Below are 54,897 nucleotides of genomic sequence, written 5' to 3'. Positions count from 1 at the left end.
TCACGACCAGCGGGTTCACTTCCACGATCGCGCAATCCAGGTCGACGAAGGCCTTGTAGAAGGCGGCGACGAACTTGCTGAAAGCGCCGACCTGCTTGCCCTTCAGGCCAAGCCCGAAGGCCAGCTTGCGGGCGTTGAAGTCGGAAAACCCGGCCGCCGGGTCGATGGCGGTGCGCAGGATCTTCTCCGGCTGGTGCTCGGCGACCTCCTCGATCTCCATCCCGCCTTCGGTCGAGGCCATGATGGTGATGCGCGAGGTCTCGCGGTCGATCAGCAGCGAGATGTAGAGTTCACGGGCGATGTCGCAGCCGGCTTCGATATACAGCCGGTTGACCTGCTTGCCCTCGGGGCCGGTCTGCTTGGTGACCAGGACATTCCCGATCATCGCGGTGGCGGCTTCCTTGACGGCCTCGACCGACTTCACGACGCGGACGCCGCCCTTGCCGTTGGGGTCATTGGAGAAACGCCCGGCACCGCGGCCGCCGGCGTGGATCTGGCTTTTGACCACGTAGACGGGGCCGGGAAGCTTCTGGGCGGCGGCTTCCGCTTCCTCTGGGGTGAAGGCGACGTAGCCGTCCAACACCGTCACGCCGTAGCGCTTCAGGAGTTCCTTGCCCTGGTATTCATGGATGTTCATCGGCAGAAGTCCCCAGATATGAGAAGGGGCGGCCGAAGCCGCCCCAGTGGCTCAGCCGACCAGCTTGCGGCTGGCTTCGAGCAATTCGCGGACGGCGTCGCAGGACTTGTCGAAGGCGGCCTTTTCCTCGGCGTTCAATTCGATCTCGACGATCCGCTCTACGCCATTCGCGCCGATCACCACCGGCACGCCGACATACAGCCCGTCGATGCCGTACTGGCCGGTCAGCCAGGCGGCGCAAGGCAGGACGCGCTTCTTGTCCTTGAGGTAGCTTTCCGCCATCGCGATGGCCGAGGCGGCCGGGGCGTAGAAGGCGCTGCCGCGTTCCAGCAGCTTCACGATCTCACCACCGCCATTGGCGGTGCGGGCGCAGATCGCGTCGATCTTTTCCTGCGTGGACCAGCCCATCTTGACCAGGTCGGGCACCGGGATGCCGGCAACGGTCGAATACCGGGTCAGCGGCACCATCGTGTCGCCATGGCCGCCGAGCACGAAGGCGGTCACGTCTTCGACCGACACATCGAACTCATGCGCCAGGAACAGGCGGAAGCGGCTGCTGTCCAGCACGCCGGCCATGCCGACGACCTTTTCAGGGGGCAGGCCCGACTTCTGCTGGAACACCCAGACCATGGCGTCGAGCGGGTTGGTGATGACGATGACGAAGGCATCGGGGGCGTAGGTCTTCACGCCCTCGGCCACCGTGGCGATCACGCCGGCATTCTTGGCGACCAGGTCGTCGCGGCTCATGCCCGGCATGCGGGGGAAGCCGGCGGTGATGATCACCACATCGGCGCCGGCGATCGCGGAATAGTCCGAACCCCCGACCATGGCGCTGTCGAAGCCATCGACCGGGCCCGACTGCATGATGTCGAGCGCCTTGCCGGCGGCGACGCCACCGAAAACGTCGAACAGGGTGACATCACCCAGTTCCTTCAGCCCGATCAAATGGGCGAGCGTGCCGCCGATGTTGCCGGCGCCGATCAGCGCGATCTTGTTGCGAGCCATTGGGGGGGATCTTTCGCGATGCGTCAAAAGCGGGGCTGTCCTAGCGCGGGGTTCCACCACGGGCAAGGCGGCCCGCGGCATTCCCTTGCGGCAAAACGCCCGCCATGCGCCGCGCGGATCGCTGACCGGCGCGCGCGGCGGTTCAGATCGGCATGCAGCGCGTCACGTCGGAGTGCCCGCGCGCCAGGGTCGCCATCGTGCCGCTCGGGCAATCGGACTGGGTGTTGGACGCGGCGGGCAGCCCGCCCTGCCAGCCGGCGGCGCCCTGCAGGGACGCGGTGCGCGGCCCGACGCAGCGCCCACGGCTGTCGCGGCGCTGGCAGGAGGCCGCGGCACCGTTCCGCCCGCTGGTGCGGGCGGCCGCGGTGCGGTTGCGCCCCTGGGTCGTGGCCTGTGTCCGGCCGGTCGTCGCCCGGGTGCTGGCCGTCTGGCGCCGGGGCGTCTGGCGGGTGGCCGACCGGGGCGGGGTCGCCCGCGTGGCCGACCGCGCCTGGCTGTTCGGGGCCGTCGCGGCCGGGCGGCTGCCGGCCTGTTGCTGGCGGGTGGTCGTGGCATCGGCGGAGCGCAACGGCGCCAGGGCAAGCAAGGACAGGGTAAGCAGGGTCAAGAGGCGCATGACGAATCCTTTTGGATCGGTGTTCATGTGAGATGCGGCAGGGCCAGCCAGTCCTGGCTCTGCATTTCCATCAGGCGCGAGGCGGTTCGTTCGAACATCGCCGCGTTGTCGCCTGATTCATACAATTGGTCGGGCATCGCCGCGGCGCTGCCGACCAGCTTGCAACGGTGTTCGTACAGCGCGTCGATCAGCGTGATGAACCGCCGCGCCATGTCGAAATTCTCCGGCCCCAGGCGCGGCACGTCATCCAGCACCAGGGTGTGGATGTGGGTGGCCAGCGCCAGGTAGTCGGCCGGCCCGAGCGGTCGCCCGCACAGGTCGGTGAAGGACGCCCGTGCCACCCCGCGCGCGGCGGCCGGCAATTCCACCCGGCGGCCCAGGACCTCCAGCACCAGCGGCGGGGCATGGTCCTGGCCGGTCAGTTCCAGGAAGGCCGCATCCAGCGCCCGTTCGGCCCGGCCGTTCGCGGGCACATGCCAGGTCGGCATGCCGCGAATCCGGTCGCGCCGGAAGTCGCGGGCCGATTGCAGGTGCAGCACCGCGACCCGCTGCTTGATCAGGGCGATGAAGGGCAGGAAGGCATCCCGCCCGGGCTTGCCGCGAAACAGGTCGTCCGGGGCGGTGTTCGACGTCGCGACGACGACGCAGCCGCGCTGGAACAGCGCCTCGAACAGCCGGCCCAGGATCATCGCGTCCACGATGTCATGGACCTGGAACTCGTCGAAGCACAGCAGGGCCGCATCGGCGATGATCGCGTCGGCCAGGGGCGGGATCGGGTCGGAATCGCCCGGATTGGCCGTTTTCCAGGCGTGGATGCGCTTGTGCGCGTCCTGCATGAACTGGTGGAAGTGGATGCGCTGCTTGCGCGGCACCTCGGCCGTCAGGAAGAACAGGTCCATCAGCATGGATTTGCCGCGCCCGACCTCACCGACCAGGTACAGCCCCTGGGGCGCGCCGTTCGGCGCTTCGTCCACGGGCTTGCGGCGGAAGACGCGGGCCAGCCAGCCGGTGGCCTCGGGCGCGCCGGGCTGGGGATCGTAGCCGCGCAGCCGGCGCCAAAGGTCCTGCAGGGTTTCGGCGGCGAAGGCCTGGGCGGGGTCGGCGCTCAGGTCGCCGGACGCGACCAATGCGCGGTATCGCGGCAAAGGTCCCCCAGCGCCTCCCGCCTGGGGGGCGGGCGCTTGCTGGAACGGTGTCGCGGGGGACGCCGTCGCGGCAGTGGCGGCGCGGGGTTGCAAGGCCCCGGCGCCCGGCAGGGGGCCATCCATATCACGAACCGGTTACCCTGCTGACCGCCCCACCGCAACCCATCGTAACCGGGCGTGAGGCCGGGCCGCCTGGATCGGGGCGGTTTGGCTGCGATTCGGCCCGCCCGGGGCAGGGGGTGTCGGTTGCGCGCGAATCGGCGCTGCCGCCCCAGCCTTGATTCGGGATCAGCCTGGGCGGGGCAGGGCTGCGCCGATTCGGCGGTGCGACGTCCGGCAGCGTCTGGCATGCGTCATGCAGGAATTCGGTGATGGCCGCGGTCGTGGTGGTGCTTTCGCAGCAGCCTCGGCATGGTTGGACTGGCGCGCTTGGACTGGCACGGGGGGCGGGATGCGAGGTGTCGGGGAAAGCAGGGGCGCCAGGCCCGATGTGCCAGGCCCGGGGCGCGCGGGGTGACGGCATCACTGCGCGGGGTGGCCCTGCAACTCGCCGCCTTGGCGCTGTTCGTGGCCATGGACACGGCCATCAAGCTGCTGACCACGGTCCTGCCGGTGCCGCAGATCATGTTCGGGCGCTTCCTGTTTCATGTCATCGTCGTGGCGCTGGCGATCCGGATCGCCACGGGGGGGCTGCCCTGGCGGTCCAAGGCACCCGTGCTGCAGACGTTGCGAAGCGCCTGCCTGTTCGGCGCGAATTTCCTGTTTTCCAGTGCCTTGGCCCATATCCCCTTGGCGGATGCGACGGCGGTCTCCTTCGTCGCGCCTGCGCTGACCGTGGCCCTGGCGGCCCTGGTGCTGCACGAAAAGGTGGGACCGCTGCGCTGGGCCGGGGTGGCGCTGGGCTTCGTGGGGGTGCTGGTTGCCCTGCGCCCGCCCTTCCTGACCGGTGAGGCCGCGCCGCATTGGGCGACCCTGCTGCCACTGGGGTCGGCGGCTATTTTCGCGGCCTACCAGATCCTGACGCGGCGGCTGGCCACCGTGGATGACACCCGGACCACGGTCCTGCACACATCATTTGCCGCGCTCTGCATGACCACCGTCTGGCAGCCCTTCATCTGGACGCCGGCGCCGGGCTGGGTCTGGGGGGCTTTTCTGCTGCTGGGCCTGTTGGGCGGGGCCGGGCACTACCTTCTGGTGCTTGCCTATATGCGTGCGCCGGCCAGCCTGCTGGGGCCGCTGCACTACACCCAATTGGTCTGGGCGACCGTCGCTGGGGCGTTGGTTTTCGCCGAATGGCCGGATGGATGGACCCTGGCCGGGGCCGTCATCATCGCCGCTGGCGGGGTGCTGGTAGCCATTCCCCGACGGCGGGGCTGAAGCCCGAAAGCGTATCCGGGCTTGCTTTGACCGGTCGCATGCTGTTCATCGCATCATCAACCAAGGTCACGGCATGTCGATCACTACGCCGCAAGGCCCCATTACTCCTGCCCATCCGCGCGCAGCACTCGACGCCGACTCGGTGCGAGACGCCTATCGGCGCTGGGCCGGGGTCTACGATACCGTGTTTGGGGGTGTTTCCGCATTCGGCCGGCGTCGTGCCGTGGCCGCGGTCAACCGCCTGCCGGGGACGGCGGTGCTGGAGGTCGGGGTCGGCACCGGCCTGGCCCTGCCGCGCTACGACCGGACCAAGCGGGTGACCGGCATCGACCTGTCGCGGGAGATGTTGGAAAAAGCCCGCGAACGCACCGCGGCGGAACATCTGACCCATGTCGATGCGCTGCTGGAGATGGACGCCGAGGCGATGGATTTCGCCGATGCATCCTTTGATATCGCGGTCGCCATGTTCACCGCCAGCGTGGTGCCGGACGCCAAGCGCTTGTTCGCCGAAATGCGGCGCGTGGTGCGGCCCGGCGGGCGGCTGCTGTTCGTGAACCATTTCGCCGCCGAGAACGGGCCGCGGTGGTGGATCGAACGGGCCATGGCGCCCTTGTCGCGCACGCTTGGCTGGCATCCGGATTTCGCGCTGCACGACCTGCTGGACCCGAAGTCGCCGTCGGTCGAAACGATCCAGTCGGTGCCGCCGGCGGGCCTGTTCACCCTGGTGCAGGTGCTGAACGATGGCCTGGACGCCTCCGCCCCCGCCCTGGCTGCCTGACATAGGTTCGGGGCCGGCGTCTTGCGGCCTGGCCGGTCGAGGTCATGTGTCCGGGCGGCTTGTGCGGTGCGGCAGGCCAAGCCTATAGGTCCCGTGGCGGTCACGGCCTTTTGGCGGGGGCTTTGGCCGGCTGGACACGGTGTGTGGCCAGTCGTTTTTATCCAGCGCGCGACGCCCCTGGCGCTGCGGTGCGAAGGCAGGATCGGCGGATGCGGTTTTCAGGCATGAAGCGCGGGCTCACTGGCCTCACGGCCGTTCTTTTCCTGGCGGCACTCCCGTTGTTCCTGAGCGTAGGCGCGCTCGCGGCGGAAGGGGGCCCGATGCTGGGCGCCCCGCATGCCTGGGGGATGGGCCTGCAGCAGGCCGGTGGCGTGCTGAAGGAAGTCATCCACGATTTCAACCAGATGGTCTTCTGGATCATTGTCGTGATCACGATCTTTGTCGCGGCCCTGCTGGGTTGGTGCATGTGGCGCTACCGCGCCGCGGTGAACCCGGTGCCGTCGCAGACCAGCCACAACACGATCCTGGAAGTGGCCTGGACGGTCGTGCCGGTGCTGATCCTGATCGTGATCGCCATCCCGTCCTTCCGCCTGATCTATTTCGCGGACCAGCCGCGTGAGGCCGACCTGACGATCAACGTGCAGGGACGGCAGTGGTACTGGCACTACCAGTATCCGGACAACGGCAACTTCAGCTTCGATTCCTATCCGATCGCGGATTCCGACCTGCAGCCGGGCCAGTTGCGCAATCTGGCGGTGGACAACCCCCTGGTGGTGCCCGTCGGCGCGGCCGTGCGGGTGATCACCACCGGGCATGACGTGATCCATTCCTTCTTCGTGCCGTCGCTGGGTGTCCAAAAATACACGATCCCCGGCCGCGCGCTGGAGACCTGGTTCCAGGCCGATCGCGAAGGCACCTTCTACGGCCAGTGCAACCAGATTTGCGGCACCAACCACTGGTTCATGCCGATCGCCGTGCGGGCCGTGCCGCGGGCGGAATACGATGCCTGGGTGGCGCAGGCGCGCACGCGCTTCGCACAAGGCCAGGGGCCGGGCTGGCCCGCGGGTGACCTGCCGCAGGCGGTCGCCTCGGTCGCCGCCCCCGCCCCCCAGAACTGATCAAATAAGGACGGATGGACATGGCTGACGCCGCCCACGCTCCCCACGACCACGACGCGCACCACGATCACGCGCCCGGCTTCGTGTCCCGTTGGTTCTTCTCGACCAACCACAAGGACATCGGCACGCTCTACATCATCTTCTCTCTGGTCGCGGCGATCGTGGGCATCGGCCTGTCGCTGCTGATGCGGATCGAGTTGATGTCGCCTGGCTTGCAGATCTTCTCCAGCGGGCAGATGTGGAACGCCTATGTCTCGGCTCACGGGCTGATCATGGTGTTCTTCGTGATCATGCCGGCGCTGATCGGTGGCTTCGGCAACTGGTTCGTGCCGATCATGATCGGCGCGCCGGACATGGCCTTCCCGCGCCTGAACAATATTTCGTTCTGGCTGCTGGTCCCGGCCTTCATGCTGCTGGGCGGTTCGCTGTTCGTCGGCGGTGGCGCCGGTGCTGGCTGGACGATCTATCCGCCGCTGTCGGACGACACCTACCAATCCGGCCCCGCCATGGACATGGCGCTGTTCGCGCTGCACCTGGCCGGCGCTTCGTCGATCCTGGGTGCCGCCAACTTCATCACGACCATCTTCAACATGCGCGCGCCGGGGATGACCCTGCACAAGATGCCGCTGTTCGTCTGGTCGATGCTGGTCACCGCCTTCCTGCTGCTGCTGGCCGTGCCGGTGCTGGGTGGCGCGATCACCATGCTGATCACCGACCGCAATTTTGGGACCGCCTTCTTCGACCCGGCGGGTGGCGGCGATCCGGTGCTGTTCCAGCATCTGTTCTGGTTCTTCGGGCACCCTGAAGTCTACATCATGATCCTGCCGGGCTTCGGCATCGTCAGCCACGTGATCTCGACCTTCTGCAAGAAGCCGGTGTTCGGTTATCTCGGCATGGCCTACGCCATGGTGGCGATCGGCGTGGTCGGCTTCGTGGTCTGGGCGCACCACATGTTCACCTCCGGCATCAGCGTCGACACGCGCGCCTACTTCATGGCGGCGACGATGGTCATCGCCGTGCCGACGGGCATCAAGATTTTCTCCTGGATCGCCACCATGTGGGGTGGTTCGATGGAGCTGAAGACGCCGATGCTCTTCGCCATCGGCTTCGTCTTCCTGTTCACCGTGGGTGGCGTTACCGGCGTGGTGCTGGCCAATGCCGGCATCGATACCGTGCTGCACAACACCTATTACGTGGTGGCGCACTTCCACTACGTGCTCAGCCTGGGCGCGGTCTTCACGATCTACTGCGGGTTCTACTACTGGATCGGCAAGATGAGCGGCCGGCAGTACCCGGAGTTCTGGGGCAAGCTGCACTTCTGGCTGACCTTCGTCGGCGTGAACCTGACCTTCTTCCCGATGCACTTCCTGGGTAACCAGGGCATGCCGCGCCGCTACCCGGATTATCCGGATGCCTTGTCGGGCTGGAACATGGTCGTGTCGCTCGGGTCCTATATCTCGGTCGCGTCCTTCGTGATGTTCTTCTATGTGATCTACCTGACGTTCCGTAAGGGTGAGGTCGCGGTGGCCAACCCCTGGGGCACCGGCGCGACCACGCTGGAATGGCAGGTCGCCAGCCCGCCGCCCTTCCACACCTTTGAAGAACTGCCCCGTATTCGGTGAGCTGCCCATTGGGGGAGAGACCATGAGTGACATGAGTTACGACGCGGGGGGGGCTTCGGCCCCCCTTGATCTTTCGGCCTCCGTCGACCTGTCCGAGGTGCGGGACTGGTTCGCGCTGCTGAAGCCGCGCGTCATGTTGCTGGTGGTGTTCACCGGGGTCGTCGGCATGGCGCTGGCGCCGGGCGACCTGCACCCGGTCCTCGCCGCGGTCGCCATCCTGTGCATCGCCGTCGCGGCGGGGGCCGCCGGTGCGATCAACATGTGGTACGATCGCGATATAGACGCGCTGATGCGCCGCACCGTGCGCCGGCCGATCCCGGGCGGGCGGATCGCGCCGCGGGCCGCGCTGTCCTTCGGCATCTTCCTGTCCATCGCCTCGGTCGCGCTGATGGGGCTTGCCACCAACTTGGTGGCGGCGGGCATGCTGGCCGCGTCGATCGGGTTCTACGTGTTTGTCTATACGATGTGGCTGAAGCGCCGGACGCCGCAGAACATCGTCATCGGCGGCGCCGCCGGCGCCTTTCCGCCGATCATCGGCTGGGCCGCGGTCACCGGCGGCATCGCCCTGCCGCCGCTGGTGATGTTCCTGATCGTCTTCCTCTGGACCCCGCCGCATTTCTGGGCGCTGAGCCTTTGGGCCCATGGCGATTATGCGCGCGCCGGCGTGCCGATGTTGCCCGTGGTGGCGGGGCCGCGTGAAACCCGCCGGCAGATCCTGATCTATGCCACCGTGCTGGTGCCGGTCGGCATGGCGCCCTGGTTCCTGGGCTTCGCCAGCGTCTGGTATGGCGTGGCCTCGGCGGCCATCGGCTTGTGGTTCCTGCACGCCTGCTGGCGCGTCTTCACCGATGCGCAGGATGAGGCCGGCCGCAGCCTGACCAATGACGCCCCGGCGCGCTGGGCCTTTCGCGTGTCCCTGATGCATCTCGCGGGACTTTTCGCCTGCCTCGCGGTCGACCACTGGATTTTCGGCTGATGGCCTACGAGATCGTTCCCATGACGCCCGAGGAAAAGGCCGCCTTCATCCGCCGTCGCCGGGCGCGCAATTTTGCGTTGTTCGGCGCGCTGATGGCACTGGTGGTGATCTTCTTCTTCGTCGCGATCGCCCGCATGTCCCAGCACTGAGCACGGGTAGTGAGCACAGGCCGATGACCCCCGAAGACCTCAAGCGCCGCAATCGCCGGACCGGCATCGCCGCCTTCGGCTTCGTCGCCTTCATGGTCGGCGTGTCCTTCGCCGCCGTGCCGCTCTACGACCTGTTCTGCCGTATGACCGGCTACAACGGCACCCCGATGATCTATTCGGAGGCCGCGCCGGGCGGGCGCGACGGCACCGCCATGACGGTGCGCTTCAACGCCACTGTGCATCCCGGCCTGCCGTGGGATTTTGCTCCGGAGCAGGCCCAGGTGGTCTTGCGCCTGGGCGAGGAAGGCATGGGCTTCTACTCGGCCCGCAACCTGTCCGATGGCCCGGTCGAGGGCGTCAGCACGTATAACGTGACGCCCGAGGTGGTCGGCCGCTATTTCCACAAGGTCGCCTGTTTCTGCTTCGAGGCGCAGACCCTGGCCGCCGGCCAGGAAGCGCAGATGCCCCTGGCCTTCTGGATCGACCCGAAGATCGCCGAGGACCCGAATACCCGCGGGATTCGCACCATCACCGTCTCCTATACCTTCTACCGCAGCCTGGCCGATGCCGAGCGGGCCGGGGCGCTGGCCAATGCCGGGGCCCATGTCGGTCGTGGAAACAGCGTAACCCGGTAGATTGCTGCGCCGCGAAGGCTTGATCCGCGGCGCCGTTTCGGGGATTGATGCCCCCGGAAGACGGCGCCCCTGTTCGCGCCGCCACGCGCGCAAGGCATATTCCATGGCCAGCACACCGATGATGGTGGCGACGGGGGACGAGGCACCCCCGCCGCACAAGCACCCCTACCATCTTGTCGATCCCTCGCCCTGGCCTTTGCTCGCGGCCTTCGCCGCGGCGACCATGCTGTTCGGCATCATCATGTGGGCGCATTACTCGATCCACTGGATTTTCTTCACCGGGCTGCTGGGCGTGCTCGCCTGCATGTTCGTCTGGTGGCGCGACGTGGTGCGCGAAAGCCGTACGCCCGGGCTGCACACGCCGATCGTCCGCATCGGGCTGCGCTACGGCATGTCGCTGTTCATCGCGTCGGAAGTGATGTTCTTCGTGGCCTTCTTCTGGGCCTATTTCCACTTCGCGCTGTTCCCGGAACACGTGTCGGGTGCGACCGAATACATCTGGCCGCCGAAGGGCGTGCTGACCTTCGACCCGTTCAGCCTGCCGTTCCTGAACACCATGATCCTGCTGCTGTCGGGCGTGACAGTGACCTGGGCGCACCAGGCGCTGCTCGACAACAACCGCAAGGACCTGTTGCAGGCGCTTGGCATCACCGTGTTGCTCGGCCTCTCCTTCAGCTTCTTCCAGGCCTATGAGTATGCCGAGGCGCCCTTCGCGTTCCATGGCGGCGGCATCTATCCCTCGACCTTCTTCTTGGCGACTGGCTTCCACGGGTTCCATGTGATCGTCGGCACCATCTTCCTGGCGGTCTGTTGGTTCCGCGCCAGGGCGAACCACTTCACCCCGCAGCGCCACTTCGGCTTCGAAGCCGCCGCCTGGTACTGGCACTTCGTGGACGTGGTCTGGTTGTTCCTGTTCATCTGCATCTACTGGTGGGGCGTGGGCGAAATCGCCCACCACTGATGCCTGCCTCGCCAGAACGGCCAGATGCGGCCCCGTCCCCAGTCGGGGGCGGGGCCGCCTTGTTTCCGGTGGCCCTGCTGGGCCGCTGCCCGCGTTGCGGCCAGGGCAGGTTGTTCCAGGGCCTGCTGGACCTGCGCCCGGCCTGCGCCGCCTGCGGGCTGGACCTGCGCGCCCATGACGCGGGCGATGGCCCGGCCGTGGCCGCGATCTTCGTGATCGGCGCGGCTGCGATGCTGGGGGCCTTCCTCGTCGAGTTCCGGCTGCAACCGCCGCTGTGGGTCCATGCGGTCTTATGGCCGGTGCTGATGCTGCCGGCCGCCGTCGTGACCATGCGCATCGCCAAGGCGCTGCTGGTGGCGCTGCATTACCGCCACCGGTCGGCATGACGCGCCGTCGCGGCCCGGCCTGGCTGGTCGCCGTGGTGGCGCTGCCGGTGCTGGTGGCGCTGCTGGGCCTGGGCTGGTGGCAGTTGCAGCGGATGCACTGGAAGAACGGCCTGGTCGCCGCGATCGCCGCGTCCGAACAGGCGCCGCCGGTCCCGCTGGACGACCCGCCGCGCCCCTATGTGAAGGTGATCGTCGAGGGCCGCTTCCGCCATGACCTGGAATCCTTCCTGAAACTGGAGGTCCGCGGCCCTGTGCTGGGCGCCCAACTGGTCGTGCCGCTGGAGCGGGAGGGCGCGCCCCCCATCCTGGTCGATCGTGGCTGGGTGCCGCTCGATCGCCGCGACAGCCCGATCTTCCATCCCCCGGGCGTGGTCAGCGTCACCGGCTGGGTGCACCCTGGCGAGCGCCCGGGGATGTTTGCCGCCGAGGATGATCCGGTCGGGCGCCGCTTCTACACCTTCGACCCGCCGGCGATCGGGGCGGCACTGGGCCTGCCTTCGGTCGCGCCCTATGCCATCGTCGCCCTGGGCGGCGCCGCGCCGATGCTGCCTGATCCCGCCCGCAGCTTGCCGCGCCCATCGAACAACCACCTGGGCTATGTCATCACATGGTGGGGCCTGGCGGGCGCCTTGCTGGGGGTGCTCGGCGTGCTTGCCTGGCGCCGACGCCGCACCGCCCCAAAGGAGTAGAGCCATGCCATCGGCCGCCTACAACCGCCTGAAGGCGTGTTTTGCCCGCATCGCCACCCTGGGCGAATGCCAGGCGATGCTGGGCTGGGACGCCAGTGCGATGATGCCGCCGGGCGGGGCCGCGGCGCGGGCCGACCAGATGGCGATGCTGTCGGGGATGGCGCATGACATGCTGATCGCCCCCGCGGTCGCCGAGGACTTGTTGCTGGCCGATGCCGAGGGCGAGTGGGACAGCGCCAACTTGGCCCTGATGCAGCGCGCCCATGCCCGCGCCACCGCCCTGCCGACCCGCCTGGTCGAAGCCACCAGCCGCGCCAATAGCGCGTGTGAAAAAATCTGGCGCGAGGCCCGCCGCCTGTCCGACTTCCCCATGGTCCGCCCGGCGCTGACCGAGGTCGTGCGCCTGCAACGAGAGGTCGCCCAGGCGCTGTCGGCGGCAACCGGGCTCGACCCCTATGACGCGCTGATGGATGGCTACCAGCGCGGCGTGACGGCCGCGGACGTGGAGCCGATCTTTGCCGATTACGAGGCCTTCCTGGCCGAGGCCCTGCCGCGGGCCGAGGCCTTGCAGGCCAGCCGCCCGGCGCCGTTGGAGCAGCCCGGACCCTTCCCGATCGCCGCCCAGCGCGCCTTGTGCCGGGCGATGTCGGCCCGCATCGGGCTGGACTACGACCACGCGCGGCTGGACGAAAGCGCGCATCCCTTCAGCGGCGGCACGCCGACCGATGTGCGCATCACCACGCGCTACAACGAGGATGGCTATGCCCAGGCGCTGCTGGGCGTGCTGCATGAAACCGGCCATGCGCTGTATGAGCGCGGCCTGCCGGAGGCCTGGGCGCGGCAGCCGGTAGGCGAATCCGCCGGCATGGCGGCGCATGAATCCCAGTCGCTGATCGTCGAGATGCAGGCCGCCCGCACCGATGCCTTTTTGGGCTACCTCGGCCCCGTGCTGCAATCGTCCTTCGGCGGGCCGGCCGCGGCCTATGCCCCGGACAACCTGGCCCGGTCCTTCCGCCGGGTGCAGCGCGGCTTCATCCGGGTTGATGCGGATGAGATGACCTACCCCGCGCATGTCATCCTGCGGTTCCGGCTGGAACGCGCGCTGATCGCCGGCAGCCTGGCCGTCGCTGATCTGCCGGAGGCGTGGAATGCCGGGTTCCAGGCGCTGATGGGCATGAATCCGCCGGATGATGCGCGCGGTTGTTTGCAGGACATCCACTGGCACGACGGGGCGTTTGGCTACTTCCCCTCCTATACCCTGGGTGCCATGGCCGCGGCGCAGTTGATGGCGGCGGCCCGGCGCGATGTTCCGGGGCTGGAGGCCGCCCTGGCCCTGGGCGACATGGCGCCGCTACTGGGCTGGCTGCGGACCCATGTGCATGGCCAGGGGGCGCGGTTGGGGTTCCAGGACTTGTTGCTGGCGGCGACGGGCAAGCCGCTCGACCCCAAGGATTTCGAGGCGCATCTGCACAGCCGCTACCTAGTTTAGGCCGGCTTCCTTACGGCGCGCAGCACGGGCACCAGCCCGCGATGCACAATGGGCACCAGCGCGGCACCAACCACAAGCCCGACGATGGCAGCGCCCAAGGCCGTGACGAACCATTCCACCGCCCCGCCGATCGCCGGCAGCGCGTCCCGCGCGACCACCGCAGCCCCGTGGATCGCATGGGCGGGGCCGCCCAGGCCGAATTCCTCCAGCCCATGCAGGATGATCCCGCCGCCGACCCAGGCCATGGCGGCCGTGCCGATGATGCTGAGCAGTTTGAGGAAGGGAGGCATGGCCAGCACCAGGCCGCGTCCGATGGGCCGCGCCGCGCCACCAAACGGACCGCCGTTGCGCGCCAGCATGACCCCCACATCATCCGCCTTCACGATCAGCGCGACGGCGCCATAGACGATCACGGTGATGCCGATGCCGACCACGGCCAGGATCGCCGCCTGGGTGATGAAGGAGGAGGTCGGGATCGTCGCCAGGGCGATGGCCATGATCTCGGCTGACAGGATGAAATCCGTGCTGATCGCGCTGCGGATCTTTGCATCCTCCAGCGCCTGGGGGGTGGTCGCCACGGCGGCGATGGGGGTGGCTTCGGCTTCGTGCGGCCAGATGGCCTCGATGATCTTCTCGGCGCCCTCGTAGCAGAGGTAGGCGCCGCCCAGCATCAGCAGCGGGGTGATCGCCCAGGGGGCGAAGAAACTCAGCGCCAGCGCGGCGGGCAGCAGGAACAGCAGCTTGTTGCGCAGCGACCCGATGGCGATGCGGCGCACGATGGGCAATTCGCGGTCGGCGGCAAAGCCGACCACATAGCGGGGCGTGACGGCGGCATCGTCGATGACCACACCCGCCGCCTTGGCGCCGGCTTTTGTCGCCTGGGCGGCCACGTCGTCCAGCGACGCGGCGGCGACCTTGGCCAGGCCCACGATGTCGTCCAGCAGTGCGATCAGGCCAGTGCTCAAGGGCTTTTTCCCATCGAATGTGACGGTAAGGTTGATAACACGTAACCCGGACTATGGCCCTGGCACAGTTGTGTAGAGGCGCCGCAGTTTTTCCCGGAACGCCGGCCCGTTCTTGGCCAGCGTGCCGGCCACAGGGTCAACGCCGGGGATAAGCGTGTCGGACGCTTCCTCGGAAAACGCCCGGACGAAGGCGACCCGTTCATCCCGCGCCGCCCCCACATCCCCGCCCCGCGCCAGGACTGCCCCGGCGATGACCCCATCCTCCACCGCCTGCGTCGCCCCCTGGCCCAGCGTCGGCACCATCGCCTGCGCCGCATCCCCAAGCAGCAGCGCGCGCCCGCCGGCCGCGTTCCGCAGCATCGGGATGGTCGCGGATCGCGCCCAGTGGATGTCGTCGAACAGGCGGTCGATCGCGGCCAGCATCCAGGCGACGGCCGGGCAGGGGGCGGCCGAGGGCGGGGTGAAAAGGGCGGCCTGGTAGGCGCGGGTGCGGGCGTCCTGTTCCGTCAGCGGATAGGTCCCGGCGACATAGACGGCGCCTCCGGGCACCCGGAACGCCAGCAGCCTGGCATTGCCCTGGAACCACTGCCCATAGTCATTGAAGGGGCAATCGGCCGCATCATTCACCAGCAACCGCCAGACGCCGACGCCGAGCAGACTTCCCTCGGGCTCACCGGACGTGAGCGCCCGCAGCCGCGAATACCGCCCGTCGCCGCCAACCAGCAGGTCGTAGCCGCCATGGCGGACCAGCGCCCCACCAGCGCGGAATACCGGGACAAGCCGCCCGGCGGCGTCTTCCTCGATCGCCTCCAGCGCGTGCCCATGTCGCGTGCAACCGGCCACCGGTTCGCGCAGCAGGCGATAGAGTTCCGCCCAGCGGATGCGGATGCCGGGTTCCTCGGCGACCTCCAGCATGTCCAGGTCCAGCAACCGGGTGCCGTCGGTCAAATCCACCTGCCAGCGGCGCCATGCCAGGCTGGCGGCGCGCAGGGCCGCGTGGCGGGCCGGCAGATGCAGCCGCAACGCCTTGGCCGCATTCGGACCCAGGTTCAGCCCGGTGCCGGATTCGGCCTGTTCGCCCAGGGCGCTCCGCTCGAACGCATCGACGCGAAAGCCGGGGAGGGGGAGGAGGCTCTCCGCGAGCAGGCTGCCCGCGACGCCGGTACCGATGATGCCAATACGCATGGGATGGAGTGAGCAAGCCCCGGGCCGCTTTGCAACCCGGGCGGCCACCGCCTAGGAATGGCCCCCATGCGATACATCTCCACCCGCGGCCAGGCCGCGCCACGCGGTTTCGAGGGCGTTCTGCTCGCCGGCCTGGCCGAAGACGGCGGCCTGTTTGTCCCCGAAACCTGGCCGACCCTGTCCCCCGCCGAATGGCGCGCCCTGCGCGGCCTGCCCTATGCCGAACTGGCTGCCCGCATCCTGACGCCCTTCGTCGGCGATGCGGTGGCCGAGGCCGATCTGCGGCGCATGTGCGACGAGGCCTACGGCAGTTTCGCCCACCCGGCGACCACGCCGCTGGTGCAGATCGCGCCGAATACCTTTGCGCTGGAGCTGTTCCATGGCCCGACCCTGGCGTTCAAGGACGTGGCGCTGCAACTGCTCGGGCGCCTGTTCGACCATGTGCTGGCCAAGCGCGGCGAACGCATCACCATCGTCGGCGCCACATCCGGCGACACCGGCTCGGCCGCCATCGAGGCCTGCCGCGACCGCGCTGCCATCGACATCACCATCCTGCATCCACGCGGCCGCACCAGCGACGTGCAGCGCCGCCAGATGACCACGGTGTTGTCGCCCAACGTCCGCAACATCGCGGTCGAGGGCGATTTCGACACCTGCCAGGACCTGGTGAAGGCGATGTTCGCCGATACCCCCTTCCGCACCGACATGCGGCTGGCGGCGGTGAATTCGATCAACTGGGCGCGGATCGCGGCGCAAATTCCCTACTACGCCTATGCCGCGCTGAATCTGGGCGCGCCGGACCGGGCGGTGGCGCTGGCCGTGCCGACCGGCAATTTCGGCAATGTGCTGGCGGCCTGGGCGGTGCGGCGGATGGGGCTGCCGGTGGAGCGGCTGATCGTCGCCTCCAACCGCAACGACATTTTGACGCGCTTCTTCGCCGGCAACGACATGTCGATGCGCGCCGTCGAGCCTTCGCTGTCGCCAAGCATGGACATCGCTGTCAGCAGCAATTTTGAACGGGTCTTGCACGATGCCCTCGGCCGCGACGGTGCGGCGACCGACCAGGCCATGCAGCGCTTCCGCGCCACCGGGCACATGCCGGTGCCGGATGCCGCCTGGGCCGAGATGAAGAACCTGTTCCACGGGTTTTCGCTGGATGACGCCGGCACCGTTGCCGAAATCAACCGCTTGTGGCGGGACGCCGGCTACCTGGCCGACCCCCACACCGCCTGCGGCACGGCTGCCGCCGCGGCCCTGGCGCCCTCCGGCATCCCGGTCATCGTCGCCGCCACGGCCCATCCGGCAAAATTCCCCGATGCGGTGGAACGCGCGACCGGCATCCGCCCCCCGCTGCCAAGGCACCTTGCCGACCTATATGAAAGGCCGGAACGCTTCGACGTCCTGCCCGCTGACCTTGCCACCATCGAAGCCGCCGTGCGGAGCCATGCGCTCCGCAACGCGGCCTGAAGGATCTTTCCCACATGTCCGACGCCGTCCGCGTCACCACGCTGCCCAATGGGCTGACCATCGTCTCCGAGCACATGCCGCGGGTCGAAACCGTGTCCATCGGCGCCTATGTCGCCGCCGGTACGCGGAATGAGGATGCGTCGGAGAACGGCGTTTCCCACTTCCTGGAACACATGGCCTTCAAGGGCACCGCCAAGCGCGACGCCGCCGCCATTGCGCGCGACATGGAAGACGTGGGCGGCCATCTGAACGCCTATACCGCCCGCGAAAACACCGCCTATTACGCCAAGGTGTTGAAGGAGGACCTGCCCCTCGCGGCCGATATCCTCGGCGACATCCTGACGCATTCGACCTTCGAGCCGGAGGAGGTGGAGCGTGAGCGCGGCGTGATCCTGCAGGAGATCGGCCAGGCGAACGACACGCCGGACGACATCGTGTTCGACCACTTCCAGTCCACCGCCTATCCCGACCAGCCGATGGGCCGCCCGACCTTGGGCACGGACACGCTGATCAAGGCGATGACCCGCGACACGCTGACCGGCTACATGCGCACGCATTACGGCGCCAAGCGTATGGTCGTGGCGGCCGCCGGCGCGCTGGACCACGACCGCCTGGTCGAACTCGTCGCCAAGCATTTTGCCGACCTGCCCGAAGCCGCCCCCCCGCCGGCCGCCCCCGGCGCCTATCTGGGCGGCGAGTTCCGCGAGGCGCGGGACCTGGACCAGGTGCATATCGTGCTGGGCTTCCCAGGTGCTGCCGTCGCATCGCCCGGGCATTACCCGTCGATGCTGCTGTCCACGATCCTGGGCGGCGGCATGTCGTCGCGGCTGTTCCAGGAAATCCGGGAAAAGCGCGGGCTGGTCTACGCCATCTCCTGCTTCGCCCAGCCGTTCCGCGATTCCGGAATGCTGGCGGTCTACGCCGGCACGGGTGAGGAAGAGGCCAAGGAACTGATGCCCGTGGCCCTGCACGAGTTGCGCCGCGTGCAGCACGACGTGACCGAAGCGGAACTGAACCGCGCCAAGGCCCAGTTGCGCGCCAGCGTGATGATGAGCCTGGAATCCACCGGCAGCCGCTGCGAACAACTGGCCCGCCAGTTGCAGGTCCATGGCCGCGTGATCCCCGCCGAGGAGACCAAGCAGAAGATCGCGGCCGTGACCCTCGCGCAGATCGCCGAGGCCGCGGCCTTCGCCTTCCGTGGCCCGCCGACCCTGGCGGTGCTCGGCCCGGCCGCGAATGTGCCGGGCGTCGCCGAAATCGCGGCGCAGTTGGCGGCATGAGTAACCACCTCGACACGCTCGACCACCTGCTGCGCGCCGCGCGCGCGGCGGGGGCAGATGCCGCCGACGCGCTGTTCGTCAACGGCGCATCGCTGTCGGTGCAGCGGCGCCTGGGCCAGATGGAGCAGGTCGAGCGCGCCGAGGGGCAGGATATAGGCCTGCGCGTGTTTGTCGGTCGCCGCAGTGCGATCGTGTCCACGACCGACCCGACGCCCACCGGCTTTGCCGAGCTGGCCGAACGCGCCGTCGCCATGGCGCGCGTCGTGCCGGAGGATCCCTTCGGTGGGTTGCCGGACCGCGCGGCGGGCACGATCCCGGTGCTGGACCTCTGCGACAATGAGGAACCCGAGGTCGCGGCCCTGCTCGCCCGCTGTGCCGCCGCCGAGGATGCGGCGCTGGCGGTCAAGGGCGTGACCAATACCGAGGGCGCCGACGCCAGTTGGTCCCGCACCCACATCGCCCTGGCCGCCACCAACGGCTTTGCCGGCGAATACATGCGCGCATCGCATTCCATCTCGGTCACCGCCCTGGCGGGGTCGGGCACCGGGATGGAGCGGGACTACGACTATGCCTCGGCGACGCATCTGGCCGATCTGGAGGATGCGGCGGGGCTTGGGCGTCTGGCCGCTGAACAGGCGGTGGCACGGTTGAACCCGGGGCGGCCGGACACGGCGACCTTGCCGATCGTCTATTCGCCGCGTGTCGCAAGCAGCCTGCTGGGGCATCTGACATCGGCGATCAACGGCGCATCGGTGGCGCGCGGGACGTCCTTCCTGCGCGACCGGATGGGCGAACGGGTGCTGGCGGCGGGGCTGGTCGTGCGCGACGACGCGACACGGCCGCGCGGCTTGCGATCCCGTCCCTTCGATGGTGAGGGCGTTCCGGCCAGCGCCCGCGCGCTGGTCGAAGATGGCGTGCTGAAAACCTGGGTGCTGGACACGCGCAGCGCGCGGCAACTGGGCCTTGCCACCACCGGCCATGCGGCGCGCGGCGTGTCCTCGCCGCCGTCGCCCAGCACGACAAACCTGTGGCTTGAGCCTGGCATCCTGTCGCCGGAATCGCTGATGTCCGACATCACTTTGGGCATCTACGTCACCGAGTTGATCGGCATGGGCGTGAATGGCGTGACCGGCGACTACAGCCGCGGCGCCGCGGGCTTCATGATCCGCAATGGGGTGCTGGCCGAAGCGGTCAGCGGCTTCACCATCGCCGGCAATCTGACCGACATCTTTGCCCGTATGGTGCCGGCCAACGACCTGCGCTTCCGGCGCGGGACCGACAGCCCGACGGTGCGGGTGGATGGAATGACGGTCGCGGGCGGATGAAGCAGCGGCGCGTCACAGCGGGGGTGCTGGACGTCGGCTATCTTGAGGCGGGCGACCCCGACGGGCCGCCGGTCATCCTGCTGCACGGCTTTCCCTACGACGTGCATGCCTTCACCGATGTCGCGGGTTTGCTGCCGGGGCATCGGGTCCTGATGCCCTGGCTGCGCGGCTATGGCCCGACATGCTTCCTGTCCGACGCCACGCCCAGGTCCGGTCAGCAAGCGGTGCTGGCGCAGGATCTGGTCGATTTCATGGACGCGCTGGCGATCCCACGTGCGGTGCTCGGCGGCTACGACTGGGGTGGGCGTGCGGCCTGCATCGTCGCGGCCCTGTGGCCGGAGCGGGTTGTGGGGCTGGTGACCGGCGGCGGGTACAACATCCAGGACATCGCCGCCGCGGCGCGGCCGGCGCCGCCGGAAAATGAGTATCGCCACTGGTACCAATACTACCTGCATGGCGAACGCGGCCGCGCCGGGCTGACGCAGAACCGCGATGCCTTCTGCCGTTTGCTGTGGCGCCTATGGTCGCCGGAATGGGCGTTCGGCGACGCGACCTATGCCGAGACTGCGGCGTCATTCGCGAATCCGGATTTTGTCGCGGTCGTCGTGCATTCCTATCGCCATCGCTACGGCCTGGTGCCCGGCGATCCGGCGGTTGAGGCGATCGAGGCACGGCTCGCCCGCCGCCCCGTCATCGGCGTGCCCACCATCTCGCTGGAAGGCGGCGCCGATGGGGTTTCCGCGCCGGGGGGGACGGCCGCCGGCGATCCGCGGTTTGGCGACCTGCGCGCCTGCCATGTGCTGCCCGGCATTGGCCACAACCTGCCGCAGGAAGCCCCGGCCGCCTTCGCCGCGGCCATCAGGGCGCTTGGCTAAGCACCTCCGCCGTGTGTTCGCCCAGGCGCGGTGCCGGTCCCAAACTGGCCGGAAGCCCCGGCAGGACCGGAAACGGCACCGCGCCAAGTGCCCCCTGCAGGCTGGCGGGCGCCGCACCCACCGCCACCACATGCGGATCGGCCAGCCAATCATTGGGCGAATTCACCGGGCAGGACATGAGGCGCGCCGCCTGGAGCGCCGCCAGCCATTCATCGCGGCCACGCGTGGCGAAGGCCGCGCGGACCAGCGGCACCAGCACCGCCGCCTGTTCGGATCGCTTGGCAAACGTGTCGAAGCGGGGCTGCATCGCCAGGCCCAGCACCTCGCATAGGGTCACGAACTCCGGGTCGCGCACGAGGGTCACCATCAGCCAGTGCCCGTCGCTGCCCTGGTAGCAGCCGGCCGGCACGTTCGGCACGCCGGGCGGGTGCCCCAGCAGCGCGCTTTCCCCGATCTGCGACGCCAGCAGCATCGCCGTCCCACCGAGCAATGACAGGTCCAGCACCCGCCGGCGTGGCGGCCGCCCCGCCGCGCGGTCCTGCAACCGCGCGGCCAGCGCGGCCTGCACCGCCGAAAACGCCGCGACGCCCGTGAAGACGTCGGTCACGAAAGGCCCGGTCTTGTGCGGAATGCCATCCGCCCCGGTATTCAACGCCGCCAGCCCGCCAAAGGCCTGGGCGACGGAATCGGTGCAGGGGCGTTCGGCATAGGGTCCGGTCTGCCCAAAGCCCGAGATCGACAGGCAGACCGCATCGGGACCGGTATCCTCCGGCCCCAGCCCCAGGCGGGCCGCGACGCCGGGGCGGAAACTCTCGATCAGCACATCGGCCCGCGCCGCCAGGGCTTTGGCCGCCGCACGGCCGGCGGGGTCTTTCAGGTCCAGCACGATGCCGCGCTTGCCGCGGTTCCAGGTGGCGTGCAGGACGCTCTCGCTGCCCTGGCGCACGGACAGGCCGCGCGACCAATCGCCCTCCGGCGGTTCCAGTTTCACGACATCCGCCCCAGTGGCGGCCAGCATCATGCCGCAGCAGGGGCCGGCGACGCCCTGGCCGGCGTCGAGGACGAAAAGCCCGGCATAGGGGCGGTCGGGTTCGGTCATCTACGTTGCCTCATGTTTTGCCGGCATCGTGACCGCCCGCGCGCCTTTGGGAAGCCCCGCGCGCTGGTTCCCGGCACGGCGGATGCTAGGTTGATGGTCCAGCCGCCTGGGAACAGCCTCATGTCCGTCCCCTCGATCCCCCCGCCCAAGCCGCAACTGCCCCCGAACTGGCAGGCCCAGCAGGCCAATGCCCCCGCCGGTTCGCTGCCCGGCAATCCAGGGCTGGTGCTTGGCATCCTGTCCATTGTCTGTGGCTTGATGGGCTTCGTGCCCTTGATCGGCATCGTGACCTGCGTGCTGGGCGTGGTGGCGGGGATCATGGGCCTCAATCGCGCGCGCGGGGCGGCGAGCCAGGCGGGCACGATCACGTCGGTGATCGGCTTGGTGCTATCGGCCTTCACGGTTTTGATGTGGATCATCGGGATGCTGTTCCTGGGGGGCTTCCTGGCGATCCTGGGCAGCGTCGTCGGTGGTGCCGCGATGATGAAGTAAGGCAACCCGGGGCGGGGCTGCGGCGTTTGGCCCGTATCGCAACCCCTGGGAGAGTCTTCCGATGAAATCCATTGCCCTCTGGTTCCTCGGCGTCCCCGTCGTGGTCATCATCATCCTGAACCTGACCGGCATTCTTTGAGGCGTTTCGCCCAGCCGGCGCCCCTGCTATCCCCCCGATCATCAGAATGACGCGCGAATCGGGTTTTTGGCCGACGCGCCATGTCGGGGGGCGCCCATGGCCGGGCATTCGCAGTTCAAGAACATCATGCACCGCAAGGGCGCGCAGGACGCACGGCGTGCGCGCGCCTTTGCCAAGCTGATCCGGGAAATCACGGTCTCCGCCCGGACGGGCCTGCCGGACCCCGCGGCCAACCCGCGCCTGCGCGCGGCGGTGCAGGCCGCGCGCGTCGCCAACATGACGCGCGACACGGTGGACCGCGCCATCAAGCGCGCCGCCGCCCCCGGTCCCGGTGAGGATTATGTGGAGGTCCGCTACGAGGGCTACGGCCCCTATGGCGTCGCCATTATCATCGAAACCCTGACCGACAACCGCAATCGCTCCGCCGCGGACCTGCGGTCGATGCTGAGCAAGGCGGGCGGCGCGATGGGCGAGACAAATAGTGTCGCCTTCCAGTTCGAACATCTGGGTGTGGTCCGCTATCCCGCCGGCGCCGCCACGCCCGATGCCATGCTGGACGCGGCGATCGACGCCGGGGCCGCCGATGTCGAAAGCACCGAGGACGGGCACGAAATCCGCACGGCGATGGAAGACCTCTTTGCCGTTCGCGACGCGCTGGAAACCCATTTCGGCCCGGCCGAAAGCGCCAAGCTGGAATGGCGCCCCAATGCGACCATCGAGTTGGACGAGGATCGCGCCCGCGACATCCTGAAACTGATCGACGCGCTGGACGAACATGATGACGTGCAGACGGTCTACGCGAATTTCGACGTGCCGGAGGCCGTGATGCAGCGGCTATCCGCCTGAACGCCGCGCCCCCGCGCCGGTCTGTCCTGGTCCTGGGCCTCGACCCCGGGCTGCGCCATACCGGCTGGGGGCTGATCGAGAGCGACGGCAGCCGGCTGCGCCATCTTGGCGATGGCGTCGTGTCCACGATCGACACGGATGAGATGGCGACCCGCCTGCGCACCCTGCACGACGGGCTGGCGAAACTGCTGGCCGAATTGCGGCCGGATGAGGCGGCGGTCGAACACACCTACATGAACAAGAACCCGCAATCGGCCATCAAGCTCGGCATGGCGCGCGGCGTGGTGCTGCTGGCGCCGGCGCTGACCGGCATCCCGGTCGCCGAATACCAGGCGATGGAGGTCAAGCGTTCGGTCGTCGGGCATGGCCACGCCGATAAGATCCAAGTGCAGGACATGGTCCGGCGCCTGCTGCCGGGGGCGGTGCTGAAGCGCGCGGATGCGGCGGATGCGCTGGCCGTGGCGATCTGCCACGCGCATCACCGGTCCAGCCGGGTGGCGCTGGCGCGGGGCTATGTGCCGGCATGATCGCGATGCTGACCGGCCGTGTCGCCAGCACCGACGACACCGCGGCGGTAATCGACGTGGGCGGCGTGGGCTATTTGGTGTCGTGCTCCGCCCGGACGCTCGATGTTTGCCGCTCGGCGAGTGGCATCCTGACCTTGCTGGTGGAAACCCAGGTGCGGCAGGACGCGATCGTGCTGCACGGGTTTTCAGATGCGGCCGAACGCGAGGCCTTTCGCGCGCTGATCGAGGTGAAGACCGTCGGCCCGCAGAAGGCGCTGGTCGTGCTGTCCGGCCTGTCGGCGCCGGATCTGGCCCGCGCCATTGCCTTCAAGGACCGCAAGCGGCTGTCCGCCATTAAGGGCCTGGGGGCCGCCACGGCCAATCGCATCGTCGATGAGCCGGCGATGCAGAAATGGGCCGTGGGCCGCGCGACGCCGGAGGCCGATGGCCCGCCCCTGCCGCCCGCCGCCCTGCCCGGCGAACCGCAGGGGGTGCAGGCCGAGGCCGTCTCCGCCCTGGTCAACCTGGGATTCCGGCGGCCCGAGGCGATGGTCGCGGTGGGCAATGCCGCGCGCCGCATGGATGACGACCCGGCCCTGGGCGCGCTGATCACCGACGCCCTCAAGACCCTGGCCCCGCGATGAGCGAGCGTGTCATCAGCGCCGCCCGTGCCGAGGAGGATGCCGCCGAGGGCGCGCTGCGCCCGCAGACCCTGGCCGATTTCACCGGCCAGAAAGCCGCGCGGGAAAACCTGGCAGTCTTCATCCAGGCCGCAAAAACCCGCAACGAGGCGCTGGACCACGTCCTGCTCCATGGCCCGCCCGGCCTCGGCAAAACCACGCTGGCGCAGATCGTGGCGCGGGAGATGGGCGTGGGGTTCCGGGCCACCTCTGGCCCCGTGCTGCAACGGGCGGGCGACCTGGCCGCGATCCTGACCAATCTCCAGCCGCGCGACGTGTTGTTCGTGGATGAGATCCATCGCCTGCAGCCGGCGATCGAGGAAACCCTCTATCCCGCGATGGAGGATTTCCAGCTCGACCTGATCATCGGGGAAGGGCCTGCGGCGCGCACCGTGCGGATCGACCTGCCGCCCTTTACCCTGGTGGGCGCCACCACCCGCGCTGGGCTGTTGGCCACGCCCTTGCGCGACAGGTTCGGCATTCCTCTGCGCTTGCAGTTCTACACGCCGGAAGAATTGTTTCGGATCGTGCGGCGCGGCGCCGAAAAACTGCTGTTCGACCTGTCGGAAGACGGCGCGACCGAAATCGCCAAGCGCGCCCGCGGCACCCCGCGCATCGCCGGCCGCCTGCTGCGGCGGGTGCGCGATTTCGCCCTGGTCGAGGAGAAAGCCGCGAGCCGCGCCATGGTCGATGACGCGCTGACACGGCTTGAGGTGGATCGCCTGGGCTTGGACGCCATGGACCGGCGCTACCTGCGCCGGATGGCCGAACACCATGGCGGCGGCCCGGTCGGGGTCGAAACCCTGGCTGCGGCCCTGGCCGAAGGCCGCGATACGATCGAGGAGGTGATCGAGCCCTACCTCATGCAGGAAGGGCTGATCCTGCGCACCCCGCGCGGCCGGATGTTGGGGGAGCCCGGGTGGCGGCACCTCGGCATGACCCCGCCGGCGGGGTTCGCGATCCAGCCCTTGTTGTTGGACGGTTTGGAATGAGCGGGGTCCATCGCTTCCCGCTGCGGGTCTATTTCGAGGACACCGACGCCGGCGGAATCGCATACCACGCCCGCTATTTGCACTGGGCCGAGCGGGCGCGGACCGAATCCTTGCGGGACATAGGCTTGCCGCACAGCCTTCTTATCGAACGTCACAATTCGTTCCTCGTGGTGCGGCGCGTCAATGTGCTTTATGAGCGGCCGGCCCGGCTTGATCAGGCGCTGGTCGTGGAAACGAGTGTCCGCAAGCTGGGCGGCGTTTCCATCGACCTGGTGCAGGACGTGCTGGACCAGGAGAGCGGGGCGCGGCTTGCGCGCCTCGACGTCGGGCTTGTCTGCGTCCGGGCGGACGGGCTGCGACCAACACCCATCCCGGAACCCTGGCGGTCGGCGCTGCGCGCCGGCGTTTCGCCAGGCGCATTGGTTTAGGAGAAGCGGCCTATGGGCGGCGTGAGCGCGACGGCATTGGCACCCATGGCGACGGATATGTCGCTCTGGTCCCTGTTCCTTCAGGCCGATTGGGTCGTGAAGTCGGTCATGGTGATGCTTCTGCTCGCCAGCGTCTGGGTATGGGCGGTGGTCTTCGAGAAGACCGTGACCATGCGCAAACTGAGCAAATCGGCCAATGACTTCGAGGATCGCTTCTGGTCCGGCGGCAGCCTGGACGAGTTGTACGACCGCGAGGGCGAGCGCCCGAGCAACCCGATCGCCGCCGTCTTCGGCGCGGCCATGCGCGAATGGCGCCGTGGTGCCGAACGCGCGGTCGGCGCCGATATCGCCCTGACCGGCGTCCAGCAGCGCGCCGAACGGGCCATGGTCGTGACCATTGGGCGGGAAATGGAGCGTCTGGAACGCTGGATGGTGTTCCTGGCGACCGTCGGCTCGGCCGCCCCCTTCGTCGGGCTCTTCGGCACGGTCTGGGGCATCATGAATTCCTTCAGCGCCATCGCCAGCATGCAGAACACCAACCTGGCCGTGGTCGCCCCGGGCATCGCCGAGGCGCTGTTCGCCACCGCCATCGGCCTGGTCGCCGCCATCCCCGCGACCATCGCCTACAACAAGATTTCCACCGATCTGGCGCGCTACGCCGCCCGGCTGGAGGCTTTCGCGTCGGAATTTGGCGCGATCCTGAGCCGCCAGGCCGAAGAGCGGGGCTGAGGCCATGGCGATGGGTCCCATCGGCGGCCGCAGTGGCCGCGGCCGCTACCGCCCGATGTCGGAGATCAACGTCACGCCGATGGTGGACGTGATGCTGGTCTTGCTGATCATCTTCATGGTCGCCGCGCCCCTGATGACGGTCGGCGTGCCGGTCGATCTGCCAAAGACCCAGGCCGGCCAGTTGAACCAGGAACAGGAGCCGCTGACCCTGTCGGTGGACCGCGAGGGCCGCGTCTTCCTGCAGGATACGGAAGTGCCGATGGAGGCGCTGGTGACGCAGCTTCGCACCATCCTGTCGCAGCAGCAGCCGGGCGCCCCCGAACGCCGCGTCTTCATCCGCGGTGACCGCGCCAACCAATATGGCCGGGTGCTTGAGGTCATGGGCGCCGTGTCGGGCGCCGGCTTCACCCGTATCGCGCTGTTGAGCGAGGCCGCCCCGCCGGTCCCGGCCGCCGCCGGCACCGCGCCGCCGCGCCCGGCCGCCCCGCCCGCGCCGCGCCCCGCCACCCCGGGCGGGCGCTGAAGGCGCGGCCGTGTCGCAGGCGGAAAAATGGCCCCTGCCAAGCCCGGCGCCTCGCCGGGCCGTGGCGGCCGTTCGGCCGCGGCGGCCCAACCCCGGCCCGATGCGGGCCGAACGCGGGCCCGTGCCAGCCATTGGCCCCGACCGGCTGAAGGTCTGGGGTGGCGCGTCGCTGGCGCTGCACCTGCTGTTCTTCCTGGCCCTGCTGCTTGACCTGCCGAGCCGTCGCTTCGAGGAACCGCCCGAGCAGACGATCACGGTCGAATTGCTGCCGGCGGATAATCCTTCGGTCGCGAACGCGCCGACGATGTCGGATGCGCCGACTCCGCCCGCGCCGATGCCGACCCCCGCCGCGCCGACGCCGACGCCGCCCGCGCCCGATGCCCCGCGTGAGGCTGTGCTGGCCCCACCGCCGCCGCCGCCCCCGCCGCCCCCCGCACCGGCCGCGAGCCCCGCCCCGCCGCAACCGGCACAGGCTTCCGCCGCCGCGCCGCCGCCGCCAGCCCCGCCCACGCCGCAGCCGCCGCGCCCGGTGCCGACGCCCGATGCGGCGGCGCCGCCGGTGCGCACCCCGCCGCCGCCGCCAGCACCGCCGGCCCCGGCCCCCCCGTCGTCGTCGCCGCAGGTCGCGGCCGCGGCACCGACGCCGCGCCCCAATCCGATCCCCTTGCCGCCCCCGCCGGCCCCGCCGCCGCCCGTGCCCGCGCCGACCGCCGGCACCGGCCAGACGCCGCCGGTCGCCCGGCCGCAGGAACGCAGCACCAGCGTGCTGAACACGCTGGAAGCCCTGCGCCAGCAGCAGCAGCGTGAGGCCCCGCGCGCCCGCCCCAACGCCCCCGCCGCCCCGGCCGCCAGCGCCGCCGGCAGCCCGACCGGGACCGCGCAACTGACGCAGGGTGATGTGCGCGGGTTGCAAGACCAGCTCAGCGAATGCTGGTCGGTCGATGGCGGCATGCTGAATGTCGGGCAGATGCGCGTGTCGATGCGGTTGGACATCGACCCGCAGGGCATTGTTCGCAACGTCCGCCCGGCCGATGGCGCCTATACCGAGCCACGCCAGCGCGCGTTGTATGAATCCGCCCGTCGTGCGGTATTGGACCCGCGTTGTGCCAACCTTGCGACGCTTCGACTCTCGCCGGACAAGATCCAGCGCCTGCGAGAGATTCCCTTCAATTTCTCACCGCAGGGATTCGTGCGATGAACCCGCTTCCTTTCGGTCGGCGCGCGGCCTTGCTTGGGCTGGCCGCGGGCGCGACCGCGCCTGCTTCGGTCCCCGTTTCGGCTTGGGCCCAGGCCTCGATCGACATCACCCGTGCGCGCACCGACCCCATTCCGATCGCGGTGCCTGACCTGGCCGGCGCCTCGGCCGAGGGCCAGCGTTTCGGCCGCGACATCGCGCGCGTGATCCAGAACAACCTGCGGTCCTCCGGCCTGTTCCGGCCTGTCGAACGCCCGGGCTTCACCCAGACGCCCGAAACCTCGGCCGCGGCGCCGCGCTTCCAGGATTGGCGGGTGACCGGCAGCCAGGCGCTGGTGACCGGCCGGGCAGAGCCGCAGGGCGGCAACCTGCGCGTCGAGTTCCGGCTGTGGGACGTGCTGCCGGAACAGCAGATCCAGGGCACCGCCTTCACCGCGCCTGCGGCCAATTGGCGGCGCATCGCGCATCTGATCTCGGACGTCATCTACGAGCGGCTGCTGGGTGAAAAAGGCTATTTCGACACCCGCATCGCCTATATCGCGGAAACCGGCCCGCGCGACCGGCGGACCCGACGGCTGGCGATCATGGATCAGGATAGCGAGAACAACCGCTTCCTGACCGATGGCAGCTTCCAGGCGCTGACGCCGCGCTGGCACCCGAATGCGCAGCAGATCGCGTTCATGTCCTACAACAACAACCAGCCGCGCGTGTTCCTGTTCAACCTAGAAACCGGGCGTCAGGAAGCCCTGGGCACCTTCGGCGGCATGACCCTGTCGCCCCGGTTTTCGCCGGATGGGCGCAGCGTGATCCTCTCGGCGGCGCGCGGCGGGGATGCGAACATCTATGTCGTGGACCTGGGGTCGCGGCGGGAAAGGCAATTGACCTCGGGCGGTGGGCTGGATGTGTCGCCCTGCTATTCGCCAGATGGCACGCAGATCGTGTTCAATTCCGACCGGGGCGGCGACCAGCAACTCTATGTGATGGACAGCGGCGGTGGCGGCATCCGGCGCATTTCCTTCGGCCGTGGCCGGTATGCGACCCCCGTCTGGTCGCCGCGCGGCGACCTGATCGCCTTTACCCGCATCGCCGGCGGCCAATTCGCGATCGGCGTGATGCGCCCAGATGGCGGCGGCGAACGCATCCTGTCCGAGGGCTGGCAGATGGAGGCCCCGACCTTCGCGCCCAACGGGCGGGTGCTGATGTTCTACAATGAGACCCGGTCGCGCGACGCCCGGGGCGGCGGCTACTCCGCGCGGCTGAAGATGATCGACATCGCCGGCTTCAACGAACGCCAGGTGATGACCCCGACCGATGCAACCGATCCGGCCTGGAGCCCTTTGCTGTCCTGATCGGCCACATTCGCGCCCCAAAAGCCCAGCAGATGGGTATCCTTGTCTTGACCCGTGTTCCCTCGGGCGGATAGGCGATCCCGCAGTTCGACAGGAGATCAAGATGACCACCAAATACCTGGGCGCCTTCGCCGCCCTCGCGTTGCTCGCCGCATGCTCTTCCAACGACAGCAGCACGGCGGCCACCGGCACGGGGGTCGGCACCAGCACCATCCGCCCCGGCAGCCAGGAAGACCTGGTCGCCAATGTCGGTGACCGCATCCTGTTCGACACGGATCGCAGCAACGTCCGCGCCGACCAGCGCACGATCCTGGAGCGCCAGGCGAACTGGATGACGCAGTATCCCCAGGTGCAGGTCACCGTCGAAGGTCATGCCGACGAACGCGGCACGCGCGAATACAACCTGGCGCTCGGCCAGCGCCGCGCCAATGCGGCGCGCGACACGCTGGTGGCGCTTGGCGTGGCCGGCGCGCGCGTTGGCACCATCTCCTACGGCAAGGATCGTCCGGCGGCGCTCGGTTCGACCGAGGAAGCCTGGGCGCAGAACCGTCGCGCCGTGACCGTGGTGCGATAAGGCTTCGCTTGCACTGAATGAAGGTGATGGCGGCCACCGGCCGCCATCCAGCCGCAAACCGGCCATGTGGTCGCCGGTGACGCGAGGGGGATTTGGTCGATGATCCGTGCCCGTTATGCCCTCACGTTTCTGCTGATCCTCGGCGCGGCCCTGCCCGCCGCGGCGCAGATCGAAAGCCGTGAGGGGATCGCGCTGCAGAACCAGCTTCTGCAACTGCGGCAGGAAATCGAAATGCTGCGCCGTGGCGGCGTCGGTGGTGGTGGCGGCAGTGTCGCCCCCGTGCCGATCCCCGCGCCGCGTTCAAGCGGCGGTGCCGGTTCGCCCGAGATCCTGGCGGGCCTGCTGGATCGTGTGACGACCATGGAAGAAGAGGTCCGCCGTCTGCGCGGCCGTGCCGACGAGGGCGATTTCCGCGATCGCACCCTGGCCGAGCAGATGACGAAATTGCAGGGCGACATGGACTTCCGGCTGCAGGCGCTGGAGGGCGGCAACCGCCCGGCCGCGCCGCCGTCTGCCACGCCGGGCGCGCCCCCGGCCGCGGCCCCGGGCGCCCCGACGCCGCCACGCCCATCCGCGCCGCCACCCCCGGCCGCCGTCCCCAGCCGTCCGCCGGAGCGTGCCCTACAGGAAGGCCAGGCAGCCCTGGGCCGGCGCGACTTCACGGCCGCCGAGACGGCTGCGCGGGAAGTGCTCGCCAACCGTCCGGGCGCCCGTGCGCAGGATGCCGGCATCCTTCTGGGCGATGCCCTGGTCGGCAAGCGCGAGTTCCAGAGCGCGGCCCTCGCCTTCGACGAGGCCTATCGCCGCAACACCCAGTCCGGCCGTGCGCCGGAAGCCCTGCTGGGCCTGGCCACCTCCTTTGTCGGCTTCAATGCGCGGCGGGAAGCCTGTGCGACCCTGGACCAGCTCCGCAGCGAATTCCCCCGGTTGACGGGGGCGCAGACGGAGCGGTCGCAGTCGCTGCGCACCAGGGCCCAGTGCCGCTGAGTTAGCCTGCCAGCGAGGGCAGTGCGGACGCGTATTCGGCGACAATCGCCTCGCCAAAGGCATCCGGCACGACGGCCGGCTGCCGCTGGTGCGTGACGGCGATGCCGGCGCGGCGGGCGAAGAGGGCCTTGCCGTACCAGCAGTAATGCTCCGACGCGCCGGGCATCATCATGAAGTTGTACAGCGGCAGGATCGTGCGGTGCAGCGCTTCGGCCTCCGCCTGCTTGCCCTGTTCCAGCAGGTTCCAAACCTTGACGTGCACATCGAAGGCGTCGGGTGACGGCACCATGCCGACGCAGCCGGCACGCAGGGTGTTCGGCAGTTCCAGCCCGGCCTTGCCGTTAAAGATGTCGTAGGCGCCGCCGGTTTCGTCGACCAGGCGCTTCACATACAGGATGTGCCCTTCGCCCTTCATCAGGCAGCAGTTGGGGTGGTTCCGGTTCAGCGCGATCAGCGCGTTGGTCGATAGCGCGATATCCATGCTGCCCGGGTTGTTCTGCACCCCGACCGGCAGGTTCGTCCCGGCGGCGACGGCGCCGAGGAAGCGGACATGGGCAGCCTCGGTCAGCCCCTTGATCTGGGCCGGTTGCAGGATGAGCCAGGCGGCGCCGGCGGCTTCGCTGGCGCGGGCGATCTCGATCTGCCCGGCGACGGATTGCTCGTTGACGGTGACGGCGACGGGCACGCGCCCGGCGACATCCTCGCAGACCCATTCGATGATGGTGCGGCGTTCCGACAGGGTGAGTTTGTAGTACTCGCCGACGAAGCCGAGGATCGCGATGCCATGCGCGCCGCCGCGGATGCAGGCTTCGACCTGCTTGCGCATCGCGTCGCGGTCCAACCGCTCCTGGTCGTCAAAGTAGGTGTACAGGATCGGGTAGATCCCGCGGAACTTGCCTCGCATGGGTGTTTCCTTGTTATTCGGAGGGGGTTATTCGGCGCGGGCGCCGGATGCGCGTGCGATTGCCGTCCATCGTGTGGTCTGGTCGGTGAGGAAGGCCGCCCAATCGGCGCGGCTCATGGCCCGGGCCTCGACGCCGACGCGGCGCATCGCCTCGATCGCGCCGGGTTCGGCCAGCACGGCGTTCACCGCCCGGTGCAGGATATCGAGGCTGGCTTCCGGCGTGCCGCGCGTGGCGAGCAGCCCGAACCAACTATCGGCCTGGAAATCGCGGAAACCGAGTTCGACGAAACTCGGCACCTGCGGCAGCAGGGGCGCGCGCGTGGCACTGGTGGCGCCCAGGGCGCGCAGGCGGCCATCACGCACCTGCTCGGACACCTCGACCACATTGGCGAACATCATCTGCGTGCGCCCGGCCATCACGTCGAGTGCTGCCTGCGCGCCGGAGCGATAGGGCACGCGTTCGAAGACCATGCCCGTCTCGATGCGCAGCATTTCGGTCGCGGCCTGGAAGCCGCCCAATCCGGCGGACCCCAACAGCAGCGGCGGCCCGCCGGCACGCGACAGCGTCAGCAATCCCGGCAGGTCGGTGACGGCCAGGGTGGGCGTCACGACCAGGATATTCGCGCTGTCGCCGACGAAGGCGACCGGGGCGAAATCCTGGACCGAATCGAAGGGCAGCCGCGCGAAGAGCCCCGGTACGACGGAATGGGCGGATGGCACGAAGGCCAGCATGTGCCCATCCGGTGGAGCCTTGGCGACGCGATCGGCGCCGAGGGTGCCGCCGGCGCCGGGCACGTTCTGCACGACCACAGGCTGGCCGAGGCGTGGTGCGAGGCGTTCGGCCAGCACGCGGGCCACGGTGTCGGTGGCACCGCCTGGCGCGAAGCCGACGACGATGGTCACCGGCCGGTCGGGAAACGCCTGGGCAGGCGTCGCCAGTGCCAGCAGCACGCAAAAAATCCAGCGCATGGGGCTTCCTCCAGCCTCTTTGCGCAGAGGCTAGACCCGTGTTGGCTGGTTCGGAAAGGTCAGGCCACGTCGTTCAGATGGCAGGCGCTGCGATGATTCGGCGCGATCTGGCGCAACACCGGGCGTTCAACGCGGCAGATATCCATCGCGTGCGGGCAGCGCGGGTGGAAATGGCAGCCGGGCGGTGGGTCGAGCGGTGAGGGGATTTCGCCCTTCACCACGTTGAACACTTTCTTCCGCGCCTCGATCCGCGGCACCGCGGCCAGCAGCGACTGCGTATAGGGGTGGTTGGCGCGGGCAAAAACTTCCTCGGACGGTGCTTCTTCCACCACCCGGCCGAGATACATGATCACCACGCGGTCGGAGAGGTGTTCGACCACGCCCAAATCGTGGCTGATGAAGAGGTAGGTAAGGTCCAACTCCGCCCGCAGCCGCATGAACAGGTTCAGCACCTGCGCCTGGATCGACACGTCCAGCGCCGCGACGGCTTCGTCGCAAACCAGGAAGTCGGGCTGCACGGCCAGCGCGCGGGCAATGCCGATGCGCTGGCGCTGGCCGCCCGAAAACTGGTGCGGGTAGCGGCGCTTGAAGGCGGGATCGAGACCCGCGCGACGCATCTGGTCATCGACGTAGTCGGATTGGCCGTTGCGATCGGTCAGCCCGTGGAACAGCGGCGCCTCGCCCACGATGTCCTGCACGCGCAAGCGCGGGTTCAGGCTGGCGTAGGGATCCTGGAAAATCATCTGGGTGCGGAGTTTCGCGTGGCGTGCCGCGGCGCCGCTGAGCGTGTTCACCTCCACGCCTTCGCGGAACACTTGGCCGCCCGAGGCTGGCATGATGCCCGCGACCATGCGGCCGAGCGTCGACTTGCCGCAGCCGGACTCACCGACGAGGCCGACGACCTCGCCCTTCATCACTGACAGGTCCACGCCGTCCACGGCATGGACCACTTCCTCACGCACAGGCACGCCGATTTTCTTGGCGAGCTTGCCGGCGAAATCGAGTTTCTTCTCGAAGCGGCGCGAGACGTTGCGCAGTTCGATCATCGGGACGGCGGTCATGCCACCGTCTCCAGCAACGGCCGCACGCAACGGGCGAAGCGACCCGGCAGGACCTCCGGGAACGGGGGATCGACCAGGCAATCCTCACCCGCCTGCGGGCAGCGGGCACGGAAGGCACAGCCGACGGGCAGCGAGAGCAAGGAGGGCGTCATGCCGGGGATCTGCCGCAGTGGTTCGCCGCGCTTGTTGCGGCTGGGGACGGAGCCGAGCAGGCCGGAGGTATAGGGATGCAGCGGCGCGTCCAGCACTTCGCCCACATCGCCCTGTTCGACGATGCGGCCCGCGTACATCACGACGATATCGTCGGCGAGACCGGCGACCACCGACAGGTCATGCGTGATCCAGAGCAGGCTGGTGCCGGTATTGGCCGCGAGTTTCTGGACCTCGGCCAGGATCTGTCCCTGGATCGTCACGTCCAGCGCCGTGGTCGGTTCGTCGGCGATGATCAGGTCCGGCCGGTGCAGCAGCGCGATGGCAATGGCGACGCGCTGGCGCATGCCGCCGGAAAACTGGTGCGGATAGGATTGCAGCCGTTCATCGGGCGACGGGATGCCGACCATGCCGAGCGCGTCGCGCGCCATCTGGCGGGCGGTTTCGCGGCTGGCGTTGGAATGGGCCTGCACCGTCTCGATCATCTGCGTGTCGATGCGCAGGACCGGGTTCAGGGTCATCATCGGGTCCTGGAAGATCATCGCGATGCGGTTGCCGCGCAGCTTTCGCATTTCGCCTTCCGGCAGCCCGACCAATTCGCGCCCCTGGAACTTGATCGACCCCGCGACGATGCGGCCCGGCGGGTCGACAAGGCCGATCAGGGAGAAGCCGGTGACGGTCTTGCCCGACCCGCTTTCGCCGACCAGCCCCAAAACCTTGCCGCGGGCGACGGAGAAGGACACGTCGTTCACCGCCTTGACCACGCCGGCGCGGGTGAAGAATTCGGTGCGAAGCCCGGTGACGTCGAGAGTATTCACTTCTGCAGCCTCGGGTTCAGCACGTCGCGCAGATGGTCGCCGACCAGGTTGATCGACACGATGGTCACCAACAGGGCGATGCCCGGATAGAAGGAAATCCAGTATTTGCCGGACAGCATGTATTCGTAGCCATTGGCGATCAGCAGCCCGAGCGAGGGTTCGGTGATCGGCACGCCGAGGCCGAGGAAGGACAGCGTCGCCTCCAGCGCGATCGCCCGCGCCACCTGGATGGTGCCGATGACGATCAGCGGCGGCAGGCAATTTGGTAGCAGATGCACGAAGACGATGCGGCGTGTCGGCAGTGCCAGGCACTGTGCCGCTTCGATGTATTCGCGCCGGCGTTCCACCAGTGCCGATCCGCGAACGGTGCGCGCGTAATAGGCCCATTCCACAAAAACCAGCGCGATCACCACGTTGGTGATGCCCTTGCCGAGGAAGGCCAGGATCATCAGCGCCGCCAGGATCGCCGGAAAGGACAGTTGGAGGTCGACCAGCCGCATGATCAGCGTATCGGTCTTGCCTCCGACATAGGCCGCCAGCATGCCGAGCGAGGCGCCGATGACGCCCGCCAGGAACGCGGAACCCGCGCCGACCACGAGCGAGATACGCAGCCCGTACAGAATGCCCGACAGCATGTCGCGCCCCTGATCGTCGGTGCCGAGCCAGAAGGTGAAGCCATCGCCACCCACCGTCCCGGGCTCCATCCGCCCATCCATGATGTCGAGTTGGGCGAGGTCGTAGGGATTCTGCGGTGCGATCCAGGGCGCGAAGATGGCCAGCAGCACGATCGTCACGAAGACGATCAGCGCGCCGACCGCGACGCGGCTTTCCAGGAATTGCGCGACGAAACGCTGTAGCGGCGTTTCGACGCGGGGCAGGGACGTGGCGGCGCTCATGTGGTCTTGCTTTCCAGCCGCACGCGGGGGTCGAGCATCGAGTAGGTCAGGTCCACCACCAGGTTGATGATGATGAACATGAACACGATGATCATGAGGTAGGCGACGATCACCGGGCGATCGAGCACGTTGATGCTGTCGATGATCAGCTTGCCCATCCCGGGCCAGGCAAAGATACTTTCGGTGACGACGGAGAAGGCGATGGTGCTGCCGAACTCCAACCCGGTCACCGTGACCACCGGGATCAGGATGTTCTTGAACACATGCACGAAGGTCACGCGCGAGGGCGACAGCCCCTTGGCGCGGGCGAACTTCACGTAGTCCATCAGCATCGCCTCACGCACGCCGGCGCGGGTCAGGCGGATGACCAGGCTGATCTTGAACAGGGCAAGGTTCAGCGCGGGCATCACCAGATGCGCCCGCCCATCCGCGGTCAGGAACGACCATCTTATGCCCAGCAGTTCCAGCGTATCGCCGCGCCCGGTCGATGGCAGCCAGCCAAGTTGCACCGCAAAGACCATGATCAGCATCAGCCCGACCCAGAAGGTCGGCAGCGAGAAGCCGAGGATGGAGGTCGCCATGATGGTCTTGGCGCCGACACTGTCCGGCCGCAGCCCGGCGTAAAGCCCGAGCGGCAGCCCGACCAGGATCGCCAGCACCGTCGCCGACACCGCCAGTTCCAAGGTCGCGGGCATGCGCTGCAGGATCAGCTTCAGCGCCGGCTCATTGTAGACGAAGGACCGCCCCAGATCGCCCTGCAGCGCGCGGCGGAGGAAGACGAGATACTGTTCCCACAGCGGCAGATCGAGGCCGAGGGCCGCGACGGCGCGCGCGCGCTCCGCCTGGTCGGCGTCGGGCGAGATCAGGATCTCGACCGGGTCGCCGATGGCATAGACGCCGACAAACACGATCACCGACATCGCCAGCATGACCAGGAGCGCCTGGAACAGCCGGCGGATAAGATAGAGGGTCACGTGCTTACTGGGCCGCCGGCCGCACGTCCTGCGCGCGGGTCAGTTCATCGGTACGCGGCGTGACGTCGTAGCCGCGCCGCATCGCCCAGATATTGGTCTGGATGTGCAGCGGGATGACGGCGACATCCTCGGCCGCCATGGTCTGGGCGCGGATCATGATCTGTTCGCGCTGCGCTTCGTTCAACTCCACCAGCGCCTGGTTCAGCAGGCCGTCCACCTCGGGGTTGGAGTAGTGTCCCCGGTTCGACGAACCGCGCCCCAGCTCGCGGCTGACCGTCGCCAGGATGTTCCGCAGCGGGTGCGACGCATCCGGGTTGGACCCCCAGCCGATCAGGTGGGTGGAGTATTCGGCGCGCGCCGCACGGCCGACGAAGGTCGCCCAGGTCTGCGCATCGACCGAGGTCCGGACGCCCACCCGCGTCCACATCTGCGCGACGGCCTGGGCGATGCGGCTGTCGTTGATGTAGCGGTCGTTCGGGCTGTTCAACTGCATGCGGAAGCCGTTGGGGTAGCCGGCCTCGGCCAGCAGGCGGCGGGCGCCATCGGGGTCGAAGGCGGTCGCCGTCAGGTTGGGCGCATGGCTATAGGTGCCGGGCGGCAGGAACTGGCCCGCCGGGGTGGCGGCGCCCTCCATCACGCGCTCCACGATCGCCTGGCGGTCGATCGCCATCGACAGCGCCCGGCGCACACGCACGTCCTTCAACGGGTTCCGCCCCAGCGGACGGCCGTCGTTGTCGGTGACGAAGGGCGAATTCTCCGACGCCCCGCGCAGGTGATCCAGCCCGAGGAAGACCAGCCGCAGCCCGACGGTTTCCGCCAGCGCGACCCGGTTGTCGGCGCGCAGCCGGGCGAGATCGGAGGTCGGGACCTGGTCGATCACATCCACGTCGCCCGCCAGCAGGGATGCCAGCCGCGCCGGGTCATTGGTGATCATCCGGTAGGTCACCCGCCCAAAGGCGGGGCGCCCGTCGAAATAGGTCTCGTTCGCCGCCAGTTCCAGCCGGTCGCCGTTGCGATAGCCGGTGACGCGATAGGGGCCGGTGCCGATGGCGGCGCGCAGCCCGTTGAAATCCTCGGTCGTCGCGTTCTGGTGCGTCTCGCGGTCCAGGATACGGACATTCGTCATGTCCAGCGGCAGCAGCGGATAGGGTTCGCGCGTGTGGAAGCGGATGGTCAGCGGATCGACCACCTCCATCCGCGCGATCGGCCGTGCGTAGGCGGCGAAGGAGGAGGGGCTGTTCGGCACATTCGGCAGCCGCTCGATCGTGAAGACCACGTCATCGGCGGTGAAGGGGTTGCCGTTGTGGAAGGTCACGTTCGGCCGCAGCTTGAATTCCCAGATGGTCGGCGCGACGGCGGTCCAGGACAGCGCCAGGCCGGGGATGTTGCGGGCCTGGGCGTCGGTATTGACCAGCTTGTCGAAGATCATGTCGGCGACGGCGTTGTTCGGCGACAGTTGATGGAAATGCGGGTCGAGGCTGGTGACCGGTGCGCCCACCGCCATGATCAATGTATCCGCGGGGCGCTGCGCCGAGGCGCCGGCCGTTACCGATATCACCGATACGGCGGCCAATGCCGCGACCCGGATTTTGGACATGAAGGCTCCACCCCTGCGCTGATCAGCAATGCTAGCAGCGCGCGTCGCGGGTCGCTAGGCTGCCTCCTTTCGCCCTTCGGGCCCTCACATCAAAGGTTGCACGCAGATGCTCCAACGTCGCCACGCCTTGCTCGCCCCTTTGGCAGCGCTGCCGCTCATCGGGCGGGATGGCCAGGCCCAAACGGCGGCCGGGCCGACGCTTAACATCGGTGTCGGCGGTTCGGTCACCAGCCTGGACCCGCATTTCTACAACGCCAGCCCGAATATCTCCGTGTCGATGCACCTGTTCGACCGGCTGGTCGAACGCGATGCCACCGCCAAGCTGTTGCCCGGCCTCGCGCTGTCCTGGACGCCCGTCGCGCCGACGATCTGGGAGTTCAAGCTGCGGCCGAATGTGACCTGGCATGACGGGCAGCCCTTCACCTCGGCCGATGTCGCCTTCACCGTCGCCCGCGCGCCCAATGTGCCGAACAGCCCGGGCGGCTTCGGCGGCTTCGTGCGGGCCATCACCAGGACCGAGGTCGTCGATCCGATGACCATCCGCTTCCACACGGCGCAACCGCATCCGCTGCTGCCGACCGAACTCGCCTCGATCGCCATCGTGAGCAAGCATGTGGGTGAGGGTGCGACGACGGATGACTACAACAGCGGCCGCGCGGCCATCGGCACCGGCCCCTACAAGCTGATCGCCTACCGGTCCGGCGACCGGACCGAAATGGCACGCAACGATGCCTATTGGGGTGAGCGTGAGCCCTGGGCCCGGGTGAACTACCGCTTCATCGGGTCCGATCCGGCGCGCACCGCGGCCTTGCTGGCGGGGGATGTCGACCTGATCGACCAGGTCGCGACCTCCGACCTGCCGCGTCTGCGGCGCGAGGCACGGGTGACGGTGGCGGAGGTCCAGGGCCTGCGTGTCATCTACCTGTTCCCGGATTACTCCCGCACCGGATCGGTCCCCTTCGTCACCGACAATGACGGGCGGCCGCTGGAGAAGAACCCGTTCCTGGACCTGCGCGTGCGCCAGGCGTTGAGCGTGGCGATCAACCGCGTGGCGCTTTGCGAACAGGTGATGGAGGGCACCGCCGCACCGAACGGGCAATGGCTGCCGCCGGGCGTGTTTTCGTACAACCCGGCCGTGCCGGTGCCGGAGTTCTCGCCCGACCGCGCCCGCGCGCTGCTGGCCGAGGCAGGCTTCCCGCAGGGCTTCCGCCTGACCCTGCATACCCCCAACGACCGTTACCCGAATGATGCGCGCACGGCCCAGGCGGTCGCGCAGATGTGGACCCGTGCCGGCGTGCGCACGCAGGTCGAGGCGCTGCCCTGGGCGTCCTTCTCCGGCCGCAACGCGCGGCAGGAATTCGCCATCCGCCTGCTAGGCTGGGGCAGCGTGACCGGTGAGGCCTCCTACACGCTGGTCAATGTCCTCGGCACCTACGACCAGGCGGCGCGGACCGGGGCCAGCAACAACGGCCGCTACAGCAACCCGGCACTGGATGCGATGACCGCGCGCGCGGTCGCCGAACTGGATGATGCGGGGCGCGAGCGGTTGCTGCAGGACGCGGTGAAGGTGGCGATGGACGACCAGGCCATCCTGCCGCTGTTCCAGCTGGTGAACCTCTGGGGCGTCCGGCGCGGGCTGCGCTACGATGCGCGGATGGATGAGCGGACGACGGCGATGGGCGCACGGCCGGTGACGTCTTAGGGCTTAGTCTTCCTCATCCGCCGCCGCCACCGGCAGGATGGCGGTTTCCTTGGCCGAGGCGATCGCGATGATCGTCTCGGTCCGCTCCACGCCGGAGGCGGCGCGAATCTCCTCGGCGACAAAGCTCTCCAGGGCCGCGAGGTCGGGCAGGCGCAGTTTCAGCAGATAGGTCCAGGCCCCGCTGACCGCGTGGCATTCCAGCACCGGGTCCAGCCGTCGCATGGCGCGGCGAAAGGCCACATCCTCCTTGCCCGCACGCAGGGCGACGAAGACGAAGGCCAGCAGCGCGCAGCCCGCGGCGACCGGGTCCAGGTCGGCGCGCCAGCCGCGGATCGTGCCGCGTTCCTCCAGCCGTTTCACGCGCTCGGCCGTGGCCGATACCGACAGCCCCGCGACCTTGGCGAGTTCAGCGAGGCCCGCGGCCCCGTTTTCCTGCAAGGCGATCAGGATGTTGCGGTCGATTTCGTCCATGTCGGCATCCTAGACATGGAAACGCCGCGAAGGGGAGGCGTTCGCCTCCCCCGATTAGACCATTTTCCGTTCGCAAGGGCTCACGTAAAACGGTCTAATCTGTTGTTTTGTCGCATTTTCCGAGCCGTCAGGTGAGTCCACCTGACTTGAAAATGCTCTAGACGTAGTGCTCCGCCAGCGGCGCGAAACCGTTGAAGCGCTGGCTGGCATAGGTCGTGACATAGGCGCCGGTCGAGAGGATCTCGACCCGGTCGCCTTCGTCCAGCGCCAGCGGCAGGCGGTAGTTGGAGGTCTCGTAGAGCGTGTCCGTGCTGTCGCAGGTCGGGCCGGCGATGGTGACCGGGCCTTCCGCCAAGCCGTCATGCGGGGTGCGGAACGCGTATTTGATCGCCTCGCCCTCCGTCTCCGCCAACCCGCCGAAACGGCCGATGTCCAGGTAGACCCAGCGCACCGGATCGTCCTGCGACTTGCGCGACACCAGCACCACCTCGGCCGAGACCACGCCGGCGTCGCCGACCAGGAAGCGGCCGGGTTCGATCACCATCTCCGGCATGGCATTGCCGAAGTGTTCGGCCATGGCACCCATGATCGCATCGCCGATGGCGTCGATCTCGGGCACTTCGGCGCGGTAGCGCACCGGGTAGCCGCCGCCGAGGTTGACCATGCGGACGTTCACGCCGGCCTGGGTCAGGTCGGTGAACAGCATCGCCGCGCGGGCGATGGCGGCGCGATAGGCGTCGGTATTGGTCTGCTGGCTGCCGACGTGGAAGGACAGGCCATAGGGATCGAGGCCCAGGCCCTCGGCCAGCAGCATCAGGCGGCGGGCTTCGCCGACCTCGCAGCCGAATTTCTTCGACAGCGGCCATTCGGCGCCGAGGTTGCCGACCAGGATGCGGCAATAGACGCGGGCGCCGGGGGCGGCGCGGGACAGCTTGCGCAGCTCCGCCTCGCTGTCGAAGGCGAACATCCGCACGCCGGCCGCGAAGGCGGCGCGAATCGCCGATTCCTTCTTGATCGTGTTGCCATAGGAGATGCGCGCCGGATCGGCGCCGGCATCCAGGCACATCGACACTTCCTCGAACGACGCGGCGTCGAAGGAGGAGCCGAGCGCCACCAGGCGGTCGAGCACCGGGGCGGCCGGATTGGCCTTCACGGCGTAATAGATGCGCGCGGCCGGCAGGGCTGCATGCAGCCGGCCGTAGTTTTCCGCCACGCGATCCACGTCGAGCACCAGGCACGGCGTCGCGGGGGCGACGTCGCGCAGGAAGCGGCTGACCTTGGGGGTCATCGCAACATCCTTCCAAATTGTATGGACCGGCCCGTATCAGGCGGCGGCCCCAAGTTAACGAAACGGTCGAACGAACCAGCGACCAAGAGTGACCCCACCGCCTTGCAGCGATGGGGGGTGCCAGAACGCTTGACGTCGTTGCGTAAACCTTTGGCCGACCGAAAAATGTCGGTTCGGAGCGGCCTGGGGCCAGAGGCACGTGCGTACTGCGTCTAAGCGGGCTGATAGGCCCCCCCCCGACGCGCCGCAAGCGGCAATTTCGATTTGGCCCGAGATTTTTCGCGGCACCGCCATGTCTTGCCGGAATGGAACCCGTGACCTGTAACTTCATTGCGGCGAATCGCCTGCCGGATCGCGGGTCGGCCGGGAGAAATCCGGCCGCAGCATTGGTATCTTCCCCGGACCGGCGCCCAGGTCCATAGCGACGCCATGGAAGCCATCCCGCCGCCCGTCCTGTTTTTCGCCCTTGGTGCCTTCGCCGCGGCCGTGCGATCCGACCTCGCCCTGCCGGATGCACTGGCCAAGGCGCTGTCGCTGTACCTGATGGTGGCGATCGGGCTGAAGGGTGGTTTTGCGCTCGCGGCGCCCGGGGCCTCGGTCGGCTTGCTGCCGGCGCTGGCGCTGGGCGTGTCGCTGTCCTTCCTGTTGCCGGTCCCGGCGTTCGCGGCGTTGCGGGCGGCGACGGGGCTGGATCGCGCGACCGCCGCCGCCGTGGCGGGGCATTACGGGTCGGTCAGCGTCGTCACCTTCGCCGCCGCGACCCAGGCGGTGAACGCGGCCGGCATGCAGCCCGAAGCCTTCATGCCCGCCGTCCTGGCCGCGATGGAAGCGCCCGCCATCGTGACCGCCCTGTTGCTGGCCGGCAGCCCCGCCGGCGCCAAGGCGCCCCGCAGCACCCCCCGTCTGGTGCGGGAGGTCCTGGCCGGCGGCCCGGTCGTGCTGCTGCTGGGCAGCATGGCGATCGGCTGGGCCGGGGGCGCACCCGCCAAGGCGCAACTGCTGCCCTTTGCCGAGGCGCTGTTCCCCGGCGCGCTCTGCCTGTTCCTGCTGGAGATGGGGTTGGTCGCGACCCGCCAGCTGCGCGCCGCGATCGAGGCCCGGCGCCGGTCGCCGGAAGCCGCCCGGGCGCTGGACCCGCGGTTGCTGGCCTTCGCCCTGCTGATGCCGCTGTTCGGCGCCGCGGTCGGGATTGGCGCGGGGCTGGGGATCGGGCTGTCGGTCGGCGGGGTGGCGCTGATGGGCACGATGGCGGCGTCGGCATCCTATATCGCGGTGCCGGCGGCGATGCGCCTGGCACTGCCGCAGGCGGATGCTGGGGTTTACCTGACCCTGTCGGTGGCGGTCACGTTTCCGTTCAACATCGCGCTGGGGATCCCGCTGTATGTCGCCATGGCGAGGTTTTGGGCGGGTTAGCGGGTTTTATGTGTCGATTGTTACGAAATTGTCGTGAAGCCGCCCGTGTGCCAATCTCGTCCGGCATGGCAGGGGAATACGCATGGCCGATCCGATCCATGGCACCTCCGGCGCGGACACGCTGACCGGCACCGAAGGCGACGACGTCATCGGGGATCATGAGGATTTCGGTGAAAACGGTCTCGATGTTTACCGTGACAGCGCTGACGACACCTTGTCCGGGCTGGGGGGCAATGACCGCCTGATTGCGTCGGGCGGCCACGACACCCTGCTGGGCGGTGATGGCGACGACTATCTGGCGGCCCGGGGCGGCGGCGACCGGTTCGAGGGCGGGGCCGGGAATGACTACATCGACGGCCGGCCGGAGGGCTTCATCGATCTGGCCGCCGGGACCGGGGGGTATACCGAGGGCGGCAGCTACGCCGATGGCGGCGCCGGTGACGACAGGATCGGCGGCAGCACTGGCGATGACACGCTTATCGGCGGTGAGGGCAATGACTCGCTGCTGGGGCTGGGCGGTGACGACACGCTGACCGGCGGGGCCGGGAACGACATCATTCGCGGCTTCGATGGCACCGACACAGTCATCTTCAGCGGCGCCTTGGCCGACTACGCCATCACGCAGCATGCCTCGCCCACGAGTTTGACCGGCTTTGAAACGGTCTACATCCACAGGCATGACGTCGACGCTGCATTCGATCGGTGGTCGGACTACCGCTATTTCACCGACCTCAGGCCCGGATCGCCCGATGGCACCGACACGGTGTCGATTTCGGGGCATAGCCAGGTCGAGTTCTTCCAGTTCAGCGACGGCACCTACACCTTCCCCGCCGCGCTGCAGAACCTGCCCTGCTACGTCCGCGGCACTGCCATCCTGACCCCGCGCGGCGAAGTACCCGTCGAATCCCTGCGCGCCGGCGACCTTGTCACCACCCCCGGCGGCGACCGTCCCCTGGTCTGGACCGGGCAGCGCCGCGTCGCCCCCTATCGCCACCCCGAACCCCGCCGCGCCCAGCCGATCCGCATCCGCGCCGGCGCGCTGGCCGATGGCGTGCCGCATCACGACCTGCTGGTCAGTCCCAGCCATGCGCTGCTGCTGGACGGGCATCTGGTGCATGCCGAAGCCCTGGTGAATGGCGCGACGATCACCCAGGACACCTGCGCCCAGGTCATCTACCACCACATCGAACTGGCCAGCCACGACATCGTGCTGGCCGAAGGCGCTGCCGCCGAGACCTATCTGGATGACGGCAACCGCGGGCTGTTCGGGCCGACCGAAGCCCTGGCACCCGGCCCGGCCACCCCTTGCGCGCCGGTGATGGGGGCCGCCGCATCGGCCGTGTTGATGCGGACCCTGGCGGCACGGGCCGATGCGCTGGGCTGGCGCCGCGACCCGGTGCCCGCCGTGGCCCTGCTGGTGGATGGCCGCATGCTGCGCCCCGAAAGCATCGGGCCGCATGAGGCGCGGTTCCGCCTGCCTGGTGGCAGCCGATCCGTTCTGCTGCTGTCGCCTTGCGCGCGGCTGGGCGCGATGGCGTCGGCGGATGGCCGGTTGCTGGGCCTCTCCCTGACGCGGATGGAATGGGCCGGTGCCACCATCGATGCCGAGGATGCGCGCCTGGCCCGTGGCTTCCACGGGGTCGAACGGGGCCATGCGATCACTTGGCGCTGGACGGATGGGGCGGGGGACCTGACCCCGGCGCTCGGCCCGGCATTGGCCGAGGACGGGGGGCTGACCATCCGTTGGCGCAGCCTTTGCCCGGCCTGGGTGGCCCCCGAGGCATCGCCCCTGGCGCGACGCGCCTAATCCCGCAGCGCCCGGATCGCCGCCTCCAGCATCGCCGGATCGGGTGCAGCCACCCAGTTCAGCGGCTGCTCGACCGCCGCAGCCAGCAGCGCCTTGTAGTCGTCGCGCGGGATCTCCAACGCGCCGAATTGCGCCAGGTGGCCGGTCAGGAACTGCGTATCCAGCAGCCTGGCGCCCGCCAGTTTCAGCCGCGCCACCAGATGCACCAGGGCCACCTTTGACGCATCCCGCGCCCGGCTGAACATGCTCTCGCCAAAGAACGCCGCCCCGACCGCCACGCCGTAGAGGCCGCCGACCAAGTCGCCCGCCTCCCACACCTCCACCGAATGGGCGTGGCCCATGCCGTGCAGCGCGCGGAACAGGGTCTCGATCTCGGTGTTGATCCAGGTGCCTTCGCGCCCCGGCGCCGGCGCGGCGCAGCCCAGGATCACGCCCCCGAAATCGGCATCCGCCGTCACCGTGAAGGGGCCGGACAGCACGGTGCGCTTCAGCCGGCGCGGCAGGTGGAACGCGTCCAGCGGCAGCACCCCGCGCGGGTCCGGGTCCAGCCAATGCAGGCGGTTGGCGTCCCGCGCCTCGGCCATGGGGAAGATGCCGGCGCGATAGGCGCGCAGCATCAGGTCCGGCGTGATCTCAAGAGGGCGTTGGCGCACGGCCGCAGAATGGCACGCCGGCGGCCGGCAGGCCACGCGACGACAAGGATCACGAATTCGTGATCATCGCCGCAACGCATCCGAAACCAGCCGTGCCGCGTATGCCTCACGGCGGCGTGATGATCGCGCGACCATGGAGGCAGAGCACCAATGCGGGATGTGACAACCATCGATGCCGACCCCCAGGACCTGGCCCTGGTGCCGGAGGTGCATGTCGTCTCCCGCCTGCGGCTACGGCCCGAGTGCTGGCTGCGGCTGTTGCAGGCGATGCCGAGCTTCATGGCCGCGACCCGGTCGGAACCTGGGTGCCTGGACTACGATCTCTATGTCTCGGCGACCCGCACCGGGGAGGTGACGACCGTCGCCCGCTGGGCCGACCAGGCCGCCGCGACCGCGCATCTGGCGGCCCAGCACACAAGGTCGTTCTTCATGCTGACCACGGATTGCGCCGCGGCCGGACCCCATATCGTGACCCTGGCGCCGCTGCGGGAGGGTGTTTAGCCGGCCCCGCGCGCGACAAACCGTTCCAGCCAATGGATGGTGTAGTCGCCGGCCTGGAACTCCGGGTCGTCCATGATGCGGATATGCAGCGGCACCGTGGTCTTGATCCCGGCGATCACCATTTCCTGCAAGGCGCGCCGCATCCGCGCGATCGCCTCGGCCCGCGTCGTGCCATGCGCGATCAGCTTGGCGACCAGGCTGTCGTAATGCGGCGGCACCGAATACCCGGCGTAGAGGGCGCTATCCACCCGCACGCCCAGGCCCCCGGGCGCGTGGAATTGCGTGACCCGGCCGGGTGAGGGGGCGAAGGTCTCGGGATCCTCGGCGGTGATGCGGCATTCGATCGCGTGGCCGGTGAAGCGGATCGCATCCTGGCCGTAGCCCAGCGGCTCGCCGGCGGCGATGCGAAGTTGCTCCTTCACCAGATCGACACCGGAGATCATTTCCGACACCGGATGCTCCACCTGCAAACGGGTGTTCATCTCGATGAAGGCGAACTGGCCATCCTGCCAGAGGAACTCCAGCGTCCCGGCGTTGCGGTAGCCGAGGCCGGACAGGCCGCGCGTGACCTGCGCGCCCAGGGCCTCGCGGTCGGCGGCGTTCAGCGCGGGGGAACCGGCTTCCTCCACCAGCTTCTGGTGGCGGCGTTGCAGCGAACAGTCGCGTTCCCCGAAATGCACGACGTTGCCGTACATGTCGGCCATCACCTGCAATTCGATGTGGCGCGGCCGGTCCAGGTATTTTTCCAGGTAGACGCTGTCGTCGCCGAAGGCGGCCTTGGCCTCGGTCCGGGCCAGGCGCCAGGCGTCCTCCAGCTCGTCGGCGGTGCGGGCGACCTTCATGCCGCGTCCGCCGCCGCCGGCCGCGGCCTTGATCAGCACGGGGTATTGAACGATCTCGGCGACCGCGCGGGCTTCTTCCAGCGTGTGCAGCGCGCCGTCGCTGCCGGGCACCAGCGGCACGCCCAGCGTCCGCATCGTGTCCTTGGCGGCGATCTTGTCGCCGAACATGCGGATGTGTTCGGCGGTCGGGCCGATGAAGGCCAGGCCATGGGCCTCCACCATCTCGGCGAAATTGGCGTTCTCGGACAGGAAGCCGTAGCCGGGGTGGATGGCCTCGGCGCCCGTGATGCTGGCGGCCGAGAGGATGGCCGCCATGTTGAGGTAGGAATCCCGCGCCGGCGGCGGCCCGATGCAGACCGATTCATCGGCCAGGCGCACGTGCATCGCGGTGTCGTCGGCGGTGGAATGCACCGCGACCGTGCGGATGCCCATTTCCTGGCAGGCGCGATGCACCCGCAGCGCGATTTCGCCGCGATTGGCGATCAGGACTTTCTTGAACATCCTATTCGACGATCAGCAGGGCTTCGCCGTATTCGACCGGCGAGCCACCCTCGATCAGGATCCGCGTCACGGTGCCGGCCTTGGGGGCGCGGATCTGGTTGAAGGTCTTCATCGCCTCGATCAGCAACAGGGTCTGGCCCTGCACGACCCGGGCGCCCACGGTGACGAATTGCGGCGCGCCGGGCTCGGGCGCCAGGTAGGCGATGCCGACCATGGGCGAGGTCACGGCGCCGGGATGCGCCGCATCGGGCACCGCCTCGATGACCGGGGCCGCCAGGGCGGGGGCGGGGGCGGCGGGGCCGGCGGCGACCATCACCGTCTGCGGTGCCACGGTCACGGTGCGGCCGACCCGGACGCGGCGATCACCCTCGACCAGTTCGATTTCCGACAGGTCGGTCTCGCGCAGAATCTTTGCCAGTTCGCGGATGGCGGCGGGGTCGAACTGGATACCGGTGGTCATGCGTCGTCTTCCCCTTGGGAGAGTATTCCAGCCATGGCGCGGAGCGCGAGCGCATAGCCGCCCGGCCCCAGGCCACAGATCACCCCGGTCGCCACATGGCTGACATAGGAGTGGTGGCGGAACGCCTCCCGCTTGTGGATGTTGGTGATATGGACCTCGATCACCGGCAGGTCGGAGGCCAGCAGCGCATCCATCACCGCGACCGAGGTATGCGAATACCCCGCCGGGTTGATGATGATGCCGGCGGCCGCGGCGCGGGCCTCGTGGATCCAGGAAATCAATTCGCCTTCGCCATTGGTCTGGCGGAAGTCGATGGCGAGGTTCAGGTCTTCCGCCGTCTCGGCGCAGAGCGCCTCGACATCGTCCAGCGTGGTCGCGCCGTAGATCTCCGGCTGGCGCAGGCCGAGCAGGTTCAGGTTCGGTCCGTTCAAGACGTAGATCAGGGGCGGGGTCACGGCGGTCATCCTGCGGGGGGAAAGGGCTCACCCTAGCCGCGGGGGGCTACCACGGCGGGTTTCGGCGCGGCAAGCGCGCGTGGCATCCCGGTTTGTTGCCGTCTGATACGCCCCGGCTTGCCGCGCCCCCGCCGCCCGGCCATTTAGACCCCATGGACGCCAGGATAACCGTGACCGTCAATGGTCAAACCCATGCTTTGCCGGACGCGGCCTCGGTCGCCGCCCTGCTGACCCTCTTGGGGTTGGACGGGCGGAAGGTCGCGGTCGAGCGCAACCTGGAAATCGTGCCCCGCTCGGCCTGGGCCAGCACCGCCCTGGCCGAGGGCGATGCGCTGGAAATCGTCGCATTCATCGGAGGAGGCTGACCATGGGCGATTCTTGGGAGGTGGCGGGGCGGCGATTCTCCTCGCGACTCGTGGTCGGCACCGGGCGGTACAAGGATTTGCCGGAAACCGCCGCCGCGATCGCGGCATCGGGGGCCGAGATCGTCACCGTCGCGGTCCGGCGGGTGAACCTGTCCGACCCCTCGGCGCCGCTGCTGCAGGATTTCGTGCCGCCCGACCGCTACACCTACCTGCCCAATACCGCCGGCTGCCACACGGCGCAGGAGGCCGTCCGCACCCTGCGCCTGGCGCGTGAGGCCGGGGGCTGGAACCTGGTGAAGCTGGAGGTGCTGGGGCCGCCCCCCTACCTCTACCCCGACATGGCCGGCACCTTTGAAGCCGCGGCGGCGCTGATCGCCGATGGGTTCGAGGTGATGGTCTATTGCGCCGACGACCCGGTCGCGGCGAAGCGGCTGGAGGAGATGGGCTGTGTCGCCATCATGCCCCTGGGCGCGCCCATCGGGTCCGGCATGGGGATCGTGAACCCCTATATGATCCGGGCGATCAAGGCGCAGGCCAAGGTGCCCGTGTTGGTCGATGCCGGCATCGGCACGGCGTCGGAGGCGGCTTTTGCCATGGAACTCGGCTGCGACGCGGTGCTGCTGAACAGCGCCATCGCCCATGCCAAGGACCCCGTGGGGATGGCCCGCGCGATGAAGGCAGCCGTGGTGGCGGGACGGGAGGCGTTCTTGGCCGGGCGCATGCCACGCGATTACCGGGCGGATGCCTCCAGCCCCACCAGCGGCCTGATCCACCCATGAACCACCCCCGCAAACGCATCGAGATCGTGGTCGAGCAGGTCCAGGCCGAAACCGTGACCGAATTGCTGGAACGCCTGGGCGCCACCGGCTGGACCATGCTGCCCGTGATGGCCGGTCGCGGCCGCCAGGGCCTGCGCCAGGGCGGCGTGCCGGGGGGCGTGCTGGACAATGTGATGATCGTCGCGATCGTCTCGGCCGAAGTCGCCATCCGCGTCGCCGATGCGCGGGATGAATTGTTGGACGCCCGCCCGGCGATTATTTCCATCAGCGACTGCGCGGTGCTGCGGGCGGAGCATTTCTGACCGCCTGTCTGGGGCTTTTCGTCGCGGCCTTCGTCGCCGCGACCCTGTTGCCGGCGCAGTCCGAGGCCGTTCTGGTCGGCCTGCTGCTGGCCGGGGACCAGCCGGCCTGGCTGCTGGTCGCGGTCGCCAGCCTCGGCAATACGCTGGGCGCGATGGTGAACTGGTGGCTCGGCCGCCAGGTGGAGCGGTTTCGGGATCGCCGCTGGTTCCCGGTCAAGCCGGAGGCGCTGGCACGGGCCAGCGGCTGGTATCGGCGATGGGGCCACTGGTCGCTTTGGCTGTCCTGGGCGCCCTTCATTGGCGATCCGCTGACCCTGGTGGCCGGGGTGCTGAACGAGCCGCTGTGGCGCTTCGTGCTGGTCGTGGGGCTGGCAAAGACCTGCCGCTATGCGGTGCTGGCCGCGATCACGCTGGGCCTTATGTGACGCGGTCGAACTCCACCACGAAATTTTGCGGGAAGGGCGTGCCCTGCACCTGACCGGCCGCCCCCGGGGCGCGGCGCAACCCGCGCAGTTTCAGCAAGGGCTTCAGCATCTGCGGCATCAGCGCGCGGTTGATGTGGCCACCGAAACACGTGTGCATGCCGTAGCCCCAGAGGATGTAGTCCCGCGCCGGGCGGTCCGTGCGGAAGGCGTTGGGGGCCTCCACGGCCAGCGGGTCGAACATCGCCGACAGGTTCGACGCCAGGACCATCGTTCCTTTTGGAATCGTCCGCGCCCGCAGGGTGCCGCGCGCGATCTCGCTATCCCGCACGGTGCGGCGGTAGATGACGGGGTTGATCGGGTCGAAGCGAAACGCCTCCATCACATGGGCGGTCAGCAGCGCGTCATCATCCGCCCGTGCCGCCGCCTGGGCGCCCGCCAGTGCCTCCGGCCGGTCCAGCAGCACGGCGAGGGCCTGGACCGATGCCTTCGACAGGGTGGGCACGAGCCCGATCAGCAGCCCGATCAGGTTGTTCCGGATACCCAGGTCATCCATCCCCGGCGTGCCGGCGCGTTGCAGGGCGAGGCAGCGGTTCAGCACGTCATCCGCGTCGGTCGGGTTCGCATGGCGTTCGGCGATGGCGCCGTCGAGGTAGGTTCGCATCGCCGCCGCGGCGCTTAGTCCGGCCTGGGTCACCGCCTCGGTCCCCGCCAGATCGACGAAGAGGTACCAGAACATTTTCGTGGTCCCGTCGATCATCGCCTCTTCCGACGAGCCGGGCGTGCCGAAATAGGCGGCGACGACGCGGGCGGGGACACGCCGGGTCAGATCGGCGGCGACATCGATGCGCCCGGGCGCCGCGGCGACGATTTCGGCCGAAAGCCGCGCGGCCAGGGGGATGAGGATGCCCGACACATCGTCCCGCCGCACCGCCAGCCGCATGTTCGACACGTCGCGCGTATAGGCTGGGCTGTCCTGCATCCCGAGGAAGAAGTTTTCCCCGGCGGTGATCGCCCGCATCTTCGGTTCGTAGACGACGGCAAAATCGGCGTCGCGTTCCAACACCTCGGTGACATCGGTGTGGCGGGTGACGATGGCCGTGCCGGTATTGTCATAGGCTTTGATGAGTTGCCGCCCAAGCACGATGTTCGGCAGCACGAAACGCAGCAGCGAAAAAACGTGTCGCTGGTTTTCCGACGCCGCCAGCGTTGCCACGCGATCGCCCGACACCAGTTGCGGCGCCAATGTGACCAGCGCGACCAGCGCCGCCCAGCCCATGGCCAGGCGGATACGCAGCCCTGAAACCAGGGCCGCGATCACGTTGGATCGACCACGCCGGTTGCGATCATGCGCAGCGCCGTCATGCTCGGCACGAAGAAGTAATCACCGCCGCGCGTTTCGACGAACTGTGGCAAGCGGTCGCAGATGAAGGGCGGCTTGCCGCTGGCGGGATCGCTGGCAATGACGAATTTCGCGTCCTCGCCATGGTTGCCGATGATGGGGCAGGTGTCGTTGCCGGCCATGAAATCCAGCCCGTATTGCATCCATTGCTGCTGCACGAACTCGAACTGGCGGAACAGGCTGGCACAGGCCGCGAGCATGACGATGCCATGTTCGCCGGTGTCATCGCCGCCGGGTTGCGCGGCGCCATAGGGCAGGCCGCGCCGCAGGATGCGGCGACGGTTGTTCAGCACCGATCCGTTGACCTGCTTCGGGTCATGCGTGGACAAATGCGGGTCCAGCATGTCGCGCGTATTGGACCGCCGCAGATGCGATCCAAACGGGCATTTCGCCCCGTCCGGATCGCCCGCGAAGGTGAAATCCACCAGCGCGCGGTCCAATGCGGCAAGGGTGGCCTTGTCGCCGGCGGCCTCGGCGGCGGCGCGACGGGTCCGCACCGCCTGCCATTCGCCAAAGGTTGGGGCGGAGACCAGTGGCACGCCATCCGCCCAGCGCCCGGCGATCTTCGCCATCAGCGTGGGTTCCGCTTCCGCACGCGGGACCTGCATCACGGCGGCGAAGGCATCGGCTTTTGACGCGAGGTAGTTGCGGAAGCCCGCGACATTCTGGTGCAGCTTGCGATAGGCGAAGAAGGTGCCGTTGCGGCTGAAATCCATCGGCATCGCGTGGCCCGCGATTTCCTGCGATTCATCCGGGTGGCCCAACAGGAACTCGCCGGCGGCGATGGGTTGCCAGGTCTGGTCGGCCATCAGCTTGCCCTGGCCGATCACCTCGCGCGCCATGTTCTCGTCCGGCACCTGGCCCTCGAACACCGGGTCGCCGATGGCATCGACGAAGCCGAAGTGTTCGACCGGGATGGGGTAATACGTGCCGTCCCCGGCCTGTTGCAGCAGGGCCGACAGGTCCTGGTAGGCGGCATTGTCGCCCCGATGGCCGGACAGCACCGTGACGCCGCCCTTGGTCTGGTCGCAGAGCGCCGCGATTTCCCGCGTGATCTCGTCAAGCCGATCGACCGGCGTGCCATCCGGCTTCATCTGCGCGTTCAGCGTGACCAGGATGTGGACGCGGCGCAGCGGATCGGTGGTCGGGCGCCAGACCGGATCCCAGGTTTCCTTGATGTTGTGCGGATAGTTGTCGCAGAGGATATCGGCGCGCGCGGCCATGCCGTCGATGAATTCATCCGGCATGCCGCGCAGGGTGCGGATCGGCACGTCCAGCGCCAGCAAGCCGCGGAAGGTGAAGGCCAGGTTCACCGCCACCTCTGGCCGCGCCTGGTAGATGGTGCCGGGCGGGTAGGGGTTGGACTTGGATGGCCAGCGCACCGCGGTGGTGACGATCGGCCGCAGCATGTCGATCACCATGCGCCCGGCTGCGGCATTCGCGACATTCAGCAGCAGGAAACGACCTTTGGGGAATCCAAGCCGGCCATAGGCCGACAGGATATTGCCCTGTATATCGGCGAGTTCGCGCTGGATGGTCATCGCCGCCTCCCTTATGCCCGCACCACGCCGGGGGGCTGCGTGGGGGCCGCCGTATCCTCCGGCTTGTGGTCACGCAGAAAATCGCCGAATGCCGCGTGCAACGCCGCGTCATCCTTGCCCTGGGTGTCGATCGCGAAGGATGTGAAGCGCTGTTGCAGATACAGCGCCTTCAGCACCCCCGGCAGGTCGGCGCCCGGTGCCGGCGGGAAGGGCAGGGCGCCCTTGGTCATCACCTCGCGGTAGGCATACCAGAGGCCGACGACGATCCCGGCCAGCCCCAGCAGCATCAGCAGCCGCCAGCCATGATGGTGCGCGAGCATCATGCCGATCAGCCCGACGACGAAGACCAGCGCCGCCACGCCCGCCGGCGCCAGCACCTGTTTCAGCGGCAGCGGCGACAGCGGCGGCGCGCCGGGCCAGTAGTCGTTGAAGGGCATGGTCGTCTCGACCTGGCAGCGCGTGATCAGGCTGACAAAACTATCGGCATCCGTCGCGTCGCCCTGGCAGTGGCTCAGGATATCCCGCAGTTCCGGCGCCATCACGGCCCAGATGTCGCGCAGCCAGGTGGCGAGGGCCTCGGGCGATCCGTCCGCCGCGTCGAAATCGGCGACGAACATCAGGTAGGGGAAGGGCAGCCGGTCCACCGTGTCGCGCGTATGCGGCTCCGGCCCCGCCAGCGCCACCTTGATCGGGTCGCGCTGGCCGCGGCCGTTGAAGGCGACATCGTCCATCACCGTGAACCGCGCGAAATGCGTCGCCCGGTTGCGGGCAAAGGGGCTGTTCTGGCCGATGCGCTCGGTCGCCGGCGTCTGCAGCGCGGTCGGCAGCGCGATCAGCACCTGCCGCAGCGCGTGGACGTGGGAGATGATCATCGCCGTGCTGCGCGGATCGGCCACCAGATCGGTGCGGACCGGGATCAGCGTCGTCAGGAAATAGTGGCCACCATCGAAGTTCGGCATCGCCAGGGACCCCCGGTCAGCTTGGCGGGCGCGATACCAGCGCCCCGCGATTCAGGTCGGCGTTCTGCGTGTCGTTGCTGGCGACCGGCGCGTAGCCCGGCGACGGCAGGTCGTTCTGCACCGAGGCGAGCGCCCGACGATACGCGGCGGCAAACCCCGCCGGGTCCATCGCCGCATGTTTTTGCCGCAGGTCGTCCAGCACCGCGCGCACCCGGAACGCCGCCTTGATGTCGCGCTGCGCCGAGCCCGGCGTCGCGTTGTAATAGTAGTCGATGTCGACCTGGTTGTGCCGGATATAGGTCTTGAAGGGCGTGATCGGGATGGATCCCGGGTAGCTGGTGCTGGAATACCAGAACAGGTCCAGCCCATTCGGAATCCCGTCGGAAAAGGCGTCGATATACTGGTCCCAGGTGCCGTTGAAATTGCTGACGAACAGCATGTAATCA

The 54,897-nt window shown here is 68.6% G+C and carries 59 protein-coding genes (2 of these 59 only partly in view); 35 read left to right on the top strand and 24 right to left on the bottom strand.

Annotated elements, in window-relative coordinates:
- From sucC to zapE, 4 genes are all read right to left on the bottom strand, one after another.
- Positions 1–637 carry the 5' portion of an ADP-forming succinate--CoA ligase subunit beta gene (sucC, locus tag ACQW02_RS22300; protein ID WP_431282106.1) on the bottom strand. The gene continues 560 nt to the left of window position 1, outside the view, so the window shows 637 of its 1,197 coding nt (coding positions 1–637); the start codon lies at positions 635–637; its stop codon lies beyond the left edge, outside the window.
- A gap of 51 nt (positions 638–688) precedes the next feature.
- A complete protein-coding gene (gene mdh, locus ACQW02_RS22295; RefSeq protein ID WP_431282105.1) occupies positions 689–1,642 on the bottom strand; it encodes a malate dehydrogenase in 954 nt (317 codons plus the stop codon).
- 142 nt (positions 1,643–1,784) lie between these two features.
- On the bottom strand, positions 1,785–2,258 hold the full coding sequence (locus ACQW02_RS22290; RefSeq protein WP_431282104.1) for a hypothetical protein: 474 nt from the start codon (positions 2,256–2,258) through the stop codon (positions 1,785–1,787).
- 23 nt (positions 2,259–2,281) lie between these two features.
- Positions 2,282–3,403, bottom strand: coding sequence for a cell division protein ZapE (zapE, locus tag ACQW02_RS22285; RefSeq protein ID WP_431282103.1), 1,122 nt, complete (start codon positions 3,401–3,403; stop codon positions 2,282–2,284).
- Positions 3,404–3,916: 513 nt separating this feature from the next.
- Between zapE and ACQW02_RS22280 the strand changes: the two genes are divergently transcribed.
- The 11 genes from ACQW02_RS22280 to ACQW02_RS22230 all read left to right on the top strand — a co-directional run bounded on the left by ACQW02_RS22280 (position 3,917) and on the right by ACQW02_RS22230 (position 13,583).
- Positions 3,917–4,780, top strand: coding sequence for a DMT family transporter (locus tag ACQW02_RS22280; RefSeq protein WP_431282102.1), 864 nt, complete (start codon positions 3,917–3,919; stop codon positions 4,778–4,780).
- Positions 4,781–4,853: 73 nt separating this feature from the next.
- The gene (locus ACQW02_RS22275; protein ID WP_431282101.1) at positions 4,854–5,558 is read left to right on the top strand and encodes a class I SAM-dependent methyltransferase; all 705 of its coding nucleotides are present in this window, start codon (positions 4,854–4,856) and stop codon (positions 5,556–5,558) included.
- Between the two features lie 320 nt (positions 5,559–5,878).
- On the top strand, positions 5,879–6,676 hold the full coding sequence (gene coxB, locus ACQW02_RS22270) for a cytochrome c oxidase subunit II (RefSeq protein WP_431282100.1): 798 nt from the start codon (positions 5,879–5,881) through the stop codon (positions 6,674–6,676).
- A gap of 14 nt (positions 6,677–6,690) precedes the next feature.
- The gene (ctaD, locus tag ACQW02_RS22265; protein WP_431282099.1) at positions 6,691–8,298 is read left to right on the top strand and encodes a cytochrome c oxidase subunit I; all 1,608 of its coding nucleotides are present in this window, start codon (positions 6,691–6,693) and stop codon (positions 8,296–8,298) included.
- Positions 8,299–8,320: 22 nt separating this feature from the next.
- Complete coding sequence (locus ACQW02_RS22260) at positions 8,321–9,274, top strand: heme o synthase (protein WP_431282098.1); 954 nt, start codon at positions 8,321–8,323, stop codon at positions 9,272–9,274.
- Complete coding sequence (locus tag ACQW02_RS22255; protein WP_431282097.1) at positions 9,274–9,423, top strand: hypothetical protein; 150 nt, start codon at positions 9,274–9,276, stop codon at positions 9,421–9,423. The genes ACQW02_RS22260 and ACQW02_RS22255 overlap by 1 nt, the downstream gene beginning before the upstream one ends.
- Positions 9,424–9,446: 23 nt before the next feature.
- Positions 9,447–10,058 (top strand): cytochrome c oxidase assembly protein, encoded by a 612-nt coding sequence (locus tag ACQW02_RS22250; RefSeq protein ID WP_431282096.1) that lies wholly within the window; start codon positions 9,447–9,449, stop codon positions 10,056–10,058.
- A gap of 103 nt (positions 10,059–10,161) precedes the next feature.
- Positions 10,162–11,019 carry a cytochrome c oxidase subunit 3 gene (locus tag ACQW02_RS22245; RefSeq protein WP_431282095.1) on the top strand — a complete coding sequence of 286 codons (858 nt, stop codon included), beginning with the start codon at positions 10,162–10,164 and terminating at the stop codon, positions 11,017–11,019.
- A gap of 68 nt (positions 11,020–11,087) precedes the next feature.
- Positions 11,088–11,405, top strand: a complete 318-nt coding sequence (locus ACQW02_RS22240; RefSeq protein ID WP_431285957.1) for a DUF983 domain-containing protein — start codon at positions 11,088–11,090, stop codon at positions 11,403–11,405.
- Entirely contained in the window at positions 11,402–12,094 is a 693-nt protein-coding gene (locus ACQW02_RS22235) for an SURF1 family protein (RefSeq protein WP_431282094.1), read from the top strand. Before ACQW02_RS22240 ends, ACQW02_RS22235 begins: the two co-directional genes overlap by 4 nt.
- A 4-nt stretch (positions 12,095–12,098) precedes the next feature.
- Positions 12,099–13,583, top strand: a complete 1,485-nt coding sequence (locus ACQW02_RS22230) for a carboxypeptidase M32 (protein ID WP_431282093.1) — start codon at positions 12,099–12,101, stop codon at positions 13,581–13,583.
- Here ACQW02_RS22230 and ACQW02_RS22225 read toward each other — a convergent pair.
- A complete protein-coding gene (locus tag ACQW02_RS22225) occupies positions 13,580–14,548 on the bottom strand; it encodes a DUF808 domain-containing protein (RefSeq protein ID WP_431282092.1) in 969 nt (322 codons plus the stop codon). The two genes, ACQW02_RS22230 and ACQW02_RS22225, sit on opposite strands and share 4 nt — an antisense overlap.
- Positions 14,549–14,599: 51 nt before the next feature.
- Positions 14,600–15,733 (bottom strand): hypothetical protein, encoded by a 1,134-nt coding sequence (locus ACQW02_RS22220; RefSeq protein ID WP_431282091.1) that lies wholly within the window; start codon positions 15,731–15,733, stop codon positions 14,600–14,602.
- 66 nt (positions 15,734–15,799) lie between these two features.
- Here ACQW02_RS22220 and thrC point away from each other — a divergent pair, with 66 nt between their 5' ends.
- The 4 genes from thrC to ACQW02_RS22200 are packed head-to-tail and all read left to right on the top strand — an operon-like array spanning position 15,800 to position 20,680.
- Complete coding sequence (thrC, locus tag ACQW02_RS22215; protein ID WP_431282090.1) at positions 15,800–17,200, top strand: threonine synthase; 1,401 nt, start codon at positions 15,800–15,802, stop codon at positions 17,198–17,200.
- Between the two features lie 14 nt (positions 17,201–17,214).
- Positions 17,215–18,480: a M16 family metallopeptidase gene (locus ACQW02_RS22210; protein WP_431282089.1), complete on the top strand. Its 1,266-nt coding sequence runs from the start codon at positions 17,215–17,217 to the stop codon at positions 18,478–18,480.
- Positions 18,477–19,805, top strand: a complete 1,329-nt coding sequence (locus ACQW02_RS22205; RefSeq protein WP_431282088.1) for a TldD/PmbA family protein — start codon at positions 18,477–18,479, stop codon at positions 19,803–19,805. Before ACQW02_RS22210 ends, ACQW02_RS22205 begins: the two co-directional genes overlap by 4 nt.
- Positions 19,802–20,680 carry an alpha/beta fold hydrolase gene (locus tag ACQW02_RS22200; protein ID WP_431282087.1) on the top strand — a complete coding sequence of 293 codons (879 nt, stop codon included), beginning with the start codon at positions 19,802–19,804 and terminating at the stop codon, positions 20,678–20,680. Before ACQW02_RS22205 ends, ACQW02_RS22200 begins: the two co-directional genes overlap by 4 nt.
- Here ACQW02_RS22200 and ACQW02_RS22195 read toward each other — a convergent pair.
- Entirely contained in the window at positions 20,664–21,779 is a 1,116-nt protein-coding gene (locus ACQW02_RS22195; protein ID WP_431282086.1) for a CaiB/BaiF CoA transferase family protein, read from the bottom strand. The two genes, ACQW02_RS22200 and ACQW02_RS22195, sit on opposite strands and share 17 nt — an antisense overlap.
- 120 nt (positions 21,780–21,899) lie before the next feature.
- Here ACQW02_RS22195 and ACQW02_RS22190 point away from each other — a divergent pair, with 120 nt between their 5' ends.
- The 12 genes from ACQW02_RS22190 (at position 21,900) to ACQW02_RS22135 (ending at position 31,219) form a co-directional block, all read left to right on the top strand.
- Positions 21,900–22,271 carry a hypothetical protein gene (locus tag ACQW02_RS22190; protein ID WP_431282085.1) on the top strand — a complete coding sequence of 124 codons (372 nt, stop codon included), beginning with the start codon at positions 21,900–21,902 and terminating at the stop codon, positions 22,269–22,271.
- 235 nt (positions 22,272–22,506) lie between these two features.
- Positions 22,507–23,256: a YebC/PmpR family DNA-binding transcriptional regulator gene (locus tag ACQW02_RS22185; RefSeq protein WP_431282084.1), complete on the top strand. Its 750-nt coding sequence runs from the start codon at positions 22,507–22,509 to the stop codon at positions 23,254–23,256.
- Entirely contained in the window at positions 23,253–23,783 is a 531-nt protein-coding gene (gene ruvC, locus ACQW02_RS22180) for a crossover junction endodeoxyribonuclease RuvC (protein ID WP_431285956.1), read from the top strand. The genes ACQW02_RS22185 and ruvC overlap by 4 nt, the downstream gene beginning before the upstream one ends.
- On the top strand, positions 23,780–24,406 hold the full coding sequence (ruvA, locus tag ACQW02_RS22175) for a Holliday junction branch migration protein RuvA (RefSeq protein WP_431282083.1): 627 nt from the start codon (positions 23,780–23,782) through the stop codon (positions 24,404–24,406). The genes ruvC and ruvA overlap by 4 nt, the downstream gene beginning before the upstream one ends.
- A complete protein-coding gene (gene ruvB, locus ACQW02_RS22170) occupies positions 24,403–25,434 on the top strand; it encodes a Holliday junction branch migration DNA helicase RuvB (RefSeq protein WP_431282082.1) in 1,032 nt (343 codons plus the stop codon). The genes ruvA and ruvB overlap by 4 nt, the downstream gene beginning before the upstream one ends.
- Complete coding sequence (locus tag ACQW02_RS22165) at positions 25,431–25,862, top strand: YbgC/FadM family acyl-CoA thioesterase (protein WP_431282081.1); 432 nt, start codon at positions 25,431–25,433, stop codon at positions 25,860–25,862. The genes ruvB and ACQW02_RS22165 overlap by 4 nt, the downstream gene beginning before the upstream one ends.
- Before the next feature lie 12 nt (positions 25,863–25,874).
- Complete coding sequence (gene tolQ / locus ACQW02_RS22160; protein ID WP_431282080.1) at positions 25,875–26,591, top strand: protein TolQ; 717 nt, start codon at positions 25,875–25,877, stop codon at positions 26,589–26,591.
- Positions 26,592–26,595: 4 nt separating this feature from the next.
- Entirely contained in the window at positions 26,596–27,114 is a 519-nt protein-coding gene (gene tolR / locus ACQW02_RS22155) for a protein TolR (protein WP_431282079.1), read from the top strand.
- A 121-nt stretch (positions 27,115–27,235) separates the two neighbouring features.
- Positions 27,236–28,312: a hypothetical protein gene (locus ACQW02_RS22150; RefSeq protein WP_431282078.1), complete on the top strand. Its 1,077-nt coding sequence runs from the start codon at positions 27,236–27,238 to the stop codon at positions 28,310–28,312.
- Positions 28,309–29,658, top strand: coding sequence for a Tol-Pal system beta propeller repeat protein TolB (tolB, locus tag ACQW02_RS22145; protein WP_431282077.1), 1,350 nt, complete (start codon positions 28,309–28,311; stop codon positions 29,656–29,658). The genes ACQW02_RS22150 and tolB overlap by 4 nt, the downstream gene beginning before the upstream one ends.
- Before the next feature lie 103 nt (positions 29,659–29,761).
- The gene (gene pal, locus ACQW02_RS22140; RefSeq protein ID WP_431282076.1) at positions 29,762–30,232 is read left to right on the top strand and encodes a peptidoglycan-associated lipoprotein Pal; all 471 of its coding nucleotides are present in this window, start codon (positions 29,762–29,764) and stop codon (positions 30,230–30,232) included.
- 99 nt (positions 30,233–30,331) lie between these two features.
- The gene (locus tag ACQW02_RS22135; protein WP_431282075.1) at positions 30,332–31,219 is read left to right on the top strand and encodes a tetratricopeptide repeat protein; all 888 of its coding nucleotides are present in this window, start codon (positions 30,332–30,334) and stop codon (positions 31,217–31,219) included.
- Position 31,220: 1 nt separating this feature from the next.
- Here ACQW02_RS22135 and ACQW02_RS22130 read toward each other — a convergent pair whose 3' ends face one another.
- The 7 genes from ACQW02_RS22130 to ACQW02_RS22100 are packed head-to-tail and all read right to left on the bottom strand — an operon-like array spanning position 31,221 to position 38,588.
- A complete protein-coding gene (locus tag ACQW02_RS22130) occupies positions 31,221–32,123 on the bottom strand; it encodes a dihydrodipicolinate synthase family protein (protein ID WP_431282074.1) in 903 nt (300 codons plus the stop codon).
- A gap of 27 nt (positions 32,124–32,150) precedes the next feature.
- Positions 32,151–33,092 carry a Bug family tripartite tricarboxylate transporter substrate binding protein gene (locus ACQW02_RS22125; protein WP_431282073.1) on the bottom strand — a complete coding sequence of 314 codons (942 nt, stop codon included), beginning with the start codon at positions 33,090–33,092 and terminating at the stop codon, positions 32,151–32,153.
- A 59-nt stretch (positions 33,093–33,151) separates the two neighbouring features.
- Positions 33,152–34,153 carry an ABC transporter ATP-binding protein gene (locus ACQW02_RS22120; protein WP_431282072.1) on the bottom strand — a complete coding sequence of 334 codons (1,002 nt, stop codon included), beginning with the start codon at positions 34,151–34,153 and terminating at the stop codon, positions 33,152–33,154.
- A complete protein-coding gene (locus ACQW02_RS22115; protein WP_431282071.1) occupies positions 34,150–35,121 on the bottom strand; it encodes an ABC transporter ATP-binding protein in 972 nt (323 codons plus the stop codon). Before ACQW02_RS22115 ends, ACQW02_RS22120 begins: the two co-directional genes overlap by 4 nt.
- Positions 35,118–36,017 carry an ABC transporter permease gene (locus tag ACQW02_RS22110; protein WP_431282070.1) on the bottom strand — a complete coding sequence of 300 codons (900 nt, stop codon included), beginning with the start codon at positions 36,015–36,017 and terminating at the stop codon, positions 35,118–35,120. The genes ACQW02_RS22115 and ACQW02_RS22110 overlap by 4 nt, the downstream gene beginning before the upstream one ends.
- Positions 36,014–36,991 (bottom strand): ABC transporter permease, encoded by a 978-nt coding sequence (locus tag ACQW02_RS22105; protein ID WP_431282069.1) that lies wholly within the window; start codon positions 36,989–36,991, stop codon positions 36,014–36,016. Before ACQW02_RS22105 ends, ACQW02_RS22110 begins: the two co-directional genes overlap by 4 nt.
- A 4-nt stretch (positions 36,992–36,995) precedes the next feature.
- Entirely contained in the window at positions 36,996–38,588 is a 1,593-nt protein-coding gene (locus ACQW02_RS22100; protein WP_431282068.1) for an ABC transporter substrate-binding protein, read from the bottom strand.
- Positions 38,589–38,694: 106 nt separating this feature from the next.
- On the opposite strand from ACQW02_RS22100, the gene ACQW02_RS22095 reads away from it, so the two are divergent.
- Positions 38,695–40,290 (top strand): ABC transporter substrate-binding protein, encoded by a 1,596-nt coding sequence (locus ACQW02_RS22095; RefSeq protein ID WP_431282067.1) that lies wholly within the window; start codon positions 38,695–38,697, stop codon positions 40,288–40,290.
- A 3-nt stretch (positions 40,291–40,293) separates the two neighbouring features.
- On the opposite strand, the gene ACQW02_RS22090 is transcribed toward ACQW02_RS22095, so the two are convergent.
- Both ACQW02_RS22090 and ACQW02_RS22085 read right to left on the bottom strand, forming a co-directional pair.
- Positions 40,294–40,761 (bottom strand): Lrp/AsnC family transcriptional regulator, encoded by a 468-nt coding sequence (locus tag ACQW02_RS22090; RefSeq protein WP_431282066.1) that lies wholly within the window; start codon positions 40,759–40,761, stop codon positions 40,294–40,296.
- 157 nt (positions 40,762–40,918) lie between these two features.
- Entirely contained in the window at positions 40,919–42,049 is a 1,131-nt protein-coding gene (locus tag ACQW02_RS22085; RefSeq protein WP_431282065.1) for a type III PLP-dependent enzyme, read from the bottom strand.
- Positions 42,050–42,478: 429 nt separating this feature from the next.
- Between ACQW02_RS22085 and ACQW02_RS22080 the strand changes: the two genes are divergently transcribed.
- Together ACQW02_RS22080 and ACQW02_RS22075 are read left to right on the top strand one after the other, a co-directional pair.
- Positions 42,479–43,462, top strand: coding sequence for a sodium-dependent bicarbonate transport family permease (locus tag ACQW02_RS22080; protein ID WP_431282064.1), 984 nt, complete (start codon positions 42,479–42,481; stop codon positions 43,460–43,462).
- A gap of 82 nt (positions 43,463–43,544) precedes the next feature.
- Positions 43,545–45,269, top strand: coding sequence for a Hint domain-containing protein (locus ACQW02_RS22075; RefSeq protein ID WP_431282063.1), 1,725 nt, complete (start codon positions 43,545–43,547; stop codon positions 45,267–45,269).
- Here the strand turns inward: ACQW02_RS22075 and aat are convergent.
- Positions 45,266–45,886, bottom strand: coding sequence for a leucyl/phenylalanyl-tRNA--protein transferase (gene aat / locus ACQW02_RS22070; protein ID WP_431285955.1), 621 nt, complete (start codon positions 45,884–45,886; stop codon positions 45,266–45,268). The two genes, ACQW02_RS22075 and aat, sit on opposite strands and share 4 nt — an antisense overlap.
- A 186-nt stretch (positions 45,887–46,072) precedes the next feature.
- Between aat and ACQW02_RS22065 the strand changes: the two genes are divergently transcribed.
- Positions 46,073–46,423 carry a putative quinol monooxygenase gene (locus tag ACQW02_RS22065; protein ID WP_431282062.1) on the top strand — a complete coding sequence of 117 codons (351 nt, stop codon included), beginning with the start codon at positions 46,073–46,075 and terminating at the stop codon, positions 46,421–46,423.
- On the opposite strand, the gene accC is transcribed toward ACQW02_RS22065, so the two are convergent.
- The 3 genes from accC to aroQ are packed head-to-tail and all read right to left on the bottom strand — an operon-like array spanning position 46,420 to position 48,681.
- Entirely contained in the window at positions 46,420–47,766 is a 1,347-nt protein-coding gene (accC, locus tag ACQW02_RS22060) for an acetyl-CoA carboxylase biotin carboxylase subunit (RefSeq protein ID WP_431282061.1), read from the bottom strand. The genes ACQW02_RS22065 and accC overlap by 4 nt on opposite strands.
- A 1-nt stretch (position 47,767) precedes the next feature.
- The gene (locus ACQW02_RS22055; protein WP_431282060.1) at positions 47,768–48,226 is read right to left on the bottom strand and encodes an acetyl-CoA carboxylase biotin carboxyl carrier protein; all 459 of its coding nucleotides are present in this window, start codon (positions 48,224–48,226) and stop codon (positions 47,768–47,770) included.
- Complete coding sequence (aroQ, locus tag ACQW02_RS22050) at positions 48,223–48,681, bottom strand: type II 3-dehydroquinate dehydratase (RefSeq protein ID WP_431282059.1); 459 nt, start codon at positions 48,679–48,681, stop codon at positions 48,223–48,225. Before aroQ ends, ACQW02_RS22055 begins: the two co-directional genes overlap by 4 nt.
- A 170-nt stretch (positions 48,682–48,851) precedes the next feature.
- Between aroQ and thiS the strand changes: the two genes are divergently transcribed.
- Genes thiS through ACQW02_RS22030 form a run of 4 tightly spaced genes read left to right on the top strand, consistent with a single transcriptional unit; the run spans position 48,852 to position 50,552 of the window.
- Complete coding sequence (gene thiS / locus ACQW02_RS22045; RefSeq protein ID WP_431282058.1) at positions 48,852–49,046, top strand: sulfur carrier protein ThiS; 195 nt, start codon at positions 48,852–48,854, stop codon at positions 49,044–49,046.
- A 2-nt stretch (positions 49,047–49,048) separates the two neighbouring features.
- A complete protein-coding gene (locus ACQW02_RS22040) occupies positions 49,049–49,825 on the top strand; it encodes a thiazole synthase (RefSeq protein WP_431282057.1) in 777 nt (258 codons plus the stop codon).
- Positions 49,822–50,127 carry a P-II family nitrogen regulator gene (locus ACQW02_RS22035; protein WP_431282056.1) on the top strand — a complete coding sequence of 102 codons (306 nt, stop codon included), beginning with the start codon at positions 49,822–49,824 and terminating at the stop codon, positions 50,125–50,127. Before ACQW02_RS22040 ends, ACQW02_RS22035 begins: the two co-directional genes overlap by 4 nt.
- 47 nt (positions 50,128–50,174) lie before the next feature.
- Positions 50,175–50,552, top strand: coding sequence for a YqaA family protein (locus ACQW02_RS22030; RefSeq protein WP_431282055.1), 378 nt, complete (start codon positions 50,175–50,177; stop codon positions 50,550–50,552).
- On the opposite strand, the gene ACQW02_RS22025 is transcribed toward ACQW02_RS22030, so the two are convergent.
- The 4 genes in view from ACQW02_RS22025 to ACQW02_RS22010 are tightly spaced (at most 16 nt apart) and all read right to left on the bottom strand, a layout consistent with a single transcriptional unit that may run on beyond the window.
- Positions 50,545–51,870 (bottom strand): cytochrome P450, encoded by a 1,326-nt coding sequence (locus ACQW02_RS22025; protein WP_431282054.1) that lies wholly within the window; start codon positions 51,868–51,870, stop codon positions 50,545–50,547. The genes ACQW02_RS22030 and ACQW02_RS22025 overlap by 8 nt on opposite strands.
- Positions 51,867–53,492: a Dyp-type peroxidase gene (locus tag ACQW02_RS22020; RefSeq protein WP_431282053.1), complete on the bottom strand. Its 1,626-nt coding sequence runs from the start codon at positions 53,490–53,492 to the stop codon at positions 51,867–51,869. The genes ACQW02_RS22025 and ACQW02_RS22020 overlap by 4 nt, the downstream gene beginning before the upstream one ends.
- An 11-nt stretch (positions 53,493–53,503) precedes the next feature.
- Positions 53,504–54,451: a hypothetical protein gene (locus ACQW02_RS22015; protein ID WP_431282052.1), complete on the bottom strand. Its 948-nt coding sequence runs from the start codon at positions 54,449–54,451 to the stop codon at positions 53,504–53,506.
- A gap of 16 nt (positions 54,452–54,467) precedes the next feature.
- A protein-coding gene (locus ACQW02_RS22010; protein WP_431282051.1) for a hypothetical protein crosses the window boundary here: on the bottom strand, positions 54,468–54,897 show its 3' portion. It continues 218 nt past the right edge of the window; only the last 430 of its 648 coding nucleotides appear in the window; its start codon lies off the right edge, out of view; the stop codon is at positions 54,468–54,470.

This window comes from Humitalea sp. 24SJ18S-53, assembly GCF_050632385.1.
In the GTDB taxonomy this organism is placed as follows: Bacteria; Pseudomonadota; Alphaproteobacteria; order Acetobacterales; family Acetobacteraceae; genus Humitalea.
This window is presented reverse-complemented; position numbering and strand designations above follow the sequence as displayed.

Excerpts from the sequence above, each read along its gene's own strand:
- ACQW02_RS22250 (WP_431282096.1), top strand. The coding sequence starts at position 9,447 with ATGACCCCCGAAGACCTCAAGCGCCGCAATCGCCGGACCGGCATCGCC.
- ACQW02_RS22125 (WP_431282073.1), bottom strand. The coding sequence starts at position 33,092 with ATGCGCTGGATTTTTTGCGTGCTGCTGGCACTGGCGACGCCTGCCCAG.
- ACQW02_RS22190 (WP_431282085.1), top strand. The coding sequence starts at position 21,900 with ATGTCCGTCCCCTCGATCCCCCCGCCCAAGCCGCAACTGCCCCCGAAC.
- ACQW02_RS22055 (WP_431282060.1), bottom strand. The coding sequence starts at position 48,226 with ATGACCACCGGTATCCAGTTCGACCCCGCCGCCATCCGCGAACTGGCA.
- ACQW02_RS22090 (WP_431282066.1), bottom strand. The coding sequence starts at position 40,761 with ATGGACGAAATCGACCGCAACATCCTGATCGCCTTGCAGGAAAACGGG.
- ACQW02_RS22275 (WP_431282101.1), top strand. The coding sequence starts at position 4,854 with ATGTCGATCACTACGCCGCAAGGCCCCATTACTCCTGCCCATCCGCGC.
- tolB (WP_431282077.1), top strand. The coding sequence starts at position 28,309 with ATGAACCCGCTTCCTTTCGGTCGGCGCGCGGCCTTGCTTGGGCTGGCC.
- tolR (WP_431282079.1), top strand. The coding sequence starts at position 26,596 with ATGGCGATGGGTCCCATCGGCGGCCGCAGTGGCCGCGGCCGCTACCGC.
- ACQW02_RS22040 (WP_431282057.1), top strand. The coding sequence starts at position 49,049 with ATGGGCGATTCTTGGGAGGTGGCGGGGCGGCGATTCTCCTCGCGACTC.
- ACQW02_RS22015 (WP_431282052.1), bottom strand. The coding sequence starts at position 54,451 with ATGCCGAACTTCGATGGTGGCCACTATTTCCTGACGACGCTGATCCCG.
- ACQW02_RS22205 (WP_431282088.1), top strand. The coding sequence starts at position 18,477 with ATGAGTAACCACCTCGACACGCTCGACCACCTGCTGCGCGCCGCGCGC.
- ACQW02_RS22085 (WP_431282065.1), bottom strand. The coding sequence starts at position 42,049 with ATGACCCCCAAGGTCAGCCGCTTCCTGCGCGACGTCGCCCCCGCGACG.
- ACQW02_RS22255 (WP_431282097.1), top strand. The coding sequence starts at position 9,274 with ATGGCCTACGAGATCGTTCCCATGACGCCCGAGGAAAAGGCCGCCTTC.
- ACQW02_RS22245 (WP_431282095.1), top strand. The coding sequence starts at position 10,162 with ATGGCCAGCACACCGATGATGGTGGCGACGGGGGACGAGGCACCCCCG.
- ACQW02_RS22200 (WP_431282087.1), top strand. The coding sequence starts at position 19,802 with ATGAAGCAGCGGCGCGTCACAGCGGGGGTGCTGGACGTCGGCTATCTT.
- ACQW02_RS22020 (WP_431282053.1), bottom strand. The coding sequence starts at position 53,492 with ATGACCATCCAGCGCGAACTCGCCGATATACAGGGCAATATCCTGTCG.
- ACQW02_RS22035 (WP_431282056.1), top strand. The coding sequence starts at position 49,822 with ATGAACCACCCCCGCAAACGCATCGAGATCGTGGTCGAGCAGGTCCAG.
- mdh (WP_431282105.1), bottom strand. The coding sequence starts at position 1,642 with ATGGCTCGCAACAAGATCGCGCTGATCGGCGCCGGCAACATCGGCGGC.
- accC (WP_431282061.1), bottom strand. The coding sequence starts at position 47,766 with ATGTTCAAGAAAGTCCTGATCGCCAATCGCGGCGAAATCGCGCTGCGG.
- ACQW02_RS22165 (WP_431282081.1), top strand. The coding sequence starts at position 25,431 with ATGAGCGGGGTCCATCGCTTCCCGCTGCGGGTCTATTTCGAGGACACC.
- ACQW02_RS22100 (WP_431282068.1), bottom strand. The coding sequence starts at position 38,588 with ATGTCCAAAATCCGGGTCGCGGCATTGGCCGCCGTATCGGTGATATCG.
- ruvB (WP_431282082.1), top strand. The coding sequence starts at position 24,403 with ATGAGCGAGCGTGTCATCAGCGCCGCCCGTGCCGAGGAGGATGCCGCC.
- ACQW02_RS22260 (WP_431282098.1), top strand. The coding sequence starts at position 8,321 with ATGAGTGACATGAGTTACGACGCGGGGGGGGCTTCGGCCCCCCTTGAT.
- ruvA (WP_431282083.1), top strand. The coding sequence starts at position 23,780 with ATGATCGCGATGCTGACCGGCCGTGTCGCCAGCACCGACGACACCGCG.
- aat (WP_431285955.1), bottom strand. The coding sequence starts at position 45,886 with ATGCTGCGCGCCTATCGCGCCGGCATCTTCCCCATGGCCGAGGCGCGG.
- pal (WP_431282076.1), top strand. The coding sequence starts at position 29,762 with ATGACCACCAAATACCTGGGCGCCTTCGCCGCCCTCGCGTTGCTCGCC.
- ACQW02_RS22110 (WP_431282070.1), bottom strand. The coding sequence starts at position 36,017 with ATGAGCGCCGCCACGTCCCTGCCCCGCGTCGAAACGCCGCTACAGCGT.
- ACQW02_RS22130 (WP_431282074.1), bottom strand. The coding sequence starts at position 32,123 with ATGCGAGGCAAGTTCCGCGGGATCTACCCGATCCTGTACACCTACTTT.
- ACQW02_RS22080 (WP_431282064.1), top strand. The coding sequence starts at position 42,479 with ATGGAAGCCATCCCGCCGCCCGTCCTGTTTTTCGCCCTTGGTGCCTTC.
- coxB (WP_431282100.1), top strand. The coding sequence starts at position 5,879 with ATGCTGGGCGCCCCGCATGCCTGGGGGATGGGCCTGCAGCAGGCCGGT.
- ACQW02_RS22235 (WP_431282094.1), top strand. The coding sequence starts at position 11,402 with ATGACGCGCCGTCGCGGCCCGGCCTGGCTGGTCGCCGTGGTGGCGCTG.
- ACQW02_RS22230 (WP_431282093.1), top strand. The coding sequence starts at position 12,099 with ATGCCATCGGCCGCCTACAACCGCCTGAAGGCGTGTTTTGCCCGCATC.
- ACQW02_RS22065 (WP_431282062.1), top strand. The coding sequence starts at position 46,073 with ATGCGGGATGTGACAACCATCGATGCCGACCCCCAGGACCTGGCCCTG.
- ACQW02_RS22075 (WP_431282063.1), top strand. The coding sequence starts at position 43,545 with ATGGCCGATCCGATCCATGGCACCTCCGGCGCGGACACGCTGACCGGC.
- ACQW02_RS22290 (WP_431282104.1), bottom strand. The coding sequence starts at position 2,258 with ATGCGCCTCTTGACCCTGCTTACCCTGTCCTTGCTTGCCCTGGCGCCG.
- ACQW02_RS22210 (WP_431282089.1), top strand. The coding sequence starts at position 17,215 with ATGTCCGACGCCGTCCGCGTCACCACGCTGCCCAATGGGCTGACCATC.
- ACQW02_RS22185 (WP_431282084.1), top strand. The coding sequence starts at position 22,507 with ATGGCCGGGCATTCGCAGTTCAAGAACATCATGCACCGCAAGGGCGCG.
- ctaD (WP_431282099.1), top strand. The coding sequence starts at position 6,691 with ATGGACATGGCTGACGCCGCCCACGCTCCCCACGACCACGACGCGCAC.
- ACQW02_RS22095 (WP_431282067.1), top strand. The coding sequence starts at position 38,695 with ATGCTCCAACGTCGCCACGCCTTGCTCGCCCCTTTGGCAGCGCTGCCG.
- ACQW02_RS22135 (WP_431282075.1), top strand. The coding sequence starts at position 30,332 with ATGATCCGTGCCCGTTATGCCCTCACGTTTCTGCTGATCCTCGGCGCG.
- ACQW02_RS22120 (WP_431282072.1), bottom strand. The coding sequence starts at position 34,153 with ATGACCGCCGTCCCGATGATCGAACTGCGCAACGTCTCGCGCCGCTTC.
- tolQ (WP_431282080.1), top strand. The coding sequence starts at position 25,875 with ATGGGCGGCGTGAGCGCGACGGCATTGGCACCCATGGCGACGGATATG.
- ACQW02_RS22220 (WP_431282091.1), bottom strand. The coding sequence starts at position 15,733 with ATGCGTATTGGCATCATCGGTACCGGCGTCGCGGGCAGCCTGCTCGCG.
- ACQW02_RS22195 (WP_431282086.1), bottom strand. The coding sequence starts at position 21,779 with ATGACCGAACCCGACCGCCCCTATGCCGGGCTTTTCGTCCTCGACGCC.
- thrC (WP_431282090.1), top strand. The coding sequence starts at position 15,800 with ATGCGATACATCTCCACCCGCGGCCAGGCCGCGCCACGCGGTTTCGAG.